The sequence below is a fragment of the Photobacterium sp. GB-210 genome (assembly GCF_003026075.1).
Classification (GTDB): Bacteria; Pseudomonadota; Gammaproteobacteria; order Enterobacterales; family Vibrionaceae; genus Photobacterium.
The window spans coordinates 1-57,671 of record NZ_PYNU01000006.1 but is presented as its reverse complement, the minus strand read 5'-3'; the positions used below and the strand labels follow the sequence as shown (position 1 = coordinate 57,671).

At 38.9% G+C, this 57,671-nt stretch carries 49 protein-coding genes; 28 read left to right on the top strand and 21 right to left on the bottom strand.

Features of this window, described 5'->3' with window-relative positions:
• Positions 1-474 precede the first annotated feature (474 nt).
• The 5 genes from C9J38_RS10350 (at position 475) to C9J38_RS22015 (ending at position 7,641) form a co-directional block, all read left to right on the top strand.
• Positions 475-1,863 (top strand): lytic polysaccharide monooxygenase, encoded by a 1,389-nt coding sequence (locus C9J38_RS10350; protein ID WP_107207016.1) that lies wholly within the window; start codon positions 475-477, stop codon positions 1,861-1,863.
• Between the two features lie 723 nt (positions 1,864-2,586).
• Positions 2,587-4,497, top strand: a complete 1,911-nt coding sequence (locus C9J38_RS10345) for a BCCT family transporter (protein ID WP_107207117.1) — start codon at positions 2,587-2,589, stop codon at positions 4,495-4,497.
• Between the two features lie 175 nt (positions 4,498-4,672).
• Positions 4,673-5,026: a putative quinol monooxygenase gene (locus C9J38_RS10340; RefSeq protein WP_107207015.1), complete on the top strand. Its 354-nt coding sequence runs from the start codon at positions 4,673-4,675 to the stop codon at positions 5,024-5,026.
• An 85-nt stretch (positions 5,027-5,111) separates the two neighbouring features.
• On the top strand, positions 5,112-5,387 hold the full coding sequence (locus C9J38_RS10335) for a hypothetical protein (RefSeq protein ID WP_107207014.1): 276 nt from the start codon (positions 5,112-5,114) through the stop codon (positions 5,385-5,387).
• Positions 5,388-5,676: 289 nt separating this feature from the next.
• Entirely contained in the window at positions 5,677-7,641 is a 1,965-nt protein-coding gene (locus C9J38_RS22015; RefSeq protein ID WP_233218496.1) for a chitinase, read from the top strand.
• A 95-nt stretch (positions 7,642-7,736) separates the two neighbouring features.
• On the opposite strand, the gene corA is transcribed toward C9J38_RS22015, so the two are convergent.
• Both corA and C9J38_RS10320 read right to left on the bottom strand, forming a co-directional pair.
• Positions 7,737-8,687, bottom strand: a complete 951-nt coding sequence (gene corA / locus C9J38_RS10325; RefSeq protein WP_107207013.1) for a magnesium/cobalt transporter CorA — start codon at positions 8,685-8,687, stop codon at positions 7,737-7,739.
• A 554-nt stretch (positions 8,688-9,241) separates the two neighbouring features.
• Entirely contained in the window at positions 9,242-10,285 is a 1,044-nt protein-coding gene (locus tag C9J38_RS10320; RefSeq protein ID WP_107207012.1) for a GMP reductase, read from the bottom strand.
• Between the two features lie 410 nt (positions 10,286-10,695).
• Here C9J38_RS10320 and C9J38_RS10310 point away from each other — a divergent pair, with 410 nt between their 5' ends.
• Entirely contained in the window at positions 10,696-11,049 is a 354-nt protein-coding gene (locus C9J38_RS10310; RefSeq protein ID WP_107207010.1) for a hypothetical protein, read from the top strand.
• Positions 11,050-11,116: 67 nt separating this feature from the next.
• Here the strand turns inward: C9J38_RS10310 and C9J38_RS10305 are convergent, their stop codons facing one another.
• Positions 11,117-12,130, bottom strand: a complete 1,014-nt coding sequence (locus C9J38_RS10305) for an AraC family transcriptional regulator (protein ID WP_107207009.1) — start codon at positions 12,128-12,130, stop codon at positions 11,117-11,119.
• 170 nt (positions 12,131-12,300) lie between these two features.
• Here C9J38_RS10305 and C9J38_RS10300 point away from each other — a divergent pair, with 170 nt between their 5' ends.
• Both C9J38_RS10300 and C9J38_RS10295 read left to right on the top strand, forming a co-directional pair.
• Positions 12,301-12,672, top strand: a complete 372-nt coding sequence (locus C9J38_RS10300) for an MFS transporter (RefSeq protein ID WP_107207008.1) — start codon at positions 12,301-12,303, stop codon at positions 12,670-12,672.
• A complete protein-coding gene (locus C9J38_RS10295) occupies positions 12,665-13,888 on the top strand; it encodes an HlyD family secretion protein (protein ID WP_107207007.1) in 1,224 nt (407 codons plus the stop codon). Before C9J38_RS10300 ends, C9J38_RS10295 begins: the two co-directional genes overlap by 8 nt.
• Before the next feature lie 57 nt (positions 13,889-13,945).
• Here the strand turns inward: C9J38_RS10295 and C9J38_RS10290 are convergent, their stop codons facing one another.
• Positions 13,946-15,118 (bottom strand): cation:proton antiporter, encoded by a 1,173-nt coding sequence (locus C9J38_RS10290; protein WP_107207006.1) that lies wholly within the window; start codon positions 15,116-15,118, stop codon positions 13,946-13,948.
• Positions 15,119-15,327: 209 nt separating this feature from the next.
• Positions 15,328-15,642, bottom strand: coding sequence for a hypothetical protein (locus tag C9J38_RS10285; protein ID WP_105061871.1), 315 nt, complete (start codon positions 15,640-15,642; stop codon positions 15,328-15,330).
• 314 nt (positions 15,643-15,956) lie between these two features.
• Between C9J38_RS10285 and C9J38_RS10280 the strand changes: the two genes are divergently transcribed.
• On the top strand, positions 15,957-16,223 hold the full coding sequence (locus C9J38_RS10280; protein WP_233218495.1) for a hypothetical protein: 267 nt from the start codon (positions 15,957-15,959) through the stop codon (positions 16,221-16,223).
• Positions 16,224-16,397: 174 nt separating this feature from the next.
• On the opposite strand, the gene sstT is transcribed toward C9J38_RS10280, so the two are convergent.
• The 7 genes from sstT to C9J38_RS10245 form a co-directional block, all read right to left on the bottom strand.
• The gene (gene sstT / locus C9J38_RS10275) at positions 16,398-17,639 is read right to left on the bottom strand and encodes a serine/threonine transporter SstT (RefSeq protein WP_107207005.1); all 1,242 of its coding nucleotides are present in this window, start codon (positions 17,637-17,639) and stop codon (positions 16,398-16,400) included.
• A gap of 367 nt (positions 17,640-18,006) precedes the next feature.
• Positions 18,007-19,701 (bottom strand): BatD family protein, encoded by a 1,695-nt coding sequence (locus tag C9J38_RS10270; protein WP_107207004.1) that lies wholly within the window; start codon positions 19,699-19,701, stop codon positions 18,007-18,009.
• 19 nt (positions 19,702-19,720) lie between these two features.
• Complete coding sequence (locus C9J38_RS10265) at positions 19,721-21,748, bottom strand: VWA domain-containing protein (RefSeq protein ID WP_107207003.1); 2,028 nt, start codon at positions 21,746-21,748, stop codon at positions 19,721-19,723.
• A complete protein-coding gene (locus C9J38_RS10260; RefSeq protein WP_107207002.1) occupies positions 21,741-22,706 on the bottom strand; it encodes a VWA domain-containing protein in 966 nt (321 codons plus the stop codon). The genes C9J38_RS10265 and C9J38_RS10260 overlap by 8 nt, the downstream gene beginning before the upstream one ends.
• Positions 22,699-23,208, bottom strand: a complete 510-nt coding sequence (locus C9J38_RS10255) for a DUF4381 domain-containing protein (protein ID WP_107207001.1) — start codon at positions 23,206-23,208, stop codon at positions 22,699-22,701. The genes C9J38_RS10260 and C9J38_RS10255 overlap by 8 nt, the downstream gene beginning before the upstream one ends.
• A gap of 3 nt (positions 23,209-23,211) precedes the next feature.
• Positions 23,212-24,156, bottom strand: a complete 945-nt coding sequence (locus tag C9J38_RS10250; protein ID WP_045130227.1) for a DUF58 domain-containing protein — start codon at positions 24,154-24,156, stop codon at positions 23,212-23,214.
• Complete coding sequence (locus C9J38_RS10245) at positions 24,153-25,109, bottom strand: MoxR family ATPase (RefSeq protein WP_107207000.1); 957 nt, start codon at positions 25,107-25,109, stop codon at positions 24,153-24,155. Before C9J38_RS10245 ends, C9J38_RS10250 begins: the two co-directional genes overlap by 4 nt.
• 701 nt (positions 25,110-25,810) lie before the next feature.
• Between C9J38_RS10245 and C9J38_RS10240 the strand changes: the two genes are divergently transcribed.
• The 7 genes from C9J38_RS10240 to C9J38_RS10210 all read left to right on the top strand — a co-directional run bounded on the left by C9J38_RS10240 (position 25,811) and on the right by C9J38_RS10210 (position 32,653).
• Positions 25,811-26,551: an SDR family oxidoreductase gene (locus C9J38_RS10240; protein WP_107206999.1), complete on the top strand. Its 741-nt coding sequence runs from the start codon at positions 25,811-25,813 to the stop codon at positions 26,549-26,551.
• A gap of 47 nt (positions 26,552-26,598) precedes the next feature.
• Positions 26,599-27,804 (top strand): acetyl-CoA C-acetyltransferase, encoded by a 1,206-nt coding sequence (locus C9J38_RS10235; protein WP_107206998.1) that lies wholly within the window; start codon positions 26,599-26,601, stop codon positions 27,802-27,804.
• A gap of 70 nt (positions 27,805-27,874) precedes the next feature.
• Complete coding sequence (locus C9J38_RS10230) at positions 27,875-28,225, top strand: phasin family protein (protein ID WP_005364186.1); 351 nt, start codon at positions 27,875-27,877, stop codon at positions 28,223-28,225.
• 121 nt (positions 28,226-28,346) lie between these two features.
• A complete protein-coding gene (phaC, locus tag C9J38_RS10225; RefSeq protein WP_107206997.1) occupies positions 28,347-30,122 on the top strand; it encodes a class I poly(R)-hydroxyalkanoic acid synthase in 1,776 nt (591 codons plus the stop codon).
• A gap of 211 nt (positions 30,123-30,333) precedes the next feature.
• On the top strand, positions 30,334-31,743 hold the full coding sequence (locus C9J38_RS10220) for an undecaprenyl-phosphate glucose phosphotransferase (RefSeq protein WP_107206996.1): 1,410 nt from the start codon (positions 30,334-30,336) through the stop codon (positions 31,741-31,743).
• Between the two features lie 111 nt (positions 31,744-31,854).
• Positions 31,855-32,259 (top strand): DUF4332 domain-containing protein, encoded by a 405-nt coding sequence (locus C9J38_RS10215; protein ID WP_107206995.1) that lies wholly within the window; start codon positions 31,855-31,857, stop codon positions 32,257-32,259.
• Positions 32,260-32,356: 97 nt separating this feature from the next.
• Positions 32,357-32,653 carry a DUF1496 domain-containing protein gene (locus C9J38_RS10210; protein WP_233217733.1) on the top strand — a complete coding sequence of 99 codons (297 nt, stop codon included), beginning with the start codon at positions 32,357-32,359 and terminating at the stop codon, positions 32,651-32,653.
• A 63-nt stretch (positions 32,654-32,716) separates the two neighbouring features.
• Here C9J38_RS10210 and C9J38_RS10205 read toward each other — a convergent pair whose 3' ends face one another.
• From C9J38_RS10205 to C9J38_RS10175, 7 genes are all read right to left on the bottom strand, one after another.
• Complete coding sequence (locus C9J38_RS10205) at positions 32,717-33,016, bottom strand: DUF406 family protein (RefSeq protein WP_005364200.1); 300 nt, start codon at positions 33,014-33,016, stop codon at positions 32,717-32,719.
• Between the two features lie 115 nt (positions 33,017-33,131).
• On the bottom strand, positions 33,132-35,048 hold the full coding sequence (locus C9J38_RS10200; protein WP_107206993.1) for an ATP-dependent DNA helicase RecQ: 1,917 nt from the start codon (positions 35,046-35,048) through the stop codon (positions 33,132-33,134).
• A gap of 111 nt (positions 35,049-35,159) precedes the next feature.
• Positions 35,160-35,504: a hypothetical protein gene (locus C9J38_RS10195; protein ID WP_107206992.1), complete on the bottom strand. Its 345-nt coding sequence runs from the start codon at positions 35,502-35,504 to the stop codon at positions 35,160-35,162.
• A gap of 139 nt (positions 35,505-35,643) precedes the next feature.
• Positions 35,644-36,132, bottom strand: a complete 489-nt coding sequence (locus C9J38_RS10190) for a TIGR00645 family protein (RefSeq protein WP_107206991.1) — start codon at positions 36,130-36,132, stop codon at positions 35,644-35,646.
• 172 nt (positions 36,133-36,304) lie between these two features.
• Positions 36,305-37,168, bottom strand: a complete 864-nt coding sequence (locus C9J38_RS10185; RefSeq protein ID WP_107207115.1) for a phospholipase A — start codon at positions 37,166-37,168, stop codon at positions 36,305-36,307.
• 178 nt (positions 37,169-37,346) lie between these two features.
• A complete protein-coding gene (locus C9J38_RS10180) occupies positions 37,347-40,391 on the bottom strand; it encodes an efflux RND transporter permease subunit (RefSeq protein WP_107206990.1) in 3,045 nt (1,014 codons plus the stop codon).
• A 4-nt stretch (positions 40,392-40,395) separates the two neighbouring features.
• Positions 40,396-41,508 (bottom strand): efflux RND transporter periplasmic adaptor subunit, encoded by a 1,113-nt coding sequence (locus C9J38_RS10175; RefSeq protein WP_370444644.1) that lies wholly within the window; start codon positions 41,506-41,508, stop codon positions 40,396-40,398.
• Positions 41,509-41,695: 187 nt separating this feature from the next.
• Here C9J38_RS10175 and C9J38_RS10170 point away from each other — a divergent pair, with 187 nt between their 5' ends.
• Entirely contained in the window at positions 41,696-42,295 is a 600-nt protein-coding gene (locus C9J38_RS10170) for a TetR/AcrR family transcriptional regulator (RefSeq protein WP_107207113.1), read from the top strand.
• 200 nt (positions 42,296-42,495) lie between these two features.
• Positions 42,496-42,870 carry a YgiW/YdeI family stress tolerance OB fold protein gene (locus C9J38_RS10165; protein ID WP_107206989.1) on the top strand — a complete coding sequence of 125 codons (375 nt, stop codon included), beginning with the start codon at positions 42,496-42,498 and terminating at the stop codon, positions 42,868-42,870.
• A 63-nt stretch (positions 42,871-42,933) separates the two neighbouring features.
• Here C9J38_RS10165 and yidA read toward each other — a convergent pair whose 3' ends face one another.
• Positions 42,934-43,743, bottom strand: a complete 810-nt coding sequence (gene yidA, locus C9J38_RS10160) for a sugar-phosphatase (RefSeq protein WP_107206988.1) — start codon at positions 43,741-43,743, stop codon at positions 42,934-42,936.
• A gap of 324 nt (positions 43,744-44,067) precedes the next feature.
• Between yidA and C9J38_RS10155 the strand changes: the two genes are divergently transcribed.
• The 7 genes from C9J38_RS10155 to C9J38_RS10125 all read left to right on the top strand — a co-directional run bounded on the left by C9J38_RS10155 (position 44,068) and on the right by C9J38_RS10125 (position 51,843).
• Positions 44,068-45,069 (top strand): ABC transporter substrate-binding protein, encoded by a 1,002-nt coding sequence (locus C9J38_RS10155; RefSeq protein WP_107206987.1) that lies wholly within the window; start codon positions 44,068-44,070, stop codon positions 45,067-45,069.
• Positions 45,070-45,166: 97 nt separating this feature from the next.
• Complete coding sequence (locus C9J38_RS10150) at positions 45,167-46,060, top strand: proline/glycine betaine ABC transporter permease (protein WP_005364222.1); 894 nt, start codon at positions 45,167-45,169, stop codon at positions 46,058-46,060.
• Positions 46,057-47,316 carry a glycine betaine/L-proline ABC transporter ATP-binding protein gene (locus C9J38_RS10145; RefSeq protein WP_107206986.1) on the top strand — a complete coding sequence of 420 codons (1,260 nt, stop codon included), beginning with the start codon at positions 46,057-46,059 and terminating at the stop codon, positions 47,314-47,316. Before C9J38_RS10150 ends, C9J38_RS10145 begins: the two co-directional genes overlap by 4 nt.
• Positions 47,317-47,586: 270 nt before the next feature.
• The gene (locus tag C9J38_RS10140; protein ID WP_107206985.1) at positions 47,587-48,318 is read left to right on the top strand and encodes a response regulator; all 732 of its coding nucleotides are present in this window, start codon (positions 47,587-47,589) and stop codon (positions 48,316-48,318) included.
• An 84-nt stretch (positions 48,319-48,402) separates the two neighbouring features.
• Positions 48,403-49,848, top strand: coding sequence for an ATP-binding protein (locus C9J38_RS10135; RefSeq protein ID WP_107206984.1), 1,446 nt, complete (start codon positions 48,403-48,405; stop codon positions 49,846-49,848).
• Between the two features lie 19 nt (positions 49,849-49,867).
• Entirely contained in the window at positions 49,868-51,145 is a 1,278-nt protein-coding gene (locus C9J38_RS10130) for an ABC transporter substrate-binding protein (RefSeq protein WP_370444643.1), read from the top strand.
• Positions 51,146-51,183: 38 nt separating this feature from the next.
• Positions 51,184-51,843: an alpha/beta hydrolase gene (locus tag C9J38_RS10125; protein WP_107206983.1), complete on the top strand. Its 660-nt coding sequence runs from the start codon at positions 51,184-51,186 to the stop codon at positions 51,841-51,843.
• 98 nt (positions 51,844-51,941) lie between these two features.
• On the opposite strand, the gene C9J38_RS10120 is transcribed toward C9J38_RS10125, so the two are convergent.
• Positions 51,942-53,318, bottom strand: coding sequence for an MATE family efflux transporter (locus C9J38_RS10120; protein WP_107206982.1), 1,377 nt, complete (start codon positions 53,316-53,318; stop codon positions 51,942-51,944).
• A gap of 119 nt (positions 53,319-53,437) precedes the next feature.
• On the opposite strand from C9J38_RS10120, the gene C9J38_RS10115 reads away from it, so the two are divergent.
• The 3 genes from C9J38_RS10115 to C9J38_RS10105 all read left to right on the top strand — a co-directional run bounded on the left by C9J38_RS10115 (position 53,438) and on the right by C9J38_RS10105 (position 56,873).
• Positions 53,438-54,316 (top strand): LysR family transcriptional regulator, encoded by an 879-nt coding sequence (locus C9J38_RS10115; RefSeq protein WP_107206981.1) that lies wholly within the window; start codon positions 53,438-53,440, stop codon positions 54,314-54,316.
• Positions 54,317-54,396: 80 nt separating this feature from the next.
• Positions 54,397-56,307: an alkaline phosphatase D family protein gene (locus C9J38_RS10110; RefSeq protein ID WP_107206980.1), complete on the top strand. Its 1,911-nt coding sequence runs from the start codon at positions 54,397-54,399 to the stop codon at positions 56,305-56,307.
• Between the two features lie 227 nt (positions 56,308-56,534).
• Positions 56,535-56,873 carry a hypothetical protein gene (locus C9J38_RS10105; RefSeq protein ID WP_107206979.1) on the top strand — a complete coding sequence of 113 codons (339 nt, stop codon included), beginning with the start codon at positions 56,535-56,537 and terminating at the stop codon, positions 56,871-56,873.
• Positions 56,874-57,671: the final 798 nt, after the last annotated feature.

The window sequence follows — 57,671 nt, the reverse complement described above, 5'->3', positions numbered from 1 at the left end:
ATAAAACTGACGATTAAATAGTAGGTAGATTGTAATCTTAAATATTTTTCAATTATCGACTGTCGATATATTGACATATTTGCAGCTGATTTTTTGACGTGGCAATAATATATTCTTATTTTTAATTTTTTTATTTTAATAATGGTGATGTGTGATGTTTATTTTTAAATATATATCAATTTAACATTTTTAAATGTAACAAAAAGTATTGTTTCAACGCATCTGTGATGTAATTATTTCTTTTAAAACAATTGGTTGGGTTGTTGTTGTTTGTGGTTTTATCGTATTGATTAATTTTGTTTATTATACGTTTTTTGTTCTATGCATTATAAAATGCAGCAGCGGATGGAATGAGTTCTTTGCGCTTTCACTGTATAAAAATAACCATAAAAATGGATTAAAACAGTGGTTATAGAATAGTGTTCTAAATTTTAAATAAAACTTAGGTCACGACACATTTATTGAGAGAAAATAATGTCATCTAAATTAAAAAAACTATCTTTATCTGTAGCATTTGCTCTAGCTAATATAGCTGCAATTGGTGCTGCAAATGCTCACGGTTGGGCTGAGTTCCCAAGTGCTCGTCAAAACACGTGTTATAACGATGGTGGTTTTTGGTCAAATGCGATCCCTAACGCAGCGTGTAAAGCATCGTACGAAAAATCAGGTGTAGAGGCATTCATTCAACGTAATGAAGTGGCATCTTTGAATCCTAATTACAATGATATCAATACGGTTAAAGCGAACATTAAAGATGGTCAACTTTGTGCCGCGGGTATGCCTGGTAAAACGGGTCTAGATATCCCACATAAAGATTGGCAAAAAACGGAAATCGTTCTTGATGCAAACGGTGAGTTCGATTTCGTGTGGACAGCAACAGCACCACATAACCCATCGTTCTGGGAATTTTACCTGACGAAACCCGGTCACGATTTTTCACAACCTTTAAACTGGGATGATCTAGAACTTGTTCATACGGCAGGTAATGTGATGCCAAGTGATGGCTCACCTTACAAAACGTATAACTTTAAAGTGAAGCTTCCAAAGGATCGTTCAGGTGATGCAGTACTTTACACTCGCTGGCAGCGTATTGATCCAGTGGGTGAAGGTTTCTACAACTGTAGTGATATTATCATTAAGCAGTCTGGTAATGGTGGTGAAGTGACGCCTCCACCAGTTGTTGGTGGTGATATGAACGCAATTCCAGGTTACTTTGTACCTGCGGGTTACCAAGTACCAGCTGAAGGTGACATTGTCCGTTTCCGTCTAATGGCACCAGTAACGGGTGCAGAAGTGTTTGATCACCGTTTAGTGATCACTGCTGCTAACCAAGCTACATGGGTAGAAACACTAGCATCTGAGATTAATGCTCTAGATTCAGAAAAGCTTATTGTAGGTGTATGGAACCAAACTTCAGGTCAATACGAATTTAATGACTCTAATATTCATGCAAACCAAGTATGGGTATCAGAGAAAGATTACGCTTTTGCTGTTAGTACGATTAAAGCACTAGAGCCACTACCACCAGTTCCACCTGTTGATCCTGAAGAGCCAGAAACAGAAGTGCCTGAAGGTAGCTGGAGCAAAACGGCTGTTTATAACGATGGTGATGTGGTAACTCACCTAGGTAAGACATGGAAAGCTGGTTGGTACACTAAAGGCGAAGAGCCAAGCAAAGCAGATGTGTGGAAACAAGTACTCGCTGAAGGTGAAAAACCAGAACTGGGAGCTTGGTCTTCTTCTAGAGTTTACAACGAGAATGACGTTGTAACTCACAACGGCTCAAGTTGGAAAGCTGGTTGGTACACTAAAGGCGAAGAGCCAGGAACAACGGGTGATTGGGGTGTTTGGCGTAAGCTGTAACCTTAACTAAAAGAGAAGCCTATATCTACTGGATATAGGCTTTTTTCTATTCGATAAGTTAGAACTTATGAGTTCGTCAGATATTTTGTCGGCAAGAATAGCAAGAAGTTTTGATCGCGCTCTATCTAAAAAGCTATCTAACATTATGCTCTATTATTGAAAGCCAATATGAGAGTAAGCAAAACTACCCAATGTTGTTGCACAAAAACACAGATAAAATTGTTCAGTATTCTGCTTTTAAAGATCCAAGAATAAAAGGATTTGATCTTGCTCGATATAAATTTAAGCAGCCCAAAAAGTAAGGTGAAAGTAAATACTTATCAATGACCTCATTATTTGATTTAGCTTAATCATCATTTATAAAGTGAAGCCCGAATAGGGCTTCGCTTTTTTTTTAGGGATATTTATGATCTGGTTCGATATAAAGTATGAATAGGTTGTTAATAGCTACTTATCAGAGTGAATATTTTTGAAAGAGAGGGGGAGATGTGAAAAGGAAAGTAAGAGCTCTCAATTGTATCAAAATGTTAATTCAGTAACGTGTTACCGTCTGTTTTTTAATATATATGCGGATTAGTGCTCAGAAAATGAATAAAAACAGAATCGATAAAAAAAACTTATAACCTCAATTAAGTTTTCTGTTTGTGTTGTTGTTGTTAAAAGATGAACATTAGTTTTACTTTTATGGACTATGTGTAGCAGTAAGGAAACATAGTGAACACAATACAAAAAAACTTTAAGTTGATCGATAAGCCAACATTCTTTGGCGCACTCGCAATGTTGATCTCGGTGGTTGTTCCACTGATCCTTTTCCCTAAAGAAGGGGCTATCTGGATTGCGACAGCAAAAACATTCATGACAGATAAACTCGGTTTCTTATACCTAGCGTTAGGTTTAGCTGCTGTATTCTTTATGGTTTACATTATCTTCTCTGATATAGGCCAAATTAAATTGGGTGATGCAGACGAAGAGCCTGAATTTAAAACTGCATCATGGGCTGCAATGCTATTTTGTGGTGGTATTGGTGCAAGTATCCTTTATTGGGGTGCTATTGAGTGGGCTTACTACTACCAAAGTCCGCCTTTCCAATTAACACCAGGAAGTGAAGAAGCGGTACGTTGGGCTGCGACCTACGGTGTATTCCACTGGGGACCTGTTGCGTGGGCTATCTACCTTGTACCGGCTGTGCCAATTGCTTATTTCTTCTATGTTCGTAAGCAGCCTGTCTTAAAAGTTTCTGCAGCGCTAATGCCTGTTATTGGTGAAGCACGTAGCTACGGTTGGACAGGTAAAGTTATCGATGTTCTTTTTATTTTTGGTTTACTAGGTGGTGGTGCAACAACATTAGGTTTAGCCGCACCTCTTATTACTGAAGGTTCAAACTACCTGTTCGGCACACCAAAAAATACAGAAACACAAATTTTCGTACTACTGATTTGTACTTTAATTTTTGGTTACTCAGCATATGCGGGTATGGAAAAAGGCATCAAGATCCTAAGTAATATCAACTTCTGGGGTGCGCTTGGCTTACTTGCGTTTATCTTGGCTGTTGGTCCTACTATTTTCATGCTGGAAACAGGCTTAGATTCACTAGGTCGTATGCTGTCTAATTTCTTTGTGATGGCAACATGGGCAGAGCCATTTGGCGGCTACGGTTCATTTGAAGACACGCACTTCCCACAAGATTGGACAATCTTCTACTGGGCATGGTGGTTAGTGTTTGCACCAAGTATGGGTCTGTTTATCGCACGTATCTCTCGTGGTCGTACGATCAAGCAAATGGTAGCGGGTTCTATCTTCTTCGGTTCAATGGGCTGTTTCCTATTCTTCATGGTACTGGGTAACTATGGTTTATCGCTACAGCTATCGGGTCAGTTAGATGTGGTGTCGATCCTGAATGCTGAAGGTGCAACAAAAGCGATCTTCTCTATCCTAGAACAACTGCCATTTAGCACATTAGTTATCGCTGTATTTACTGGATTATGTTTAATCTTTACAGCGACAACGTTTGACTCAATCTCGTACATTCTGGCCTCTGTTGTACAAAACGACGTAACAGAAGAGCCAATGCGATGGAACCGTCTGTTCTGGGCTTTCGCAATGTCATTTATGCCATCGGTATTGATGTTCATGGGCGGCTTAGCAACATTGCAAACTGCGGCGATTGTAGGTGGCTTACCATTACTGTTCATTACTGTAATGCTAATGATTTCAGCAGTTAAAGCTGCAACATTAGACTTGAGTCACCAAGAAGGCTACGAAGATCCTGTTATTAACATCGAAGATTTACCTGATGTTGATCCATGGTCAAAAGAAGGCATGGCGTTAGCGAAGTTTGAGCAATTGAAAGATGTTGCGATTGAAGCGGCAGATGCTGAGCGTGATGCACTGAATGCAATCTGGAAAATTAAGAAAACAATTCGAGCTGAAGCATTAGCCCGTGGTGATAGTGGCGCGGATATGGGTGAGGTTCCTGCTGAATTAGCAGAAGAGTTACACCGCCTAACCACAGAAGCGATGGCAGCGAAAGAAACCAAGCTTGAAGCATCAGCACAAGCACAGGAAGCACGTGTTGTTTTCAATGAGTTGATGAAAGAGAGAGAACAAGCAGCAATAACTGAAGCAACCGCTTAATAACTAACGTTATTGCATTCATAAAGCGATCCTTAGGGGTCGCTTTTTTTATTTTACTTGCATTGAGATAACAAAATAAAAATATCAAAGAAGTAACAAGTATCTTTGTAAACATTGATACGTTAAAGTTTTGACTTACCGATACGCAAAACATAGCACAAGAAGGGGAATGATAATGACAAGCCGAGTCTATGTACTTGCTCAATTTAAACCAAAAGCAGGGAAAGAAGCTGAATTATTTGATGTGCTAAAAGCATTAGAGCCGGATTCATACCGTGAAGAAGGTTGTATTCAATATATGTTGACGCGTCAGATTGATCACCCTAGTGCAACTCGAAATGATTACCCGATTGTTTTTAATGAAATCTGGCAAGATGCTGAATCGTGGGCCGCTCATGGTCGACGTAAACAAATCCAACATTTCTTTAATAGCCAAGTTAAAGATCCAGCAGGGTTAGTCGAAGATGCCATTGTTACCGCTTACAGTGATGAAGGTTACGATTATGATGCGCCGTGTTTTGATGTCTAGATAGAGGTCATGTTTTTTGAATGTTAAAGATGCCCTGATAATGTTGATATTACAGGGCATATTTTGATTAGAACGGTATTTTAAAATGCGAAAAATAGATAAAAAAATAGATAACACCATTATTTCGGCCTTAACGGATGTTTGCCATATTGCCCAACAAAGCCAGTCAGGTTTTCAATGGTTAACACACAATGTTAATTATCAATCTTTTCCAGATAGTTTAACGGTTACGTGCGTTTATGAGATTGAGCCGACCGATACGGTTAAAAATGAGATGCGTTTATTAGTAGCAGATAAACTCGCTGAAATTGGTATTGTTTTAAAAGATAACCATCGTAAAATTTTATTTGCGAATAAATAGCCGCAGTAATGGTGTTATTGGATGATGTATAGCGTCATAAATTTGGCACAGGTTGCAACTTTGATGTAATTATTGATAGCTCTCTTGTTATTTTGTCTTACCACTTGTGTTATTTCTCTAAAAATTGTGGGTTTGGTTGCGATGTAAAAATGCGCTCGCAATACTGAAAAAGTATATCCACGATAAAATAACAAGTTGAGAAATAGAGGTTGAGGGTTTAAACATAGCTCTCATTATTCATCATCATTTATTTTGTCATCTTGTAAACTTCCAAATCAAGGATGATAAAATGCTGAGAATTAAACCAGCAAATAAAGTCGCTTCAATTGCTTTATACCTATCAGCTGCAATAGGGCTATTTGCCACCCATGTTTCTGCTAAAGAAATCCCTTTTGAGCTTGGTGTTACGAAAGTCACTAATGGCGATATTGTCTCTTTTAAAGGGGAATGTTACACCGCAAAAAATAACCCGGGAACGTGGGAAGCACCAAAATCAGGTTCATGGTTTTGGGTGCCGGTAATCTGCTCAAGTGATACCGTTGAACCGCCTGTCGCGCCTCCTGTTGTCGAACTTCCTGTTACTGAGCCACCCGTCATAGACCCAGAGCTACCAACAACAGACATACCTTCTGATATTACCACTTTTGTGTTAGGTGAAACTCGTGTAGCTAATGGTGATATTGTTTCTTATCAACGACAGTGTTTTATTGCGCAAAATAACCCTGGGGTATGGGAAGCACCAAAAGCCAGTTCATGGTTCTGGGCTCAAACAAGTTGTGGCACTGTTGAGCCACCAATTACTTGTGAGTTACCTGAAGTATTAATTGAAAATCAATGTGTGATACCGCCTGTTGAATGTCCTGATGGCAGCAACGCAGCAACGGTAGATGAGTGTCCAGTTGCTCCGCCTGTGGTGTGTTCTGATGGAAATTCTGCTGATTCTGTTGAGTTTTGTCCGCCAGAAAAAGTGGTCTGTGAAGATGGTAGCCAAGTTGATGATATTGCACAGTGCCCTGTCATACCTGTGACGTGTCCTGATGGCACAACTGCAACTAAGGTTGAAGATTGCCCGGCTATTGATATACCAACAACCATGACAGTAACCTCTGATGGTAACGGAGGATACTTAATTCCACGTGCTGAGTTTATTGCAATTGAACAAAGCCTAACCAGTGGTGAGTTATTCGATCGAGTACGTTCAGATACTGTAACGTTAGATAACGTATCAGTAGAAGCGGTATTACCATTGCGTGCAGCGAATCCTGAAAACGTAAAACGAGCAGAGTCGATTGTAAATGAAGCATTATGGGAGTTCTTGTTCCCGATCCGCAATCAAGCTTATACCTATAATCGTTTCCTTCAAGCGATTGCAAAATTCCCTGCGTTTTGCCGTACCTATAATGATGGTCGAGACTCTTTAGCGATCTGTAAGCGTTCACTTGCCACTATGTTTGCTCATTTTGTACAAGAAACGGGGGCTCATGCGCCAAACTGGGAAGGAGCATTAGGTAATCCTGAGTGGCGTCAAGGTTTGTATTATGTGCGTGAAATTAACAAGTCAGAAAGTGATACCACAGGCCCTTACAATAAATGTACTGGGTGGGCTGGTGATCGCTGGCCTTGTGCAAATAAGAGTTACTTTGGACGTGGAGCAAAACAGTTAAGTTGGAACTATAACTACGGACCTTTCTCTGAGGCTATGTTTGACGACAAAATGGTGCTGTTAGAAAAACCAGAGCTGGTGGCTGATACATGGTTAAATCTTGCGTCTGCAGTTTTCTTTTATGTCTATCCACAACCACCAAAGCCGAGTATGTTACATGTTATTGATGGTACGTGGCAGCCAAATGCAGCAGACAAAGCCAACGGTATTGAGCATGGCTTTGGCGCCACGATTCAAATCATTAACGGTGCCTTTGAATGTACGAAAGGATCGACAACACCACAAGCTAAAGCGCGTATTGCTTATTATAAAGAAATCACTAATTACTTAAATCTTGATATCTCAGGCGAGAAGTTAGATTGCGCTGATATGAAACCGTTTAATACGAGCGGTGCAGGAGCACTAGAAGTGTACTGGGACAAAGATTGGAGCTGGGATGCGAATACTCCAAGTAATGCTAGCTTCAAATGTAAGTTAGTGGGTTATCAAACCGCTTACAGTGCATGGAATGCTGGCGATTACGAGCTGTGTGTTGAAGATAATTTCAATGTACAGGCAACGGGCGTGAATGGTGACATTATTCCTAATTAATTAGGATCCAAAAGTAAATAACAAAGCCCACAGTGATGATGAATTTCAGCTGTGGGCTTTTTCTTTATAGCAAGAAGACGCTATAAAAAGGGATATTATAACCAACCTTTACGTTTAAAGTAGAGGTAAGGTGCAAAACCTGCCAGTAGCATGAGCAATAGCGCATAAGGATAACCGAGCTCCCAATGAAGTTCAGGCATAAACTTAAAGTTCATACCATAGCTAGATGCAACTAATGTTGGCGGAAGAAAAATTACTGATACCACCGAAAATATTTTAATAATTCGGTTTTGCTCAATATTAATGAAACCCATAGCCGCATCCATCAGGAAGTTAACCTTTTGGAATAAAGATTCATTGTAGGGCAATAGAGATTCAATATCGCGTAATACTTCGCGTGCTTGCTCTAACTCACTTGCTGGTAAACGCGCTTTTCTTACTAAAAAGCTTAGTGCGCGCTGAGTATCCATAAGACATAAACGAATCTTCCATCCTGCATCTTCTTGCTCTGCAAGACTAGATAAGGCTTTGTCAAAATGCTCACCCGGTTTACCACCTAAAATGACCTTACCAATTGACTCTAACGCGCTGTAAATGTCTTCAATAACATCAGCCAGTTGCTCAATTTTTGTTTCAAATAGATCTAACAGCAACTCATAAGCACTACCTTGTTGTAAATGTTGAGTACGTGCTCGCATTCGGTAAAGACGAAATGCAGGTAATTCACGCTCACGTAAGGTAAATAAGCGACCATCACGGATGGTAAAAGCCACTGTTGAGTTAGTGGCATAATCTTCAGCATCCTCATAATAGAAGAAAGAGTGAATATGAAGACCGTCTTCATCTTCAAAAAAGCGCGCACTAGCCTCAATATCTTCTAGTTCAGGGCGAGTTGCTAACTCTTGACCTAGTTCTATTTGAACGCGATCTCGTTCTTCTTCATTGGGTTCGATAAGATCAACCCATAATGCTGATGAGATTGGATCTTTATCTTCTAAATTCAAACGTTGTAAACGGAAATCGTTCAATTTAAATGCGTTTAGCATGTTTATATCTCCGCGAATGGTGATGATATTAACAACACATTAAAACACAATTTGAAGCAAGATAAACAGAGCTTCTACCAATACAAACTGGTGGAATAAGATTTAAACAAAAGCAACGAACAATAGGGCTGCGTATGCTGACAGTTAAACGTTGTCAACTCACACGCAAAAGCAGGGGAGGACAGATTAACGAGGAAAAATATTATTCCAGTATCGACTGGGAGTGTTCAAAGTGGTGTCCTCTCAAATGATGGTGTGCGCATGTTACGCTTGAGCTCATAGAACATCAACTAGCGCTATTGCAACATTAGATTTGCCCTAAGATAAGTTAGGTAAATGGCTCATTCAGCGTTGATTCAGGAAAGTTATTGTGAGCAGATAGCTGCTAGGACGGTTGTGGTTGTGTTATTTAGAGAGGCGTCTTCTCTACTAACGCGAGGAGTATTAATGAGTAACTATGGGAAAGAATAAAGCCTTCTTCAAACACGGAAGTCGCGAAGAAAAAGGCTATATCAAATTATGACTTTCTATTTTTTAAATATAAAATCAATAACTTACTCTTTACCGTAAACGTTGTTTTCTTGCTCTTGTACTCGAATAAATGTCGTACGCTTAGTTAGCTCTTTAAGCTGCGCAGCACCGACATAAGTACATGTTGAGCGAACACCACCCATAATATCTTGGATTGTATTTTCAACAGGGCCACGGTAAGGAAGCAGTACAGTTTTACCTTCTGCTGCACGGTATTTCGCCACGCCACCTGAGTGCTTGTCCATTGCACTTTGGCTAGACATACCGTAGAACTTCATAAATGTTTTGCCATCTTGCTCGATAAGTTCGCCGCCGCTTTCATCGTGCGCCGCTAACATACCACCAAGCATAACGAAATCAGCACCGCCACCAAATGCTTTTGATACGTCGCCAGCACATGAACAACCACCGTCACCAATGATACGGCCACCTAGGCCGTGCGCAGCATCTGCACACTCAATAATAGCGGATAGTTGAGGGTAGCCGACACCCGTTTTCACACGTGTTGTACATACTGAACCTGGGCCAATACCCACTTTAACAATATCAGCACCTGCAAGAATCAGTTCCTCAACCATATCACCTGTTACAACGTTACCAGCACTGATCACTTTATCTGGGAATGCCGCACGTACTTTTTCAACATACTCAACAAGGTGTTCAGAGTAGCCATTAGCAATATCAATACAAATGAAGATTAAATCATCTGTCATAGCCATGATGTCTTTGGTTTTTTGGAAATCAGCGTCAGAAGTGCCAGTAGAAACCATGGCATTATTCAGAACAGAAGCGTCGTTGCTGTTAATAAAGTCAGCCCATTGCTCTACCGTATAGTGTTTATGAACTGCTGTCATCACATTGTGTTTTGATAAGGATTTAACCATTTCAAAGCTACCAACAGAGTCCATGTTTGCAGCAATAATGGGTACGCCAGACCATTGACGACCACTATGTTTGAATGTAAAATCGCGGGTTAATTCAACTTGAGAGCGACTTTTTAAGGTTGAACGTTTTGGACGAAACAGTACATCTTTAAAGCCCAATTTCAAGTCTTGTTCGATACGCATGGTTATTCCTTAAACTTATCTTATCGAATGCTGCTCAACGAAATCGTTACTGGCAGGTAAACATTTTCGCCTAGTGAGCAGGCACAAAAAAACCGGAGCGTTGTCAGACGCTCCGGTTTTCAACATTATAGGAAGCAAATTTTCAAAAACAAGCCTGTAAATGTAAATAAATGTGTATTTGTGACGATAAATGAAGATAAAACTAGCCTGATTTACTATCAAAGTAATACTTTTTATAAACTTTTCGCTTCCATTCTTGGTAAATCCTTGCATAATTTCCTGCGTAGTTTGTACTGATAAAAATAAAATTTGAAATAATTCGTATCTTTAAAATGAGAAGCTATTCTTAAAAGGTGGCCAGTTTGTAAAGCTATCTTTTTCTACGAAGGGTTGTGGGAAGGTTTAATTTGTTGAAGAAAAGAAAGGTAAGGAAAATTTTTCCTCTCGATTTTTACGGGGAAGATGGAAGTTGGCGTTTCATCATTCGGGCAGAGCAGCCTGAAGAGATCATTGATGCAATGTATTGGCGTGCTTATATTTCTTGTCATCGTAAAGATTTTGATTTGTTGCATATGGCGTGCGATAAATTTAACTACAAATATAACTACTCATCATCTGATTCTTCTGAAATACACTATGGTTTAGGCGGAACACCGTTGCGTGTCAATATGATGGGGCCTATCGTGTTGATGTCGACAATCCGAGATAAAGTGATTAACGTTACAGCCGATGGCACGGATATAACTGCACAAGCTGTCGCTTAAATTAATGATTAAAATTGAAAAAAGCGTTAAATAACTGAGTTATTTAACGCTTTTTTGTATCTGCTATTTATGATTTTTGTTTTTCTAGTAAACGCTGCTGATATTGTATTGGTGTTACCCCTCGATTTCTTTGAAAGGCTTTGTTAAAGCTTTGGACATTTTTATAACTTAAATTTGCCGCGATCTCTGTTATGGGCAGCCCGCGTTGCATGTACTTTATTGCAATGTTACATAATACATAGTTAGTGGTATCGGTGAATGTCCAGCCAAAGCGGTGCAATCGTCGTTGCAGCTGTTGCTTTGATAAGTCTAAACGTTGTGCAATAAAATCGAGATTAGGGTACTGGTAGTAGCGTGAATAATTGATCAACTCAAACATTAATTTTGCGGTATCAGTCGGTTGTGGCATGTTTAAAAAATCATCAAGTTGTAAATTTGACATTAACATGGGTTTTTTGAATTTAAGCACACGATTATCGACATGCTCTAATACTGACATAGGCAGCCAAACTTGGGTTGAATGTGCGTTCCAGCGAATAGGGCATTGAAAATAATCATTGATAGCTGAGTTGTGGGTTTCAGTGGCATTTAGTTGGATCTTTAATGGAGTGAAGTCGTCACCCAAATACTCACGAATTGTTTGAACAAATAAGATAGCTACCCGCAAATTATCATGCAGCCCTCCTCGTCCTTTAGAGTAAGGGTTGTGATAAGTCCATTTTAAGATATTGCCCGAGAGTTCGCTGTGGTATGACGCACCACTTTGCAAGCATGATAAGCCATAGTTGATTCGTCTCAGTGCTAATGGCAAATCGGGGCAACTTAAATACCATTCTCCTAATCCTCCCATTTGTTCAAATGTTATCTCTTTAGCCAGCTTTACCATATAAGCGGAGTCATCGGTGAGTTGTTCAATACGTTCTAACCAAGCCAAATAATCATTAAAAGGGAGCAGCGACATGCTTTCTTTAAGCAATAAATCTGGCACTTCAAGGTGGCTGAATGAAAGGTCGTAATGCTTTATGAGTGCACTATTGAGAGGCTTGATAAATAAGGTTCTTATAAAAGCAATATCTAACATGTTAGCAGACCGACAAAAAGTATGTAATGGATAGAATATATCAAATAGTAGTAATAAATGATGCTTTCAGCCCGTTTTTATTTCTCGATACACAAAATTACTCACAATGAACTCAATTAATAACGCTAATCCGTTAAATAAGAATAATGACTAAATGACCGGAGAATTTAATGAGTTTATTTAGTATGCCTTTCACTGGCACGAACATAGATATGGTATTACATATTGTTGCAGGTGTTGTCTTGATTGGCACAATTGCAGCTATTGGCATTGGTTTTTGGAAACTACATGAATTACCTATTCATAAAGCATCAAGTAGTCAACATCACCAAATAGGATTAATTACAGCATTAACTTGGATAGGCTTTATCTGGCATTGGGTATGGGTTCTTGCCGTGATTATTGCGTTCGTTGATGGAGAGCAAGCACTGAAGCGATTACGTGATATCTGGCATGGCGATAGTCCTAATACAAAAACGAATGGTGTAGATAATGATTCATCTTTAGCGCCACCAACAAAAGAGGAGCAGACGAATGCTTGAAGGTTTAGCAGTATGGGCGCTATTTATTTATCTGCTTCGTTTGGTGGGTATGCCATGGAATAAGTTTACTAAGGCTTTTGCGTATATTGGCGGTGGTAGTTGGCTAGTGTTTGTATGGTACGGGTTAATTACGTTCGCACCGATGGATTTATCTGGAGGCTCACTAGTACAGTCACCCCATATTCAGTTAAGGCCTGCAGCAACAACAATTAATGGCCATGTTAAGGCTATTCACGTTACACCAAATAGTCAGGTGAAAGAAGGGGATTTAGTGTATGAGCTTGATACGGAACCCTATCGTATTGCGCTTAATAAAGCCCAAGCAAGTTTAGCATCAGCAGAAGTGGCTTTAGATATTGCTAAAGAAGATGTTGATATGGCCCAAGCGAGTTATCACGCCGCAGATAAAGATATTGAGATCGCGCAAAACCAGCTTGTTGCCGCGAATGAAGATTATAAATTAAAACAAGCAATGCTGAATCGTTATATTAAGCAAAATAAAGTCGTACAACATACGATTACGCAAAGTAAATTAGATGAGCAACGGACAGCTGTAGAAGTTGCTAAGTCACAAAAGGTGATGCTTGCTTCACAAATTGAAAAAGCAAAAATATCAGTGAAGAAAGCGAAGTTGGCATTAGAAAAGTCACGTTTAGCCGTGAATAGCCGTGAAGTTGATGTTGATACACAGCATGAAAATGTAGCAAAAGCACAATGGGATTTAGATCATACTAAAGTATATGCGCCTGCAGATGGTTATGTAACAAACTTTATTATGCGTGAAGGGCAGTTTGTCGGCTCTGTACCTCGTATGCAAATGTATACCGACGAAAAATACGTATTAATGCGAGTTAACCATCAGGCTATCCGTAATGTAAAAGTGGGACAACTGGCTGAATTTGCAACGGCAGTTTACCCTGGAAAGGTGTTTACCGCTGAAGTGGAAGGTATTGTTGAAGCGACGGGTGAATCACAAGGTAACTTGATTGGTCGAGAAACCAATGTGCGTCAAACAACGGGGGCGAATATGGCAAATAAACATCACTTCGTCCGCCTGAAAGTACTTGAAACGGAAGGTTATGATATTCCTGTCGGATCGGTCGGTATCGGTTGGATCAGCGCAGAAAAGCCGATTAGCTTCTTAGGTTTCTTAGATGTGGTACGTGGGATCATCATTCGAATGAAGTCTCAGCTATTCTATGTGTGGTCAATGTAAGTAATTACTTACAATATACAATAAGCCAGCTCTCTTATTATAAAGAAGCTGGCTTTTTTAGTCTTGGCGTAACGTATTAATATTCGATATAGGGGTTGGGTAACGACTCACTATCCAATAGGTTGAAAGAATGAAAGTTGTTAATGTTACGATCTGAATAAATGTCTTTCCTTGTTCTGAAATTAATCCATTAGCGACGGCAGTGTAAGCGAGCAATAAAGAAAACTCGCTGGCTTGGCTTAATCTTGCACTCAACTCTTTGTTGATAGGAGCTTCTGTGTTTGAAATGATAAGAGCGCGATAAAATCCCCATGCCTTTAGACGAATCAGTACTACACCAAATAAAATCCCCCATAAAGTATAAATATCGCTGGCCAGTAAGTTAATGTTCGCACCAATAGCGAAAAAGAACAGGATTAAAAAAAACTCTCGCAATGGTTTCAAGTGAATAGAAATAACATTGGAAATGGGGCTAACGGCTAACAATGTACCCGCGATAAACGCTCCTGTTTCGTACGATAGACCAATACGATGGCTGATTTCAGCCCAACAGAAACACCACGCTAGGGTTGCGACAAAACTGTATTCTTGAATAACATCAAACTTTTTCATTAGCGGAAGCAGCATGAGCTTAACGGCGAAGTATGCACTTACAATCACAATGAGAAGCTTGGCGAATATCAAAACGATAGCAAGGTCGATACGCTGCTCGGTATCGATATTGAGCAGTAGTAAAACAGTAATGGCTAAAATATCTTGAATTAACAAGATACTGGTCATTATTTCTCCCATTTTCTGGTGGTGAAGCGTTGTGGTAGGAATTAACTTAAGGCCAATAACGGTACTAGAAAACATCATTGCGGCCGCTGTGATAATGGCATCTTTGAGAGGAAGTTGGATCATTAATGCGAAAAGCAATGTGCAAATGAAGAAGAATAGACTGCAACAAAGCGTGATAAGTGCACTTTCTTTAAACAGACGCAGCAAGCGTTGAGGTTGTAAGTTTAGGCCAAGTAAGAAAAGCAGTAAAATGACGCCAATATGCCCCATTTGGGTCATCGCTTCAGCATTATTGATCATGCCGAGCCCATAAGGACCAATAATAATACCCGCAACGATGTACGCGATGATGATCGGTTGCTTGGCAAAGAGGAACAAACTCCCTAAGCCCGCAGCGCTAATCACAATCGCGCAAAGCTCGAAAATCATGGTATTGATACTATCAACCATCGACACCTACCTAGCTATGAAACGCAGCATGCGTAGTTGATTGCAGAAGGCAATGATAAAAGCATAGTGGTTGCAAAAAAATTGGGTTGAATGTTTTTGCGACAAGAAATTAGGAATAGGTAAAAGCGGGTGTGTAACGTGATAAATAGCGAAGAGATAACGAGAAATAAACATAGATAACGCTTAGTTATCTATGTTTATTGATACTATTAAGCGCGATACCGTTTGTATTGCGATAAAATATCGGCAATCAATTCAGGCTCAGACAGCCCATCAACTAAATACGATTGTTGATTGTTTTTAATCATTACCTCAAGATGAATTTGTTCATTATCAGTGTTTTTATGGAGCTGTAATGCGTATTCATAAGGTTGATGTCGATTGTTATCAATCACCAAACGAATACGACCATCGATACAATAAAGATCGGTGTCAAAACCATCATCGGCCAGCTTTTTACTGGCTTTGGTTAAGGCTGATCTTGCAATTGTATAGATATCGGCATGGGAAGAATACTGCGCCATGACTTGTCTCCCTCTGTTCTAAAATATGCTAGGACGTTGGTAAACGTCTGTCGCTGTCAGAAGATTTTATCGGGCAAAGACAAGGTGTTACCAACTAAAAAAATCTATCATTATCATCAGTTCTACTTATTAAAATGTAACCAATTATTAACGCGTAACTCACTGATTTTAAAGCCATATGAAAGGAGGGGATATCCATTTCAGGAATAATCAATAGTCGATTTTTTTTATTATTTCATTTTAGTCTGAAATTTTAATCTCTGTTGCTACTATTGATAGGTGCAATAAATTCAATATGTTAAAGGAATATATGAATGTGTAAGCGTTACCTTACTTTAATCCCAGTGGTTGCTTTATTGACTCTCTCAACGGCCCATGCCGATTCTCTAATTCAAGGGTTAAATCGTGTCGATAACTCTATAGATAAAGTACAAAATACAATTCATGGAACGCAGAACTCGATACGCAATGGCCAGAATAAAGTTGATAATACACAACGTGCTATCAGTGAAATTCAAGATGGTACTTATGTAGAAAAGCGTGTTGAAAAAAAGTACGCAACCAAAAGCGTAAAGTCGTGAATGGGGTCATTAATAAGTCATCGAATGCGATACGTAAAGCAACGAACGTTTATTAAGTTAAGCATAACTAAGTTAAGTATAGTGATAAAAAAGCGGCGATATCATTATCTATATAAATAGAATGATATCGCCGCTTTTTTTACCCATAATTTGGGTTAAGTATATAAGTCGTAATTATGAGTTTTGTAATTTCGCCTTCGCTTCTTTTCGCTCTGCTGCTCGACATGCTGCAGCGGTAAATACCACATCCGTTGAACTGTTGAGTGCCGTTTCTGCTGAATCTTGAATCACACCAATAATAAAGCCAACAGCAACAACCTGCATAGCTACTTCACTAGGGATACCAAATAAGCTTGAAGCTAAAGGGATCAACAGTAGTGAACCACCGGCGACACCTGATGCACCACAAGCCGAAACCGCAGCAACAACACTCAGTAAAACGGCTGTTGCTAAATCGACTTCAATACCTAAGGTATGAACGGCTGCAAGGGTTAATACAGTAATAGTGATTGCCGCTCCCCCCATATTGATGGTAGCGCCCAGTGGGATAGACACAGAGTAAGTATCTTCATGCAGGTTAAGATCTTTACAAAGTTTCATATTTACTGGGATGTTAGCGGCAGAGCTACGAGTGAAGAAAGCGGTAATACCACTTTCACGTACACAACGGAAAACAAGTGGGTAAGGGTTTTCAGCTGTTTTTACGTAAACAATGATTGGATTAATAACAAAAGCAAGAATTGCCATTGAGCCTAATAGTACACCTAATAAGTGGGCGTATCCCGCCAATGCTGCAAAGCCTGTTTTAGCAAAGGTTTCAGAGACTAAGCCAAAAATACCGATAGGTGCTAAACGAATAATAAAGCGAACAATGAGTGTAACGCCATTCGACATGTCATGGAAAACTTGTTTCGTTGCATCGCTTGCTTGGTGAAGCGCAAAACCAAGCGCGATAGCCCATGCCAAAATCCCAATAAAGTTACCGTTCATAAGTGCATGAACTGGATTATCAACAATCTTAAATAGCAGGGAACTAATGACTTCAGCGATACCTTCCGGTGGTGCAATTGAGTTAGAACTAGCAACAAGCGTTAAAGTGGTCGGGAAAAGAAAGCTCATCGCGACAGCAGTAAATGCCGCCATTAAGGTGCCAAATAAATACAACACGATAATTGGCTTCATGTTGGTATGAGTGCCTTTCTTTTGGTTGGCAATAGATGAAGCAACCAAAATGAAAACAAGAATAGGGGCAACGGCTTTTAGCGCTGCAACAAATAACCCCCCAAGAAAACTCACACTCATCGCTGATGATGGTGATAGTATTGCAAGTAATACACCAGCAACAATACCGACCATAATTTGTATAACTAAACTACCATTGGCCACTCTGGCTAAAAAAGGTTGTGATTGACTCATATAACATCCTGCATTTTATATTCTGTGAATAGCTTTTTATTTTGCTTCTGAAACATTTTTTAACAGGATCTGTTTGAAATAGCCAGTTATCTTTTTATAAGGTTTTAACCAACATTAATATAACGTTATATTTAACATTTTTTTATCAAAACATGGTGAATCGGCATACAAACAGCTTGTTTGATAACGATAAATGACAGTGAATGTATAATGTGTGTTAATGGATGTTGTGTGGTTATGCCAATCGTGATGAAAATGCAAAAAAACAGAAAGAATTAAATGCTTTAATATGTAAGAAAATAAAACCTCTGCTACAGCATTTATATCTGCCACAGAGGTTTTTGAGGTCGCTATTAAATTTATATATTTATTTAGGATCTAAGTCTGAGAGAGATAATGCACGTGATGCAGTTGCTTTCAGTTGCTGTGCTTGATTAAGCAATTGCATAATACGTTTATCATTCCATTGCTGGCGATCTTGGCTGTAAGTTGATGCCATAATTTCAGCGACAGCATTATCTAATTGTTCTGCTAGATCTGGATTGGCAGAGAGTTTCTCACGCTGCTGCTGTTTCCATTGTTGGTAGTAAGTTTGAATTTGTACAGTTTCACGTTTGGTAATGGCTTCTTTCAACGCTTGCTCTACATTCGTCGTTCCTGATTGAAGCACGATTTCGGTATGTGATGCAGGCTGCGCTTTACGGGCTTTAATTAATAGTCCTAGTGTTATTAACCAAAGTAAGGCAAATACTGCTGTCGCCCATTGCCAGTAGTCATGTTGTGCTACATTATTACCCGCATTGTTAGTATTAGCGCTATGTTGAGGCGTAACAACGGATGGGGTTGTTAATGCTGGTGGCGTAATTGTATTGCCTGCATTGGGATCGACCGTTACATTTAATGTTAATCCATCAACTTTTGTGGTTTGCTGCTTTTCTTGCTGGGTATTCCACCAATTAATGCTAACCGCAGGTAATTCAATCGTGCCTGTTTCACGAGGAATGATGACTTGCTTTAACGTCATTGTTGTATAGCCATTCCCTTCTGAATATTCAGGTTTCTCATCATAACTTCTTACCGATGTTGGATACGTTAAGCTGATATTCGGCATATTACTTTGGGCAATATTTTTAATACGTAAGGTTAAAATACGTGTAATAGGCTCGCCTACTTTTGCATCTACGGTTGTTTTACCATTGACCGATGGTTGCCATACCTGATTGAGTTGCAAATCAGAGGTTGGTAGCCATAAACCTTTATAGTTACTTGGTTTTGCTTTAATTGTTAGTTCAATATTTTTTGCTGTTTTATCCACTGGCACTGTTAATGTTGAGCCGAAGCCACGACTCCCTTTAATCACGCTACCGCTGAATTTCGCACCATGTAAGGTAATATTCCCTGGCTTATCTGCTGTGATCTGGTAATTGCGGGTGATCACAATATAGCGACGTCCATTTTGAACAACTTCGTTTTGAGCATCTTGCCCAACTTGCGTTGCTGTTAGTCCATCACCATAAGGTGGTGCTAAAGTCGCTTGATCCATTTGCTCGCCAATTAAGATACGCACCCGATAATTAATTGATTCGCCCACATAGATGGTTGATTTATCGTTAATACCTTCAATGGAAATAGATGATTGCTTCGCATTGGCTGCCTGTGTTTGTTTACTGCTTTTTAAAACAGTAATCGTAATTGGTTCGGTTTTTGAGCTACCAATTTGAAACGCAGGGATAGTAAGAGTGCCAACCTTGGTTGCAGCTAGTGCTACTGTCCAACTAGTATTACGTGAGATAACCCCATTAATCATCGAAGTCCCGCTACTTACGCTAGGACGACCATAAGCAAAATCAGGACTTAATGGCGCAAGATCAAGTGAATTGGTATTCACACTATCATCGACAGCAACCGTTAATTGGAAAACCTCATTAACACCAACAATATTTTTAGACACTGTTGCTTCCGCTTGTGCCGCCATCACTTGGGTTGATAGTAGCGCACTGAAAAACAAAGCAATGTACAACAATGGTGTCGTTACTTTTTTGCCAAAAAATAATTTATTCATAAATCTATTCATTGTCCTATTACCATGAGTTCTCAGTTTTTTGCTGCGCTTCTTTCTGTTGCGCTTGCAAAATTAATTGAGCTCGGATCAAACCACTGGTGTCATCAGGTACTTGTTCCAATTTTTTCAAAATAGGGTTACTGGCTGAAAGCACATCCCCGTCTTTTGCTGCTTGGTCACTCATTCGTACTTGATTGTTGTTGGTTGTTTCTTTGTTTTTATCTTGTTCTGACTTAGTGGCTGATTTTGACTCTGCTTGCTGTTGCTGTTGCTGTTGCTGTTGCTGTTGCTGTTGCTGTTGCTGTTGCTGTTGCTTTGCTGCTTGTTTCGCATTTTCATCAGCACGTTGTTGTTCAGCCGCTTTTTGCTCGGCAGTTTTCTCTTTTTCTGGCTGTGATTGTTTATCACTACCTGCTTGCTGAGATTGCTGCTGATCTTTCCCTTGTTGTTTATCAGACTGACCTTGTTGCTGTTTACTCGTGTTGCTCTGATCCTGCTTTTGGTCATTTTGTTTCGATTGTGAAGACTGCTTATCATTAGATTGTTTGTTATCTGATGATTTCTGCTGATCTTGGTTTTGTTGTGACTGCTGGCTGTTATCTTGGCTCTGATTTTTGTTGTTAGAGCCTTGTGATTGCTGCTGTTGCTTGTCACTCTTCTGCTGATTCTGCTGATTCTGCTGATTCTGCTGATTCTGCTGATTCTGTTGCTGTTGTTTCTTTTGTTGCTCCAGTGCTTTCTTCACTATATCGAGGTTTTTCTTAACATCGGGGTAGTTAGGATCGGCTTTCTGTAGCTTTTCATAGGTATCTACTGCTTGCTGTAACTTCCCACTTTGTGCATAAGCATTACCTAGGTTGTACTGCGACATTGAATCATGTAATGGTTTTAAGGTTTCAATGGCTTGTGCATAATTTTTTGCTTTATATTCAGCGATACCTTTCCATTGCGGAGATTCAAAATCTTGTGCCGCTTGCTTATATTTACCATCGGTATAAGTTTGGTAAGCTTGCTGCTCAGCATTTACCCATGGGCTCGCTTGCGCATGATCAATAGGTAAAAAGAAGAACATAGTGGCAATGACAACGCCACGGCGGAAACCCAGTAATGCCAGTAATAACAAAGGTAAAACTAACCAAAATCCGCCATTTAAACGTTCTTGCAGTTCTTTTTGTTGATCTTTTTTACCGCTATCTTGTGGTTTTGCTGTGAAGTGGACAATCGCATTAACATCTTGATCTGTCGGTTGAACCATCTGCAAAATACCACCAGTTTGCTTAACAATAGGTTCTAGTGTTTTCAGGTTAATTTTTGAAATAACAGGAGAGCCATTATCCATTAATAATCGACCATCAGGCAGTGGAACAGGTGCTCCATCAACTGTGCCCATTGCTAAGATAGAGACACGATATTTAGTACCTTTTAATTCGGCTAAACTTTTAGCTGATTCCTGCTTAGACATACCGTCGGTCACTAAGATAATATCACCCGTACTATTACCAGCCTGTTTAAGTAACTTTATCGCTTCAGCAATACCTGCCGCGGCATTACTACCAGGAATTGGCATAATCTTTGGCGATAGGCTAGGGATCAAGTTTGCTAAAGTATGGCTATCTTCAGTTAACGGGCTGACTTCATAGCCATCTCCCGCATAGGTGACTAACCCCGTACTGCCTTCTTTCCAGCCCGGTAACATATCAAGCGCTTTAAAACGCGCCTGTGTTAAACGGTTCGGTTTTATATCGGTCGCATACATAGAGCGGGACATATCCATTACCAATACGCGTGCGCCACTTAAGTTATAAGCAGGTAGTTTTACTTTTTGCCAACTAGGACCAGCCATCGCAATAACAGCGATTAGCCAGCCCAAAGTGAGTATGGCAATGGGCCATGATGTCGATTTAGGCTGAGCCATACCTAATTTTTTTGCTAGGTGTGGCGCAATTAACCCCGTGGTTTGTTTCTTGGTTTTAAGCCAAGGTAAAAGAAAGACTAATGGCACAAGTGCCAAAAACCACATAGGGTGCATAAAAGTAAAATTAGCCATGACGTCTCCTCATAACAGCAATGACGACAGAAAGTAGTAATGCTATGGCTAAAGGATATCGGAACAACTCATCACGTGGACGCCATGTTTGCTGAGCGTTATTGACAGGTTGAAGTTTATTGATGATGTCGTAAATTTTCTCAAGCTGTTGTGGATTACGTGCTCGGAAATATTCACCGCCCGTCATCTTGGCGATTTCAGTTAAAGTCTTTTCATCAAGATCTTGTGATGGATTGACGATGCGATCACCGAAGAAACCTTGTTGCACCATTTGATCGGCACCAACACCTACGGTATAGATTTTCACACCGCTTTCTTTGGCTAATTTAGCGGCTTCAAGTGGATCAATTACACCAGAGGTATTTGCACCATCACTTAATAAAATAATTACCCGTTGTGGCGCTTTACTGTTAATAAAGGTTTTTGTCGCAATACCTAAGCCTTCACCAATTGCAGTGCTTTGCCCAATTAAGCCTAAAACAGTACGATCTAGCTGTTGTTCAACCGTCCTACGGTCAAATGTAAGAGGTGTTTGTAAGTAAGCATGATCAGCGAAAAGGACTAAACCTAAGCGATCACCTTTTCGTTTTTCAATAAAATCCGATAACACATGTTTTACCGCGGTTAAGCGATCAATACTTTTCCCATTTTTAGTCACCATATCTGGAATTGACATCGAGCCTGATAAATCGACAGCTAATAACATGTCACGGTGTTCTGGTTTTATTTCGATAGGATTCCCGTACCAAACCGGTCTTGCCGCAGCACAGACAAGACAAGTCCACAGTAAAGCCATTAATACTTTACGTATGATAGAGCGAGGCTGTTTTTGACCAACGCCGCTGGGTAATTTGGGTAATTGAATTGCCGCAGGTTGCACAACCGGTTTACTAAAACGGTAAACGAGCCATGCTAAAGGCAACAATGCCCAAGCCCAAAGCCATACAAATTCAAACATTTGAAGACTCCTTTTGCGTCATGCTGGGTAGTTTTCGTGGCGGCAAAGCATGTTTAAGCCATGTGTTTGCCATTGTTTTACATTGTTGAAAGTCATCATGACTCAGTGGCGTATTTGAAAATGAACCTGATAGCCATACCGATTTAAGTTCTGAAAAACCACTATATTTTACGGGCAGTTGATTATCTAAAAATGCCAACCATGCCTCACCTGTTAATGGTGCAACAATGGTGCGCGAGTAATAACTTAACGCGGCTTGTTTTAGTAACGTATTGAGAGCGGGTAACCCTTGTTCTGCTGTTATTAGCGACAGTTTCTGTAATGCTTCTTTTTGTGCAGCATCAGCATGCTTTTTACGCCTAATAAAAGTGACGACAACTGCAATAGCGAGAATCACCACGGCAAATAATACCCACCATCCCCATGCTAAAGGCCAAAAGTTTGGAGCTTGAGGAAGATGTATATCCGCTAAAGGGAGTTGCTGAACGCTTGGTGTTGCCATTACTTAACTCCTTTGACGCGTTGTTAATTGCTGCAACAAAGGTTCCGCTGCAGATAAATAATGTAGAGGGATCGCAAGTGATTTCGCAATATCAGCCACAAAGTTTTGATGCGTTAGATACTGCTGACTTAATGAATCACGTGTTTTCTTTGATGAAAAATTAAGCCATGCAGATTGCTCTTTATCAGCAACATGTTCATAGCCTCTAAATTGTGTTTGTCCTTGTTCTAGTGGGTCATGGATTTGGACAAACTGAATTCGATTATGTTGACGTAATTGTGTTAAACGTCGCTTATCATTAAGCGATAATTGGTTAAAATCGCTGATAATAATAATTTCACTGCCTTTAGAACAAAGGTGGTGTAACCGTTTTAATGCATCAGAAAAGTTAAATTGTTGAGGCTGTTCTAATGCATTTAATGCTAACTGCTGTGATTCAATTAGCTTATTGATGATATGAAGTGGACCTTGCTGGCGTGCCGTTGGCTTACATTCATTAACATTCAAACCGTTATAAATTACTGCCCCTATACGATCTTGTTCACTTATAGCAAGCCAGCTTAATAAGCTAGCAAAGTGAGCCGCTTGAACAGATTTCAGCATTAATTGTGAGCCGAATTGCATGCTTCGGCTTAAATCAATAAGCAACATAACGGGTTGCTCGCGCTCTTCGGTAAAGAGTTTGGTATGTGTTTTGCCAGTTCGTGCGGTTACACGCCAATCAATAGCTCTAATATCATCACCAGCTTGGTAGGGACGTACTTCTGAGAAGTTCATCCCACGTCCTTTGTGGCGACTTTGATGTAGGCCATTTAACTGTGACCAGATACTGTGCGCTGGTGGCAACCAACGCACGGCCTGATTCTTATATTGCAGTAGCTCAGCCAAACACACATTAACCCCATCGCTATGGGGTGGCAGCGCTACGGTTAAGTGTGATTTGCTCATATACTAGCGACCTGTGAAATCAATTCTTCAACTACGCGATCTGCGGCAATACCTTCTGCTTGTGCTTCATAGCTAAGTAATAAGCGATGACGTAAAACAGGATATGCCATTATTTGGATATCTTCTGGTGTAACAAAATCACGACCACTTAGCCAAGCGTGAGCTCGAGCACAACGATCAAGAGCTAGTGTTGCACGTGGGCTAACACCCATTTGAAGCCAATCTTTAAGCTGAGAGCTGAACTTGTCAGATTGACGTGTCGCCATGACGAGACGAATAATGTAATGCTCTACATCTTCTGCCATATGAATGTTAAGCACTTCTTTTCGCGCAGCAAAAATGTCATGTTGGCTAATATGAACAGGCTCTGCTTTTTCAATACCTAAAGCTTCACCACGATTTAGACGTAATATCTCTAATTCACTTTCAGCACTAGGATAATCGACATTAAGTTGCAATAAGAAACGGTCTAATTGTGCTTCAGGCAGTGGGTAAGTACCTTCTTGCTCAATGGGGTTTTGCGTTGCCATTACGAGGAATAACTCAGGTAATGGGTATGTTTTTCGACCAGCAGTGATCTGCTTTTCAGCCATCGCTTCAAGCATTGCAGCCTGTACTTTTGCTGGTGCTCGGTTGATTTCATCTGCAAGAATTAATGAGTTGAAAATAGGACCGGGTTGAAAAATAAACTCGGCAGTTTCAGGACGAAAAATATCAGTACCTGTTAAATCAGAAGGTAATAGATCGGGCGTAAACTGAATACGGTGAAAATCACCTTCAATACAATCAGAAAGCACTTTAACAGCGCGTGTTTTTGCCAGTCCTGGAGGACCCTCTACAAGGATGTGTCCATCAGCCAGTAAAGCAATTAATAACTGTTTCACTAAATCGGGTTGACCAATGACTTGGCTTTGTAAGTAGTGATTTAATCGTTGAAAAGTACTCGCTAACATAAATTCATTTTCCTATAGAGCTTACTTAATACATTAAGTAAAAAACCTGAGACTATCTAATATGGCTTTAGTTCACGTTTTTTAGATTACCAGAATAGCTGTTAACCATTCATTCGATACGTTTCATGGCGTTTTATATATATCAGGGCAGCAAGAAAGTTATCAAGTCACTTATGTCGTCTTATGTTTTGAATTACTGCAAACAAAGGTTGAGATAGAGCTGCTCAAAAAGTAAACGCTAAGTAGTATTTCAAAGATGGCGCATAACTTTTCTCACAACGTCTTAATAAGAAATGCATTATTAACAAATATATAACGTGTTTTATTGCACGGTTAACAAGATTTCTAACAGTATTTTTTTTATTGGAATAATAAATTTATCCAAGAATGCTCTGATATTAATCCATAAATATATTGTTAAATTCAAATTTGTCACTTTAGTTATATTGACACTTTTGTTAATACCAGTGACAAATAGCGTTGAAATTGTTAATTCCTTTCTTGCCATCAATATGCATCTGTGTTGTTATATTAAATATGCAACGTGTTTGTAATATATCTGTATTATATGCGGCTTAATATGTGAGCTATGTTGTATTAATGATTAGATAGAGCTCATAGGTTGAATTGTTTAAATTTATGGAACAAACCTTGAGCTTATTAAGTGTATTAATAATTTGATAGAAAGGAAGGAGCCTTAAATGAGTAAGGTAGCATTAGTTACAGGTGCTAAAGGTGGTATTGGTTCATCGATCACTCAAGCATTAGTCGATGCAGGTTTTCGAGTAGTTGCAACATATTATCCAACAGGTGAAAAAGCGGCTCAAGAGTGGTTCGCGGATAATAATTATTCATCTGAGTCTGTTCGACTATTTCCACTCGACGTAACTGATACGAATTACTGTCAAGAAGCGTTAGCAACATTGCTTCAGGAAGAAGGTCAAATCGATGTGCTAGTTAACAACGCAGGTATCACTAAAGATACGACATTCAAGCGTATGACTGCTGATCAATGGAATGCAGTAATCAACACAAATTTAAATAGTCTGTTCAATGTTACTCAGCCTTTATTCGACTCAATGTGTAATAAAGGTAATGCTCGCATTATTAATATTACATCAGTAAATGGACTTAAAGGTCAGTTTGGTCAAGCAAACTATTCAGCAGCTAAAGCTGGCATGATTGGCTTTACAAAAGCACTAGCAGCAGAAGGCGCACGTGCTGGCGTAACGGTAAATGCGGTCGCTCCTGGTTATACCGGCACGCCAATGGTTGAAGCGATTAAACCTGAAATACTTGATTCAATTAAAGCTGAAATTCCGATGCGCCGTTTAGCGCTACCACAAGAAGTAGCGGCAACAGTGACATTTTTAGCAAGTGATGCAGCAGCCTATATTACTGGTGAAACATTATCAGTAAATGGCGGCTTATACATGAACTGATCAAGATTGACTGATTATTGAATTTTTAAGTAAGGACGCGAATTAATATGGCTAGGGTATTTATTGTTGCTGCAAAACGTACACCAATCGGTAGTTTTAGCGGTGCACTAAAATCAGTAACAGCAGCAGAACTTGGCGCAGCCGCAATCAAAGGCGCGTTAGCAGAAACATCAGTACCAGTAGAAGCGATTGATGAAGTGATTTTCGGAAATGTCGTTGGTGCTGGTCAAGGTATGGGACCGGGTCGACAAGCAGCTTTAAAAGCGGGCATTCCTAATGAAGTACCTGCATACACATTAAACATGGTGTGTGGTAGTGGTATGAAAGCGGTAATGGATGCTGCCGCCCACATCAAAGCAGGTGATGCTGATATCGTGGTTGCTGCAGGCGCAGAAAACATGTCTCAAATTCCATTTTGTGCATCATCGAAAATTCGTGATGGGCAAAAAATGGGTAATCTGGAACTTAGCGATTTATTAATTGCTGACGGTTTAACGGATGCCTTTAATAATTACCACATGGGTGTAACCGCTGAGAATGTTGTTGAGAAAGTAGGCTTAACACGTGAACAGCAAGATAATTTCGCACTAGCGAGCCAACAAAAAGCCGTTGCTGCTATTGAGCAAGGCAAGTTTGTTGATGAAATTACACCTGTAGAAGTAGTAGGTCGTCGTGCAACGGTTATTGTTGATACCGATGAGTACCCGAAACAAGATGCTTCAATCGAAGGTCTGGCAAAACTACGTCCTGCATTTAAACGTGATGGTTCTGTTACTGCAGGTAACGCATCAGGTATTAATGATGGCGGTAGTGCAATTATTGTTGTTTCAGAAGCGGCAGTAAATAAATATAACCTGACGCCACTTGCTGAAATTGAAAGTTATGCGCAAGCAGGTATTGCTCCTGAAATCATGGGCTTAGGGCCTGTGCCAGCAGTACTTAAAGCATTAGATAAAGCACAACTATCAATTGATAAAATTGAGCGTTTAGAGTTTAACGAGGCTTTTGCTGGCCAAGCGCTGGGTGTGCTTTATGAAGTAGCAAAAGAAACGAATTCAAAAGTTGAAGATCTCGTTGAACGTGCAAACGTCAATGGCGGAGCCATCGCTCTAGGTCACCCATTAGGTGCATCAGGTAATCGTATTTTAGTGAGCTTATTACATGAAATGCGCCGCCGCGAAGATAAGTACGGTATTGCGACCTTATGTGTAGGTGGTGGTATGGGTACAGCGGTCATTCTAAAACGCGTTTAATTTTTATCTAAATATCGGCGCTGTATGAGGATACATGCAGTGCTTTATTACTATCAATGAGGAAAGATCTATGTATACGGAAATGTTTAAGTCGTTCTCTGAACAAACTGAGAAATCTCTAGCACCATACGTTAAGTTCAACAAACTATTCACTAAGAATGTTGAAGAACTAACTGAACTTCAACTTGCTGCTGTTCGCGCATACAGTGATTTAGGTCTGTCTCAGCTTAAAGCTGTTAGCGAAGTAAAAGATATCCAATCTCTAACTGCGTTCAATAGCCAACAACTTGAAACGTTGACTAAGCTTTCTAAGCAGCTTATTGATGATAGCAACAAGTTCAACGCTGTTGCTCAATCATTCAAAACAGAAGTAGAAGAGCTTGTTGCTGACAATGTTAAAAAAGCAACGCCAGTAGCTTAAGGTTTATTTCTAGTCGCTCTCATTTATATGAGGGCGACTTTTTTGTTACAGCTTATCTCAATTATGCTGAGTCAACTGTTCCTTAGTGTAATTGAATTAGTCCAAGTACAGGGTTTTTGTTATGAACAATCACTTCTTTTCGGACTACTTTGCCAAGCTCCAAGATATGAACCAGCTATGGTGGAAGGAGTTAGACTCCGGCAAGGCAGCCATGAACACCCCATTAAATAAAGCGCTGAATGATATTAATTTGGAAGATACTGCAGAGTTTTTTGAAAAAGCAGCATCACAGCCAGCAGCACTTGCTCAAGTCCAAATGGATTGGTGGGAAAAACAAGTAAAAATCTGGCAGAACATCGCGATGCCATCAACTGATGGTGGACAATCTCTAATTAAGCCAGCAAAAGATGATAAACGTTTTAGCGATCCTGCGTGGGAAAATGAAGCGTTTTACAATTATATTAAGCAATCTTATTTGCTTTTTAGCGACTCAATGCGTGAAGCGATTGATTCTATTGAAGGTGTTGATGAGAAGGCAAAAGAGCGTTTAGGCTTTTTTTCACGCCAAGCAATCAATGCGATGTCGCCAACAAACTTTGTTACTACAAACCCAGAACTGGCTAAGTTGACCGTTGAAACTAATGGTGAAAACTTAATTAAAGGGATGGAGTTACTGCAAGAAGACATGCAGAGCAGTGCGGATGTCTTGAAAATTCGCATGACTAATCGCGACGCATTCCAACTGGGTGTCAATATTGCAAATACTGATGGTGACGTCGTATTTAAGAATGAGTTATTTGAACTTATTCAATATAAGCCATTAACTGAAAATGTTAATAGTACACCATTGTTAATTGTTCCTCCGTTTATCAATAAATATTATATCCTTGATTTACGTGAAAATAACTCAATGGTTCGTTGGCTTGTAGAGCAAGGTCATACTGTCTTTATGATGTCTTGGAGAAATCCAGGTACACCACAAAGGGAGGTGGATTTTGAAAACTATGTACTAGATGGTGTTATCCCTGCCGTTGACGCTATTGAAGATATCACTGGCGAAAAACAAATCAATGCAGCGGGTTACTGTATTGGTGGTACATTATTAGCTACTACTCTGGCGTATTACGCAGCAAAACGCATGCGTAATCGTATTAAATCAGCAACATTCTTCACAACATTACTCGATTTTTCACAACCGGGTGAAATTGGTGCTTATGTTAATGATCCATTAGTATCAGCAATTGAAGCACAGAACGATGTTAATGGTTATATGGACGGCCGCTCTTTGAGTGTGACGTTTAGTTTATTGCGTGAAAATAGCCTTTATTGGAATTATTATGTCAATAATTACTTAAAAGGTAATAGCCCAATAGACTTCGATTTACTTTATTGGAACGGTGATAGTACGAATGTTACAGCTGCATGTCATAGTACTATTTTACGCGAGTTTTATTTAAATAATAAGTTAGTCGATAATAAAGGAATAAAAATTGGTGGTGTTTTTATTGATTTATCTAAAATCAAAGTACCAACATACTTTATTTCTACTCAAGAAGATCATATCGCTTTATGGCAAGGTACATACAGAGGCGCTCAGAAATTAAGTGGGAAGTCGACATTTGTACTAGGAGAGTCTGGTCATATTGCTGGGATTGTAAATCATCCTAAAAAGAATAAATATGGTTTTTGGCTAAGTGATAAGCAAGAAGAAAACCCAGAATCTTGGTTAGATAATGCTAAACGTCAAGATGGCTCTTGGTGGACGCATTGGGATACTTGGTTAGGGGATTTTAATAAGAAAGAAAAAGTGCCGGCACGCGAAATTGGAAGTGATAATTATAAAGCACTTTATACAGCGCCTGGAGATTATGTGAAAGAAACACTTCCACTTAAATAACTCCTCTGAATGAATAAGGCTCAGCATTATAAATGCTGAGCTTTTTTTTTGACATAAATATGATATTTTAAATCAGCCATTTTAGATAAAATGTATATACTAGTTGTGATTCATGTATTATTTAACGATTTACGATGTTGATATCTGAACAAAAATAAAAATAATTGTCAGAATGTAGAATTTTCCTATTGGAAATAAAACGGGCGTGTTAATGAATAGAAAAACTCTTGAAGTAGCCGATGATGGTTATTCATTTATAATTAATTTTTTTGATTTTTTAGTTATAAATTTCTCTCTTACTCTTGTCTATGCATTTTTTGCCCAAGAACCATCACCGTTTGATTTATTATACGGTATTTTTATCAGCGTTACTTTCGTCGGTTGTGGCCACTACGTTGGTTTTTATGACAAAGAAAATCGTGCTAACTATCGACGAATGACTTTGCGCTTATTAGGTAACTTTTTACTTGTTGAGCTCTGTGTTTTATCGATAACGTTTTTCTTCGCTTTCATTGATCATGTCAATGTACGGGGCTTTATTGGAAATATAGGACTTTCGTGGTTTTTATTATCGTTTCTGATTATTTGGAGTTCGCGTGTTGCTGTTTATTATGTAACTAAATACATTGGTCGCCATAAAAAAACACATCGTATTGCTATTCTAGGAATGACAACAGCGGGTTTAGCAATAGAGAAAGCATTATTAGAGAAATACAAAAATACGAATTTTGAAATTAGTTATTATGATGATCGTGGTGAAGAACGCTTTAGTTATTTAACGAAATCTCAGTGTAAAGGGAAAGTTAACAAGCTTATTTCCTTTGCAAAAAAAGGCGAAATTGATGATGTGTATGTCGCTTTGCCGATGGTTGCCAAAGAACGTATACATTTCTTCTTACATCAGTTATCAGATACAACGGTTGATACTTTTGTGGTACCTGATCTCTTTACTTATAATTTGAATGCTTCTCAAATTTGTCGTGTGGGTAATGTGGAGACATTGAGTGTTTTTGCGAGTCCTTTTGAAGGTATTGGTGATTACATTAAGCGTCTGGAAGATTTGATTATTGGTAGTGTGATTACGCTTCTTATCTCACCTGTACTTATCGCTGTTGCTATCGGTGTTAAATTGAGTTCGCCTGGTCCTATTTTATTTAAGCAAGATCGTTATGGTCTTCGTGGTAACAAAATTAAAGTGTGGAAATTCCGTTCCATGAAAGTAATGGAAAATAACCATGTGGTGAAACAAGCAACTAAAAACGATCCACGAGTGACTAAATTCGGTGCGTTTATTCGTCGAACATCACTAGATGAATTGCCACAGTTTATTAATGTATTGCAAGGCACCATGTCGATTGTAGGTCCGCGTCCTCACGCTGTCGCACACAATGAAGAATATCGAATTCTTGTCGATAACTATATGATTCGTCATAAAATCAAACCTGGCATCACGGGGCTTGCACAAATAAGTGGTTATCGTGGTGAAACGGACACGCTTGATAAGATGGAAAAACGAATTCAATATGATATTCGTTATATGCAGAATTGGAGCTTAGTCTTAGATTTAAAGATTATTTTCTTAACCATTTTTAAAGGCTTTGTCAGCGAAACGGCATATTAATTTACCTCCATTACTGGATTGAAATTATTTTTTGCATTTTTTTGAGTTTTTTAATTTTCTGTTGTCTATTATGTTGTAACGACGGGCTTTATTTAATATTTGGAGCGGGTAATGACTAAACTAGCAACTATTGAAGGTATCGGTGAAGTATATGCGGCTAAATTAGAAGCGGCAGATGTCCATACGATGGAGCAATTATTAGATAAAGGTCAGAAACCTGCAGGCCGAAAAGCTATTGCTGAAGCAACGGGCATTAGTAGTAAATTAGTATTAAAGTGGATTAACCGAGCTGATTTATCTCGTGTTAAAGGTATTAGCACTCAATACGCTGATTTATTAGAGTTTTCTGGTGTTGATACGGTTCCAGAACTTGCGCAGCGTAATGCAGAAAATTTACATGCAAAAATGCTAGAAGTGAATGAAGAAAAGGCACTAGTTCGTCAATTACCGGCATTGAAAAGTGTTCAAGATTGGATTGCACAAGCGAAGGAATTGCCTCGAGCAATTGAATATTAATATTTTATCTAATCAGAAAGCAGCCATTTTGGCTGCTTTTTTATTATTTGAAATATATAGTCGCCTATAGAAATAAAGGATTTGAATGGAGTTTGGGATGATGAACGGGCGTTCTATTAATTGTTTCGTAATAAGTTGCTTAGTAATGATGCTCTTAAGCCTACCGACACAGGCGAAAAACTACAGTGTTGCAGATACGTCAAAAATAGAGCCAAGTATTGAGTTTAATCTTGATGGGCAAGTAACCAATCAGCGTTTATGCTTCTATGAGGATAAAGCTTATTCATTGGGCGCGATTATTGATATCGATGGTTATAAACTTCAGTGTGCTGTTGAAAATGAAGTGGAATTAAACGGTCGCTTAATGTGGAAAAACTTAGTACCAGTAAAATAAAAGAAAGCCAGCAATGATTATCTATATTGATAATCATTGCTGGCTTAAGCTAAAGAACAATAATTACTTAGCTAGAGAGCGGCTACGAAGTTCGAAAATTAGCTTCTCAGCACTGCATTCGAATTGAATACGCGCTGTTAATTCAGTGCTATTTTCATCTACTGGGGTTGTTTCAACTTTGTAGTTAGCATTCACTTCTTTTGCTAGTGCAAGGTAGTTTGCTAATTCTACTTCTAGTGCATCTTTACCTTGAGCAAAGATTTGAACGTCTGCAGTATCATCGTTTTCTTTGATGATAAAACCGAGTTCACCTGATACACCACATGCTTCACAAACTTGGTATTCTTCTTTTTCAATAGTCATAACTTTAATCCCCATCGGTTAAGGGGCTATTCTAGAACGTTGTGATGTAGATCGCTATTCATTAATAATGAAAAGTGAGTTTCATATATCTAAATTGATAAAGAATTAACATAGATTAGCCATATAAGCGTGTAATGTGAGCAAAAGTTTGCTCAAAGGGATACGCTTCAAGTTGACCAAAACCATCAAATTGCTTGGCTTTTATCTTGGTGGTCAATGGTGTTGTCATACCATTTAAAAATCGTGTAATAGCAGCAACAGATGGTGCTATATCACATGCATTGATGAATTGATCGCACCATTGGGTTAAAACGTGATCGGAAACTTCTGGTAGTGTCGGTAATGGTGGCAATGTGATACTTTTTCCTCGACAAACAGAGCAATGGTTACAATGTTCCGGAGCATGATGATCAGCAAAATAACGCGCTAATTGATAACTTAAACAGGTTTTGCTTTCAAAAAAATCAATCATACTATTGATACGTTTTATTTCACTATGCTCTTTTTGTTGGAACAGTTGATACAGCGCCTCACTCTCAACACCGATATCAAAGTGATGATTTTTGATAGCATATACGTCAGTCATTTGTTTGCTTTCTAAAGTGATCCAACCTTTTTCATTAAAATAGTCAATCGCAGCAACAACACGTTTTCTATCTGCATTATAGCCTTGCCATAATGCGTCCATATCTAGTGTATTCCATACTTTTGCTTTTGTTGAACAAGCAAAAATTGCTTCGACGAACTGGCGACGCTCATTATTAAAATGCGATAAAATTTCATGCTGGCTAATGTTGAGCTTGTAACGGTAATCAGCAAAATAAGTATATTGAGGCTCAATGATCTGGCGAATCTCTAAATAGACCAATAGTGTTTTTAAAGGCAATAATCGAATATTGGCATCTTTTGATAGCCGATTATTCATTACTTCCCACTGTTGTGATTGTGCTTTGATTTCATGTAATACGGTTGCTATCGAACTGCGATCAGGCGTATCTCCATAAATGAAATTTTGTAGCACATTTAGACCTGATTTATTTGCAATGACTGTGCAGGTTGAGTTTTCACCATCACGACCAGCACGACCTATTTCCTGACTATAGTTTTCAATTGATTTTGGTAGATCGAAGTGGATCACTTGGCGAATATCAGATTTGTCGATCCCCATGCCAAAGGCGATGGTGGCAACAATGCAATTGATTTCTCCTGCCATAAACTGTTGTTGTATATGCTGGCGGCGATCGGCATCCATACCTGCATGGTAAGCTTGAGCGGGAATATGATTACTTGTGAGAGTTGCCGCAATCTCTTCTGCAGTATGCTGCAAAGTGACGTAAACAATAGATGGTGTATTGGGTTGTGCTATCAATTGTTGCTGTAGTACATCCAATTTTTCATCATCTTGGGCTGCCAAAATAGAGAGATCAAGATTCTTGCGATAGAAACCTGTTACGACGATATCATCTTTTGCAATATTGAATTTATCTTGCATATCATTAATAACAGCAGGCGTCGCCGTGGCTGTTAGTAGTAGTACTTGTGGAATATTTAAAGACTGTTGGTAATAAGGTAATTTCAGGTAATCGGGTCTGAAATTGTGCCCCCATTCTGAAATACAGTGAGCTTCATCAACAACGAGTAATGAGATAGGGACTTGGCTGATAAAATGTCTAAAACGCTCGTTTTTCAAACGTTCGACAGAGATCATTAATACTTTAGTTTCGCCTTGGCGAATATTTTGCATAACTTGCTGAGTCTGTTGCCAAGTTTGGCTTGAGTCGATAGATGCTGCGGGAATACCTTTTGATGCAAGGAAATCCAACTGATCTTTCATTAATGCTAAGAGTGGTGAGATCACCAGTGTTAGGTGCGGTAATTCAATTGCTGGGAGTTGGTAACAAAGAGATTTACCCGAGCCAGTAGGAAAAATAGCGGCTGCAGAATGGCCATCAAGAACACGAGTAATGACTTCTTCCTGACCTGTTCTAAGAGAATCAAAACCAAAATATTTTTTAAGTGTTTGATGATACATGCTGAATACTCAATTGTCTTAATTGATAGCATCATACCGTATGTTGATGTCATAAGGGGAATGAGATATTAAATCACGTTACAAAATTGCGAAATAATTATCGTTGTATTCCTACCGACTAAATATATTTAAAGGAATATGTAAATGGAAACCATAAGCATCATTCTCACTATACGACGTGATATACAAACGTGTATCAGAATCAAAACTTATGGCGATATTTGCTTCTTGATAGTGAGATGATGTTGGTTTTAACGAAAGTGGCTGAAAATTGTTTAACGCTTTGTTTGCACATAAGCCAGCATGGAAAAATGATAGTTGGAGGAGTGTATTACAGTTTGAAGAATCAAACGTTAATGCTGTTTTTGCTTCGAAGGTAGTAATAGGGGAATGATTATTAAAACTATACGCTGATGGTGATGAAAGAAGCACAAAAAACAATAAGTATAATTTCATTGGTCTTTCTCGTTATTGGGATATAACAAGAAAATGCATATAGTGTTCCAATATGATGTTTATTGCTAATTATTCGAGAAAAAGGAAAAATAAATCGTTTGTAGATAACGCGTGAACGCATCCTTGCGTTGCTGTTTACTTAGTGTTTTGTGATTTTATCAAGATATCCCATAGCAAAAGCAGATAATACAAAGGTAATATGAATGAGCAGGTACCATATTAATTTTGAGTTATCAATATTTTCTATATTCATAAATATTTTTAATAAATGAATTGAAGATATTGCAACAATAGAGGCTGATACTTTGTTTTTCAATGAGCTTGCATCAAGTTTACCTAACCAGCCTAATTTGTCGTCATGATCATCGAGATCTAGGCGTGAAACGAAGTTTTCATAGCCAGAAAACATCACCATAACAACGAGTCCGCCAACAAGAGCAATATCAACAAGTGAAAGAATAATCAGAACTAAGTCCATACTTTTCATTGTGATAATAACTGGGATTAGATCAAATATCTCTTGAAAGAATTTCACTGAAAGTGCCAATAACACAAAGCTGAGACCGAAGTAGATAGGTGCCATTAACCAACGTGACCCATACATTATTCGTTCAAATAGTTTTTCCATCACAAAGTGTCTCGTAAAAGGGGGGGAAGGGTAATCTAAAGTGGGATTTTAGATCGAAAATCTAGAAGTGAATAGTTAGAATGCACGATGAAAGCATTTTTTGCTGAAAATTTTATGCCTGAAGTAAATAAAAGGCTCTATCTTAAGATTACAGATAGAACCTCTTTACTGATTAAAAAGAAAAACCAATACCACCTGCATTATCGTAATGGTTGTAGTCAGAGATCGAAATACCGTAACCACTTTCTAACATCATATATCCACGTAGGCGCTTATAGATTGGAAAACTCCAGGTAATGCGCTCATAACCACGTGAAAATCCACTTTCTAAAGCGTTACGCACGGTTAATGAAATCAGATTATTATTATCAACAGCCCAGTTCATGCTGATGCGTCCGTATCCCATGTAGTTGGTAATATCTTTATTGTAATCTTTTGCACCAAAGTCGAGACGTAGCCATGGCTTGATACTTAATGTGTAGTTGTTATGTTCGAATGTGAAATCAGCAAATGCACGATTCCAGCTTCTTTCTTGTTCGCCGCCTCTACCATTAGATTCATGGACGAGACCAACCGTTGTTCCAGCATACCCCAACGCATTATTTTCGGCTTTTTCAGGAAGGGTCCAAAAAATAGATGGCTCATATTCAGTGTCCCTAAAATAGGCTGAAGAAGCGTACGCTTGCCAATTTGAACGCTGTGTATAAGTAACATAGAGCTTGTCGTTTCTATTTAAAACACCAGATGCTAAACGGTACTTTAGGCTGATCTGAAAGTTAACGTTGTACTTACTTAATTTACCGTCTTCAGGAATAATCGATTGGTATTCTTGATAGTTAGGTTTTTGAGTGTAGTAAAAAGGTAGAACGTAATTGTCTTTGTACTGCTGAAGCAATAGATTATTTGAGCTTGAGTAATCTAACGAGTTATTAACCACTTCTTCAGCTAAAACATTACTAGAAAAAAAAGAACAGCCAATTAGCAGGGTAGAAAAAAGTAGAGGGTATCTAATTGGTTGCCATACAAATTGCGTCATAATTTTTATCGTCACAGTCATTTAAGAGTAAATTCTTATTATCATAGACAGAATTTTTATATTATGTATACAGATATTAATGAAATCATAAATTGGTTGGGTTTATTTATTAAAATAAGTATGAAAAAGGGACGTATTACAATACGTCCCTTGGATAAGATATCTGGCTATGTGGTTACTATTGTGATTCGATTTCCACTTTAAACAGTACTGCATAAAGTAGTGGAATAATCACCAAAGTTAAAATGGTTGCAAACAATAAACCAAACATGATTGTTACTGCCATACTCTTGAAGAAAGGATCAATAAGTAAAGGAGCAACGCCTAAAATTGTGGTTAATGCACCAAGTAAAACAGGGCGTGCACGACTTAAGGCTGAGTCAATAATCGCTTGATAAGGTGTTTTGCCTTCTTTTATTTCTACATCTGTTTGGTCAACCAGAACAATCGCATTTTTAACCATCATACCAATTAAGCTAAGGAAGCCAAGAATAGCCATAAACTCGAAAGGTGTTTGGAAAATAACCAGACCAATGGTAACGCCAATAATAGCTAATGGCGCTGTTAGCCAAATAATCAATGGCTGTTTTAATGCATTAAACATAAATATCACGGATAAAATCATCGCAGCAAAACCATAAGGTGCAGAAATCGCGAGTCCTTCATTTGCGTCTTTGGATGCTTTATATTCACCGTACCATGTCAATTTATAACCTGGTGGTAACTCGATAGCTTCGATTTTTCCACGCAGTTCATTAAATGCATCGGCCGTCAGTACACCTGGTGCAGGATCTGCCTGAACCAAAATGGTTGGTATACGGTTAATTCGACGTAAGATGGCATCTTCCCACGTGACATTAACAGATTCGATTAATTGGCTAACAGAGATTGGTCCATTGACCATACGACTATGGACTTCTGTGTTTTCAATAGCACGTTCATGAGTACGTTCACTTTCTGGCGCACGAACAACAATTGGAATTAAGTCATTTCCTTCACGATATACACCAACCGTTCGACCTGATAGCGTTTGTGCAATTGCTTGGCTAATTTCCTGATTGGTTAGTCCATAACGTTGCGCTTTTTCTGTTGAATAAACAGGTTTAATAACAGGTACTTGTTGACGCCAATCATCTTGAACGGCAATCAAGTTTTGATCAGACAGCATGATTGACTTCGCTTGTTCAGCAAGATCACGTAGGACTCTACTGTCAGGGCCTTGGAAACCGGCTTCAATTTTTTTACCGCCCCCACGACCTAGCATGAATTTCCATACTTTGATCGAGGCTTCTGGGTATTTATTATCAAGCTCAGTTTGTAACTCAACAAGTAATGGAGCTATGTTACGGTAATCATCAATATCAATCAGTAATTGACCATAACTTGGATTGCGTGCTTCTGGTGCATAAGTAAGCATAAAGCGTAAGCCACCACCACCAATGAAACTTGAGATATTCCCGATACCTTCTTTATTGGTAATATCTTGTTCAATCCGAGCGATCGTTTTTTCTGTATTGGTGATGTCTGTTCCCTGAGGAAGGTAGACATCAACAACAAATTGCGCACGTTGTGATTCTGGCATAAAGCCAGGTGGTACAAATTTCATTCCCCAAATAGCGCCAACCAGTGTTGCCAGTAGCAATGCCCCAGTTATTTTTCGGTGTGACAAAACCCAAGTTAATAAAGCTTTGTAACTTTCTACAATTTTACTTGGCTTAGTATCTTGTTGTTTGATCTTAACTTTTAAGAACTGATGGCACAGTAACGGTGTTACGGTAACAGCAAAGACCCAGCTAAGTAACATTGAGTATAAGATCACCCAAAATAGCGAACCGGCATATTCACCCATATCTGACGGTGATAAGCCAATCGCACTGAAAGCACAAATACCCACAACAGTACCGCCTAAAAGCGGCCATTTAGTTGCATTGACAACCTCTGGAATAACGACATTACGATCTTCATTGTTTTGGAGGCGTACCAGAATACTGTCAGTTACCACAATGGCATTATCTACTAACATGCCTAATGCGATGATCAGCGCACCTAACGAAATTCGTTGCATTGCGATGTCATCAATTAACATGATGCATAGAGTACCAGCCACTGTTAAAAGCAATACAAAGCCAATAATCACGCCAGATCGAATACCCATAAATAGCAGTAAAACGATGAAAACAATCACCACAGCAGCAATCAAGTTATCTATAAAATTCGTTACCGAATCACGAACAGAGTCTGATTGCATTGAGATAATATGAAGATCCATACCCAGTGGACGTTGGTTTTCAAGTTCAGCAATACGCGCTTTAACCGCATCACCCATATCAACCACGTTACCACCAGTGACATTGGAAATACCAAAGCCAATCGCCCGTTCACCATTAAAGCGCATTAGCATGCTAGTGGGTTCTTGATAACCTCGGCTAACATCGGCAATGTCTTTTAAACGTAAAACAGTATGGTTATCACCAATACCAATTTGAAGGTTACGTAAATCTTCAAATGAATTAACGTTAGGTGTTGGAATAACAGGTAAACGCATACCATTAGATGTCAGACTACCTGCAACATTAACAATATTTTGTTTTTGTAATACTGATAAAACGTTATCAACTGATAAACCGTAATTAGCTAAGCGCTCACTGGTGATCTCAACAAAAATACCTTCTTGTTGTTCTGCCAACGTTGCCGTTTTAGCAACCCCAGGTACCAATACAAGTTCACGACGCAGTGAATCAACGTAGTCTTGTATTTGCTTATCGGTAAAGCCTTCTCCCGTTACAGCGAAAAATAGGGCATAAACATCAGAGAAGTCATCGTTTACGATTGATGGGCCAGCACCAGGAGGAAGAAGACGTTGGGCATCAACAACTTTACGACGTAGCTTATCCCAAACTTGTTGAAGCGCTGCCTGATCTTTTGAAAATTCAAGTTTTATCTCAACAGTAACTTCTGACATTCCTTGTTTGGAAACAGACTTAACTTCTTTTAGTTCCTGTAAAGATTGCACCGCACCTTCAATGACATCTGTTACTTCGTCGGAAACTTCTTGTGCTGTTGCACCTGAATAAGGGGTAACAATGACGGCTTGGCGGATCACAAATTCAGGATCTTCAAAACGACCTAGCTTTAAGTAACTGATGTAACCGCCAATTAAGATCAGTGCAATGATCACCCAAACACTTGTTCGTTTGGCGATGGTATAGCGAGCGATATCCATCTATTTACGCTCCATTTTTTGTGTTATCAGTGTATGGGCGTACTTCCATACCTGGCTTCAACTTAGATACACCAGCGATGACAATACGTTCACCAACTGTTAGGCCATTAAGAACGGTAATACAGTTTTTGTTGACACTACCCACTGTGATGTAGCGTTTTGATACTGAATTGTCTTTATTCACCACCCATACAAATTGTTTGCTCTTGTTATCTGGAACGACAGATGCCAGTGGAACAATAATTGGGTTTCGGTTTTCTTGTGGACACAATGCTAGGTTTGGAGAAACTTTAACGGGCATACCCGGTAAGAGATTTAACCCTTTGTCGTCGTTAATACTAAGGACAACAGAGAAGGTTTGTGTGATCGGATCGGCTTGGGTTGAGTAGGTACGCAAACTCAAAGGTAATAATTGATCTGTATTATTATTTAACTCTGCAACAGCTTTATTACATGTCATTCCTGCAAGCATGACACTGTCTGTAATATTAATAACCACTTCTAAGTCATCAATATTATGTAATGTTAATACCGGATTATTAGCTTGAATTTGAACGTGATTATCAATTAATTTACGTCCAATGATACCACTAAATGGTGCAACTAACTGGGTGTAATTTAGCTTGTTTTTCGCTTCTTTTACCCGGTTTTGTGCCAAGTTATATCGGACAATAAGTTTATCTAAATCACTTTTAGAAATCGCTTGGCTGCTTTCATAGATGGCTTTACCACGTTGGTAAGCTTTGCTTGCATCTGTTAATTCAAGTTGTGCAGCGGCAAAAATAGTTTGGGCATCTTTGGGATCAAGCTTTGCTAATAGTTGACCTTTAGTCACACGGTCACCTTCGTTAACAAAGATATGGTTTACTCGACCTGTAACTTGAAATGATAAATCGGCACGTTGCGCAGAACGAATGACACCGTTAAAGCTCAAATTAGTATTTGCTTTGGGCTTTACAATTTCAGTAAGCGCAGGGCTAATGATGGGTTCTTGAACTTGTTTTTGTTGTTCTTTATCGCCACAACCTGACAGTGCGACAAGCACGATTGAAAAACTCACTGCGAGTTTACTAAATGAGAATGATGCCATTTTAGACATTGCTGATTGAGTTTTCACCGGATTCTCCGCTATCAGTATGGGACGGTATAAAAATTAGAAAACATGTTTATTTGTATGGAAATATAACAAGTAAACTTTTGGGTGTATTTTATGGGGGAATGGTATTTTGTAAACTACTAAGTGTACTTTTTTGTGACAAAATGTTAGATTAGGATCACAGGCGGTGAAAATAGGCAGTGAATCAATGAAGCAAACAGAACGTAAACATTTAGCAATTATTGCGGCAGCAAAAGCAGAATTTATCGAACATGGATTTATTGCTGCCAATATGGATAGAATTTCACAGGTTGCTGAAGTATCAAAACGGACTTTATATCGTCATTTTGATAGTAAAGAAACGCTATTTATTTCAGTATTGAAGATCATTCAAGACTCAGTGAATGAAAATGTGCAATACCATTTTGATCCACAAATGCCATTAAAAACACAGTTAATTGAAATTACACGTCGTGAAGTTGATATCTTGTACCATACGTATGGTATTTCTCTTTCTCGTATTATTGTAATGGAATTTATTCGCCAGCCAGAATTAGCTAAAAACTTAGTGAAAGATTTGTATAGCACCAGTGCAATTGCAGATTGGTTTAAATTGGCTATTGAAGAAAAAGCAATTGTTGATAAAGATGTCGCTTTGTTAACAAATATCTACATGAGTTTATTCCAAGGCTTATTTTTCTGGCCTCAAGTCATGGAGCTAGCGCCACCTTGTGAAGGTATGCAAGTAGAAGAAAATATTAATACTGTTGTTGATGTATTTTTGAATTCGTTTGCTATTGCCAAGTAATATTCTTCATAAAAAAGATATCTCGATATTTACAATATTACTTCACGTTTATTTGATATATAGCATGATATAATCCCTTTAAGAAATAGGTTGGGAAAGTAAATACTTATTTGTAGTTATTGAATGGTGGTGTATATTTGCTTTAGCAATAACACTTATTGTCAACCGTAATATAATATTCATAACATCGGATTAACGTGATGAAAAAATTATTAGTTGTTTCTGCTTTTCTTCTTTCAACGTCAGCGTTTGCTGCAACTACCGCTGCACCGGCACAACCTGCTCACGGTGGGTTCACTGGTCCTTCAGTAACACCTGTTATTAAGACAATTAGCCAAGTTAAAAATGCACAAGATGACGCGGCTGTTGAATTAACAGGTTACATCACAACTTCACTGGGTAATGATGATTACATGTTTAAAGACAATACCGGTGAAATCAAAGTTGAAATCGATCATAATGATTGGAACGGCGTGAATGCAACACCATCAACGAAACTTAAGATCCGTGGCGAAGTAGACAAAGATTGGTCTGAGCGTACGATTGATGTAAAAGCCGTTGCTTTAGCTAACTAATTATTTCCTCAAAAATAATTTGAATAAATCGCTATTTCTGATTTAGAAATAGCGATTTTTTTGTTATTTATCTAAAATAAACTGCTGAATAACTTTGGCAACACCTGCATTATTGTTAGTGTCAGTAATAAAATTAGCGATAGCTTTCGTTTCTTCTGTTGCATTTCCCATTGCAACACCAAGACCAGCATACTCAATCATATGGTGATCATTGCCGGCATCCCCCATACAAATAACTTCACTTTGTTTGATGTCTAAGTATTCTGCTAGCGCTTCAACACCTACACCTTTATTACTATTTGGATTCATAAATTCAAGAAAAAAGGGAGCACTTTGTACAATCGTGTAGGATTGATAAAACGCTTTTGGTAATTGAGCAATGGCGGCTGATAGGCGATCAGGTTCATCGATTATCATTACTTTCATCACTTCTTCGTCATTTTCTAGTGTTGCAAAGTCTTCAACAGTAATTTCAAGACCATTAATTTTTGCTTCATGATCAGTGTAATAGTTATTTTCTGGTGTAATCAGGCCTTGACGACGAGTAAATGCATGAACATGAACACCAAGCTCATGAGCCAGTGAAGCAATGTTTTTAGCGTCCAAACCCGTTAATGTTTCGCTACGAATAATCTCTTTATTAGAGACGCGTTGAACGAGTGAAGCATTGTAACTTAAAACAAAGTCATTACTGCCTGTCATTTCTAGTTCGTTTAGTGCCCATGTCATCCCTTCTAAAGGGCGTCCTGACGCTAACACAATTGATACCCCTTGCTTGCGAGCCGCTGAAATTGCAGCTTTATTTTCTTGGGAAATCGTACCGTCAGAACTCAGAAGAGTACCGTCCATATCAAGCGCAACTAATTTATACATCATTCTACCCATTACAGAATTAAAACGGTTTTCATCATAAGCAAATTGAGCGCCGAAAACGATAAGAATAATGTTTAATAAGCGTTCTTTTGATCATTAATCGCTGACAAGTTTATGAATGTAATAAGCATTAATGTATTATTAAAAATTGTTACCAAATAATTATTTATTGTTAATAAACTTGGTGTTTTTAGTTTAATTTGTTTAGACTACTAAATAAATTGGCACAATAAATTGCCTTTTGAGTAGTTATTAGCGCACAGAAAAATTGTTTTTTACTCGTTTGCGCTGACCGATTCGATATAAATGATAAGGATAATATTTATGCGAAAGCTTCTGGCTGCGACGGTATTGCTATCAGCAATGTCAGCATCTCAAGTTCATGCAAGTGAATGTGGAAAAGTCACTATTGCTGATATGAATTGGAACTCAGCAACATTATTAGCCAACGTCGACAGTTTCATTTTACAGCATGGGTATGGTTGTGAAACGGATCTTGTTCCTGGCGATACGATGCCGACTGGTACATCAATGGTTGAGAAGGGCGAACCGGATATTGCACCTGAATTTTGGAGTAATTCGATGAAAGCCGCGTTAGATCGTGGTGTTGAAGAAGGGCGTATCCAATATGCAGGTACGAGCTTTTCTGATGGTGGTGAAGAAGGCTTTTGGGTTCCAGAATACATGGTGAAAAAAGATCCAAGCCTAGCGACTATTGCGGGCATTAAGAAGAATGCCAAACTTTTCACTCACCCAGAAGATCCTGAAAAAGCAGCATTTTATAATTGTCCAGCAGGTTGGAACTGCCAGATTTCTGCTGGTAACCTATTCGAAGCACTAAAACTTGAAGATGCAGGGTTTGATCTTATTGATCCAGGTTCAGGTGCAGGCCTTTCAGGTTCAATTGCTAAAGCTTATGAGCGTGGTGAAGCATGGTTTGGTTATTACTGGGCACCGACAGCGGTGTTAGGTAAATACAAAATGGTAAAAGTGGACTTTGGCTCAGGCGTTGATGCGAAGTACTTTAAAGAGTGTTTAACCAAGCCTGAATGTGTTGATCCGAAAGTTTCTATGTACCCACCGTCAGAAGTCGATACCGTTATTACCACTTCGTTTGCGAAACGTGCACCTGAAGCGGTGAAATACCTAGGTCAACGTTCTTTTACTAATGCACAAATGAATAGCCTTTTAGCGTGGATGGAAGATAACCAAGCTGATGGCGAAACCGTAATGGAAGAGATTCTAACGAATCACGAAGATATTTGGGTGAAGTGGGTTTCTCCTGAAGTTGCAGATAAAGTACGTGGTGCTTTAGCTGATTTGTAAGCTGTACGTCTACAGTGGTAGCTAACTACCACTGTAGCCACTTCGCTAAGGATATAGCGTAAGTGGGGAATAAAAGTAGTATGTATGGATAACAGTTATGTCAGATAAATCATGGTTAACTGAATTTCCGCAGCTTGAGCGTGCTCAGCTAGTTGAAATTCGAAAAACGTTGGACGGTGCTTATCGTTCTTTTTCTCGTGAATATGGCGACACAATCGAAGGCTTCTTCGATCCTCTTCTTTCTTTTCTTATCTGGTTTGAAAAACTTTTACTCGCCACTCCTTGGTGGATAGTGATTGCGGTATTGGCAGCGATTGCTTTCGTCGCAAGCCGATCGTGGAAATTATCACTTGGTGTCGTGTTGTCTTTTGGTTTCATCGGTGTGTTTGGTATGTGGGATAATACCATGCGAACCATGAGTATTATTTTAGTTTCTACGATGGTTGCCATAGGGATCGGAATACCAATAGGTATTGCTATGGCACGTTCTGAGAAGGTTCAGCGGGTTGTCACACCACTACTTGATGTGATGCAGACTATGCCAGCCTTTGTTTATTTGATCCCCGTTGTTATGTTACTCGGTCTTGGTAAAATTCCAGGCTTAATCGCTGTTGTTATTTATTCTGTCCCACCTGTTATTCGCTTAACCAACCTTGGTATTCGTTTGGTTGATGAAGAAGTGCTGGAGGCAGCCACAGCCTATGGCGCAAGCCCAATGCAGCGCTTATTTGGAGTGCAGATCCCACTGGCAATGCCTAATATTATGGCAGGAATAAACCAAACCATCATGATGGCACTTGCGATGGTTGTTATTGCTTCAATGATTGGTGTGAAAGGGTTAGGTCAACCGGTATTAAAATCGATTACCAACCAGTATTTCACCTTAGGTTTATTAAACGGCTTAGCGATTGTTGCGCTCGCAATTATTTTTGATCGTATATCACAAAGCTATGCTAAACGTACACAGCAACACTTAGGAGGTCGATCATGAGTTCATTATCAAAGCAGGATCCCCTCATTAGAGTGAAAAACCTCTATAAAGTGTTCGGTCCAAAAGCAAAAAAAGTTGTTCAACAAGTGAAAGATGGTGCATCTAAAGATGACATTTTAGCGAAAACCGGTCATACGGTTGGATTAAGCGATATCAACTTAGATATTTACCCGGGTGAAATTTTTGTGATTATGGGTCTATCAGGTTCTGGTAAATCAACCCTGATCCGTCACTTTAATCGCTTGATTGATCCAACTGAAGGGGTCATTGAAATTGAAGGGACAGATGTTATGTCACTCAATGAAAAGCAGCTTCAGGATTTTCGCCGTCATAAAATGTCGATGGTTTTTCAACGCTTTGGTTTAATGCCGCATCGCACGGTTTTACAAAATGTTGGCTATGGGTTGCAAGTACAGGGACTGAGTAAAAGCGCATGGCAAGCCAAAGCGAAAGAGTGGTTAGCGACTGTTGGTTTGACGGGATATGAAAATAGCTACCCAGCAAATCTTTCTGGTGGTCAGCAACAACGTGTTGGTTTAGCTCGCGCATTATGTACTGATGCTGAAATTCTATTAATGGATGAAGCATTCTCTGCACTTGATCCTTTGATCCGTAGTGAAATGCAAGATCAGCTTATTGAGTTACAAGAAAAGTTACATAAAACAATTGTCTTTATTACCCACGATTTAGATGAAGCATTACGGTTAGGCGATCGTATTGCCATTTTACGAGATGGGGTATTAGTGCAGCAGGGTAAACCTGTTGATATCTTATTAAACCCAGCTGACGACTATGTCGAAGCGTTTGTGAAAGACGTTAACCGTGCTCGTGCACTGACGGTTGAAACGGTTATGAAGCCACAAGTTGTTCGTATCTCTTCTGAAACGATTGGCGAAGCTGTTGCTGAAATGCGTAAAGTAAAAGATGATTTCGCGTATTACGTTGATAATCAAGGTTATCAAGGGGTCATCACGCAAGAGAAATTAGAGAGTGTAAAAGAATCTGATTATGCTAATGCAATAGACGCTTCAATGCTCGAAGATGTCCCAGCAGTTTCAACTGATGCGCTACTTGAAACCGTGATCCCTGAGACTTTAGATAGTGATCATCCACTGCCAGTAGTGGATGCTGATGGACAGGTAACAGGGCGATTGTCTCGTTCAACATTGGCTGAAGTATTGAGTGATCATGCAAATGACGCGGCATCAGATAAAAATGTTGAAGTCATTAAAAAAGTAGAATCTAAAGTCGCTTAAGTCAGCTTTTCTTACCATTGATTGGCGATAAAAATATAACCAGTGTGTTATTGCTTTTATTAGTAATTACCACTGGTTTTTTCGTTGTAAGGTATTAAATATGTTAACAAGGTACCGATAATGCGTCATGGATAGCGCAAATTGCTGACATTTTTTTTAAATAGTGGTCAAATACACGAAATAGTAAATAGCCTATATTCGCTCTATTTCTCAATGCATTCGCTGATTAAAAGCGAGAAATAGTCTAATGTCGTATGGTGAGCAAAAGACATGAGTATCTCTAAACAAATCCTCGTCGTTGATGATGATAAAGAAATCCGTGAACTACTGGAGGAGTACTTAACCAAGAACGGTTTTGAAGTCCAAACTGCCGCGGAAGGCGAGGAAATGAAACGTTGCCTTGCTGGTGGATATCCAGATTTGATTCTTCTCGATATCATGATGCCTGGTGATGATGGGTTTACCTTATGTCAGCATATTCGCAAAAAGTCAGATGTCCCTATTATTATGTTGACGGCTGTTTCTGAAGAGATGGATCAAATCATAGGACTTGAAATTGGAGCCGATGACTATATCGCCAAACCCTTTAGTCCTAGACAGCTGTTAGCTCGTATTAAAGCGATATTACGCCGTAGCAAAGTGTCAGATAACCAACATTCTAACCCTAGTGCAAAATTTATTAGTTTTTCTAATTGGCGTTTAGATACCACAGCACATCGTTTAGTGAATGTACTTAATAATGAAGCGTTTGAGTTAACAAGTGGTGATTATTCATTGTTGATGCTATTTCTATCGAGACCGAATCAAATTTTAGATCGCGATACTATTTCATGTGCGACTCGAGGAAGAGATGCACAACCGTCAGAGCGTGGTATTGATGTCGCATTAAGTCGTTTACGTAACCGTTTAGGCGACAAAGGTCGTACTCAGCGTTTAATTAAAACCAGTCGTGGTAACGGTTATATATTTACTGCCGATGTTCGTTATAACGACCATGTGTAAAGTTAGCCACATTATAGAGAAATAATATTAAGTGTGGTGATAGCCACACTTTTTTAATATCTTGAGATAGGTAGATATTGAATTATGAAATGGAAATCATTGTGGCCTAAATCATTGGTTTCACGTACTTTATGGTTAACTTTGTTGGCCGTCTTTCTTGCTCAAGTGATCGCAACAGGCATTTGGTACACCCAATCAAAAAAACGAGATTTAGAGGGGTTGCAATCAACATCTGCGAGCATGGCAACCATGTTTGCATCGACAGTGAATTTCTTTCAATCATTGCCGCTAGAATATCGCCATATTGTATTAGAGCAGTTGCGCAATATGGGCGGGACACGGTTTTTTGTATCGTTTAATGATCAAGAAATCAATATTAAGCCAATTAAAAATACTGAACAAAAAGAAATGGCAGTGTCAGTTTTTAAAACGGTGTTACATGAAAAATTACCTACCCTTAGTAATATTCAGGTTGAGTTTTCACGACCAGAAACGCTGCATGTATTAAAAAATGATATTTTGCTGTCAGATCTACCGCGTTCTTGGGTACATAATACGCTAAGTTTAGAGCCACTTAATCCCCCTATTTTAGTGGTGCAAATAGAGCTTGATAAAGGTCAGTGGTTATATATTGCAGCGTTATTGCCTGCCCCTTATATGATGCTAAAAGATGAGATTATTACGCGCCAGCAAATTATATTCCTAACCTTTAGTACCGTTTTATTACTGCTGTTTACTTACATCATGGTAAGACGACAAACACGACCATTAAAACAATTGGCGGATGCTGCTAACGCGTTAAGTCTTGATATTTACCAGCCGCCATTAAAAGAGCAAGGGGCGAGTGAATTAGTGATGGCAACGCAAGCATTTAATCGAATGCAGTTGCGTTTAAGAAAATATATTGAAGATCGTGAACAGCTATTTTCCTCTATATCACATGATTTAAAAACGCCGATTACTCGCTTACGGTTACGTGCAGAATTGATCGATGATGATGAAAAAATTGATAAATTTAATCACGATCTCGATGAACTCGAAATCATGGTGAAAGGGGCGCTACAGTGTGTAAAAGATACCGATTTACATGAGAATTTGGTGACCATTGATGTCGAACTTTTATTAAATAGTATTGCTGAACATCATAATCATAAAGACACCAAAGTTCGTTTACCTCAACACCCTATTTTGCCGATTATGGCAAAACCGTTAGCTTTAAAACGTTGTTTAAGTAACTTAATCGATAATGGTGTGAAATATGGACACAGCGTGACGATAAATGTCATTGATAGTCCAGATAAACTGATCATCACCATTAGTGATAAGGGACAAGGGATCCCTGATACAAAGCTAAAAACGGTATTTGAACCCTATGTTCGCTTAGCGACCGATAATACGGGGCATGGGCTTGGGATGGGAATTTCACGCAATATCGTACGAGCTCATGGTGGTCAGTTAACGATCAAAAACAGTATTAAAGGTGGGTTGTTAGTGACTGTTGTACTTCCTCGGTTATTAAAAAATGCTTAATGTTATTGTCGGATATAAGATGAAAATGAATATCAAGCAATGGCGTCTCTGCGCCTTATTACTGCTTGTTTGTCAGCCAGCTTTTGCAGAAGGGACTGTTGAAGTATTGCATTGGTGGACGTCAAAAGGCGAATCTAAAGCGATTCAAGTTTTAAAAGAGAAAATGGAAACGAAAGGGCATCACTGGAAAGATTTTGCCATTGCCGGTGGTGGTGGCCAAAGTGCGATGACCGTCCTAAAAATGCGGGCAATATCGGGGAATCCACCCACCGCGGCACAGTTAAAAGGGCAAGACATTCAAGAGTGGGGACGTTTAGGCTTTCTAACATCACTTGATAAAGTTGCAGAACAAGAGCATTGGGATAACGTGTTATTACCTGAAGTGCAGCAAATCGTTAATGATCTTCAGTTGATAAAATATGACGGCCATTATGTGGCAGCACCAGTAACTTTACATCGTGTCAATTGGCTATGGATCAATCCACATATATTTAAACTTGCAGGCGCAAAAGTACCCACAACCTTAGCTGAATTTTATGTGGCGGCTGACAAAATCAAAGCGGCAGGTTATATCCCATTAGCTCATGGTGGCGAGTCTTGGCAAGATGCGACTTTGTTCGAAGCGGTGGCGTTAAGCGTACTTGGCGCAAGAGATTATACGAAAGCGTTTGTTGATTTAGATTTAACTGAGCTTAGTAGTGATAAGATGGTTGAGGTGTTCCGTCAGTTCAAAAAGATGCGACAGTATATAGATCCAAATGCAAAAGGGCGTCGTTGGAACCAAGCCACCGAAATGCTTATGCATGACAAAGCCGCAATGCAAATAATGGGAGATTGGGCAAAAGGCGAGTTCACTAGCGAACACAAAATTGCAGGTAAGGATTATTTATGCGTACCTGTACCGGGAACACAAGGTATGTTTTCTTATAATCTTGATACTATTACTTTTTTCAAATTAAAAAGTAACGAAGAAGATGAAATAGCACAACAAGATTTAGCGCAAATATTATTAACCAAGCCATTTCAACGAGCTTTTAGTTTATATAAAGGTTCGATCCCGATCCGTCAGGATGTATCGTTAAAGGGATTTGACTCTTGTTCATTAGCCTCAATGAAAGCATTTAAGGTTGCAGCAAAAAACAATGCGCTTGTCCCCAGTTTTTCGCATAATTTAGCGACATCCAGTGATGTTCAAAGTGCAATCATTGATGTTGTAAGCCGTTTCTTTGATGATCCAAGCGCGGATCCTAAAATGGCAGCTGTTCGCTTATCTCGCGCAGTAAAATCAGCAATGTAACTGCGTGTCTGTATTTGGAAAAGAATAAGGATAGGAAAATGGATTATTTAGCGAGTGTTGAAATAGAACCCAATGTGCCCGCGACAGCCAGTGTTATTTGGTTACATGGTTTAGGCTCTAATGGCCATGATTTTGAGGCTTTGTTACCGCATTTACAGTTAGAAGAAACATCGCCAATACGTTTTATATTTCCTCACTCACCGACGCTGAATGTCACCATTAATGGTAATGCCTTAATGCCAGCATGGTATGACATTATTTCATTAGATACATATCGTAAAATTAATGAAGCACAACTGATGGAATCTGCTCAAAAGGTAATAGATCTTGTCGAACGTGAAATTAGTCGTGGCATTCCTTCTGAACGTATTATTCTTGCGGGATTTTCACAAGGCGGTGCGGTAGTTTATCAAGCAGGATTAAGCTACTCCAAGCCATTAGCGGGAATATTGGCACTATCAACTTATTTCCCAACTGCAGAGGTAATTCAATATAGCGATGTGAATCGTAATATGCCGATTGAAATTATGCATGGCTCTTATGATCCCGTTGTTATTCCTAAATTAGGTGAAATGGCACGAGATGATGTCATTAAGGCGGGATTTAAACCGCACTGGCGTACATACCCCATGGAGCATCAGGTTTGCATGCCTCAAATTGAGGATATTTCAGCATGGATAAAACAAACACTGTCTTAAATCTGACCTTAAATGGATTTAAAGATTTGTAGTGAAAAATAAAACGCATCAGAGCGGTTATCGATCTGATGCGTTTTTATTGCCGGTTGCTTTACTTATTAATCGATCAGGGGAGCTTGATTTTCTAGTGAATCAAGCGGCTTACAACGTTTATTGATATCACGCCAAACAATAACCGCAACAATACAGCTCAATACTATAGTGGATATTGGCATGGTTAACCATACACCAACAACGCCAAGTAATTTTGGTAAGAAATACAAAAACGGTAGTTGTATTAGCATGTTACTAATTGAGATCACTAATGCTTTTGACGCTTGATTCACCGACATAAAGTACATTGTTGCCAAGACAATAAAGCCATCTAAAAATATTGCAAACAGATGTAAACGAATACCTTGGGTCGCCTCTAATGTCAGCGCGCTGTTGCTGCTGTTAAACAAACTGATCAAAGTTGATGGGAAGCTTGTCAGTAACAAGAACCAAGCGATACCTGCAATCACCGTTGTTTTCATGGCTAATATTAACGTTTTTCGGATATTTTGCGGTTGTTTCGCACCGAAGTAGTAACTTACTGGCGGTTGCAAACCTTCACCAATACCTTCTGCTACCAAGTAGTACATTGTCATCATGTAGCCGACAATAGCAAAAGCGCCAACGGTTAATTCTGTGCCATATATCATGAATTGATAATTGTGTAGTGCGACAACAAAACTACCATAGAGGTACATGATCAGTGCTGATAAGCCTAACACCATGATCTTTTTACTTTCTGACAATGAAAAATCAGGCAGTGAAATTTTTAGTTTTAAAGTCGAGTATTGAGAGCGAAAATAAATCAAGCCACCAACACAGGTAATACCTTGTGCGATCAAAGTCGCAATGGCAGCACCTTTCAATTCCCAACCCATTAATCCTAAAAACACATAATCAAGAAGAATGTTAGTCAGTGCGCCTATTACTAATAACATGGTTGCGATTTTTGGGCTTTCATCATTTCGGATCAACATTGGCATTGCGCCTGCCAATACAGTAATAAAGGCTGCATTACCAAAAGTAGAAACATAGTCTAAAGCAAGGTGCTTAATGTTTTGTTGCGCCCCTTGAAGTTGTAAAAAATAGTCGCCAAACAATGTAAACGCAGCAAATGAAAGACAGCTAATAATAAAAGTTAGGATCAAACCGGTATTAAAAGCGCGCTGAGCATTAAGCTCATTTTGTTCACCGCGGGCGATTGAAATTAGCGTCCCGCTGCCAATACCAACCATCAAGCCTAAGCCTGATAATACAAATGTTATCGGCCATGCCATATTAATTGCGGCTAAGCCTTGGTAGCCAACGTAGTGGCCGACAAAGATCCCATCAACAATTTGATAGAGTCCATTAACCATCATTGCTGCAATAGAAGGGATGGTATAACGCCAAAAGTTTTTAGATATATTGCTCGACGACGGCATCGGTTCATTACTGTGCATAAATATTCTCATAAAATGGTCTACCCACAGGCTATTCAGTTGGTGGGAATCGCTGTATTATATCCGTATGTTAGATTGCTCAAAGATATTATATATCTGATTATCGGATGGATTGATTTATGGATTGGACATTAGATCAACTCAATGCTTTTGTTATTTCAGTACAACAAGGCTCTTTTTCGGCAGCCGCTCGGCGGTTAGGAAAAGCACAGTCACGGATCAGTACTGCAATTAGTAACTTAGAAGCAGATTTAGGGTTTGAATTATTCGATCGAAGTGCCAGATTACCAATCCTGACCCCTGAAGGTCAGCAAATGTATGAAGAAGCAAAGGTCGTATTAGCCCAATGTGAACGGTTACAATCTCGGGCATTGACGTTAACGCAAGGTGAAGAAGTTACCCTGACCATCGCAATGGATGAAGCATCACCATTAACCGCTTTTGAAGATTTCTTTCAACGTATTTCTGAGACATTTCCATTGGTGAAATTAACCATTATTAATGGCTCGAAAGATGATATAGCAAGCCGTGTAGATGAAAAAATGGCGGATATTGGCATATTATTTTTCAGTAAAACTTTGCCGAGTAGTTTAGAATTTACACCAATTTGTGAATTTAATTCATCATTAATTGTGGGGAAAAATCATTCATTAGCACAAATTTCAGCACCCACAGTGCAGCAATTAAGCCAGCACCGTCAACTATTAATTTGCGATCGAAGTGGACGCCACCACAGTGAAGCGTTATCCGCAAATTATTGGCAAATTGACAGCTACTATTCAATCACCTCGTTTGTATTGAGAAATATGGGCTGGGCATTTGTGCCTGATCATGTTTTTACATATGACTTTTTCTCCGAAGGGGTTGTAAAACTGTCGATGGAAAATATTCCCGCTTCGCAATGGATTGAAATGGGCGTTGTTAAACGCCGTGATCGAGCGACAGGGCCCGTTATAAAATGGATTCAGCAAGAACTAAAGAAAATGTTTACTCAATAGATTAAGTTTGATTATCTATTGTTGTTTTGATGGTATCGCAGTGAATGACACTGAATTATTACGCGCGAGTTGAGAAGTAAATGTCTAAAGAAGCACCAGCATCATCCTTACCACTTATTATTGCCGGTCCTATTTTACGGAAAGCGACAGCAACGCAATTAGTACTATGGTTTGTGACCACGGAACGATTGGATGCTACTTTTTACTTATATCAACAAGGTGATGATAATCCTTGCTACCAAGCCATTATTGCAGATGAACATCAAATTCAAATTGGTAAACATGCATGGGTTGTACTCGCACAGTTTGAAGGTGAATTTGCAGTTAATACTCCACTTGCTTACCAGCTTGATACCCAGCAAGGGCTTTTAACCGATTTAATTCCGTCATTAACCTACGATAATGAATCCATGATCAACATAGTGATCAACACTAGAGCCGATTATGTGTTACATGGTTCTTGTCGTAACCCTCATTATCCAAGCAAAGACAGCTTAGTGGTAGCAGATAGTAAAGTGGCTGAGCAACCCATTCTTGAACGCCCAAGTTTATTAATGATGAGTGGTGATCAAATTTACGCTGATCATGTTGCAGGTCCAACACTTGATGCGATTGAACAAGTGATCCAATTGCTAGGTTTACCCTCTGAAACGTTTGAACAGACTAGCATTGCAGATACAGAAGCCTTGTATCAGAGTCCTTATCATTTATATGGACGAGATAAATTATTACCGACGTATATTGATACTCAAACATGGTTAGGTAAATTATTGCCTGAGCGTGTGGTGCCTATTTTTAGCTCGCGAGAATGTGAAAATCATCTGATCAGTTTTAGTGAATATTTTGCAATGTATCTACTGGTATGGTCACCAACTTTGTGGGGGTGGGTTGATCGTAAACGGTTCGAGAAACAGAATTTCACCTGTGGTGGGGTACAAATTGCGCCTAAATGGCAGCAACAATGGCACCAAGAAAGCCATATTATGGATGATTTTGTTCAAGGTCTACCGCAAGTTCAGCGTTTGTTTGCACATATTCCGACGTATATGATTTTCGATGATCATGATGTGACGGATGATTATATGCTTAATCGTCGCTGGGAAACTGCAGCGTTTAATAACTTATTTTCACGCCGAATTATTGGTAATGCACTCATGAGTTACTGGCTATGTCAGGCGTGGGGCAATGCTCCCGAGAAATTTGAACAGCCGTTCCTTGATGACGCCAAGCGCTACTTTGCTGAGCCCTGCAATCAAACACAAGATGCATTTATTGCGCGGCTAAATCAGTTTGAGCAGTGGCACTATACCATTTCAACTACACCCAAAATGGTGGTATTAGATACGCGTACTCGACGTTGGCGTTCAGAATCGAATGATAACCGTCCATCAGGGTTAATGGATTGGGAAGCCATGATTGAGTTTCAACAGGAATTATTACATGAACCAGCGGTGATTATTGTCTCTGCCGCACCAATGTTCGGTGTAAAGTTTATTGAAACATTGCAACGAATGATGACATGGATAGGGCAACCGTTGCTTGTTGATGCAGAAAACTGGATGGCGCATCCGGGCTCTGCCAATACGCTATTGAGTATTTTTACCCATACCAAAACACCGACTCAATTTATTATTTTATCTGGTGATGTTCATTATTCTTTTGCTTATGACATAACGCTTCGTAACCACAAAGGTAAATTTCATATTTATCAGATCACGTGTAGTGGTTTAAAAAATGAATTCCCTAATCGGTTATTACGCTTTTGTGATGCAATGGATAGAGCATTATATAGTCCTCATTCCCCGTTAAACTGGTTTACCAAGCGTAAGAAATTGCTGATTGAAAAGCGTGATCCTGATATTACAGGCGCGCACAGATTGGTGAATCGAAGTGCAATAGGAGAGTTATATCTTGCATCAGATGGTACGCCTAAAGTGATAGAAATTTTAACTGCTGAAGGTGAAACTATCCATTTCCCAGTAAAAAAGTAAGGGTTATGTCAAACTGTGTTAACTGGGTGTCATTATTTTTTATCCTTGTTATAACAATGGGTTAAAGTACTGATGCTGATTATTTTTGAGTGTTTATTCATTTGTTTTCATTTTTTATAAGATTCTAGACATAAAATAGCTTAATTTGAGGGGCCTAAAATGCTAAATTGTAAGGCATTGCTCAAAGAGAGTTTGTTATAGGGTTACGTATTTTGAGAAAACGATTGATGAGCCAGTTATACAATGAGAAGGTATTTGTTGCCTTTTTGTTTTTATCTTTTGCAGGTTTGGCTGGGGCTCTTTTTTTCGTTGCTGAAAAGACTTATGACATTGATTCTGTTGCTGGTGAAGTAACAGAAACGTTCTCAAAGTTTGAAACTGAAGAGCGAGAATTAGTTTTAAAAGTTATACCAGAAGACAGTGAAAAAGCAGTGAATGTTCCTATCAAGTCGAGTGTTTTTTGTCCGGTTGGTTCTGATGTTATACTGTTTAAAAAAGAATGTAAGTTATTCGGACCTACAGAATATGAGCTTATTTCATGTGGTTGTGATATTAATACTTATTAATATTAAATAAAGTAATAACTATTTATTTACATTGGAAAATTAATCTCTATTCATTCTATTCTCAAAGGTAAAGTCTTTTACTCATTATCATAGCTTATAAAATTAAAACATAGTTATTACTTACATATTATGCACCTGAATGATGGATATCAAAACATATAAAAAGGAATATGTTAATTAGTTAATAAAAGATGGTGTAGAAATGTTCGCAGTACAGGTTAATTACTTTTAAGGTACTACAACTTTTTCATTATTACTATTAGTATCACAACCAATATGGATTATACGTTTTGATGTATTAGTACTTAAGAATAAGATTCCTGGGTAATCAGAAACTGAATATATAGAACAATTATTATTGTTGGTTAACGCATTTTGCTACGCTTATATCGGGTGTGTTAGCTGATATCACCGCTGTGTTTCTGTGCTCGTCTCCGCCTTTTTTACATGTATGTTTATCCGTGAATTAGGTTCATTTTTTGATTAATATATTCATCATAGTTTTTGGATCGCATCTGCCTTAATCGTCGTTATTTCCGCAAAAGGGTATTCACTAACGGATAGAAAAAACACACTATTAAATTTAGAATTTTTTTGATAAATAATAGCTTCTCATTACATTGTTTAGGTCTTGAAATATTATTTGTCTTTTCTGTTTATTTTTAATGGGCAGTTTTTTTCTTAGGCAATGGGTGATTATTATATAAGGATTGTGAAAAGTATAGAATAATAAATGTATTCAAAATTGACATGGTTGTTATTAATATATTGAATATTTCAATTAATGAGAAATTCTAC

Coding starts and splice junctions, on each gene's coding strand:
- C9J38_RS10125 (WP_107206983.1), top strand. CDS start 51,184: ATGGATTATTTAGCGAGTGTTGAAATAGAACCCAATGTGCCCGCGACA.
- C9J38_RS10170 (WP_107207113.1), top strand. CDS start 41,696: ATGAAGCAAACAGAACGTAAACATTTAGCAATTATTGCGGCAGCAAAA.
- C9J38_RS10350 (WP_107207016.1), top strand. CDS start 475: ATGTCATCTAAATTAAAAAAACTATCTTTATCTGTAGCATTTGCTCTA.
- C9J38_RS10195 (WP_107206992.1), bottom strand. CDS start 35,504: ATGAAATTATACTTATTGTTTTTTGTGCTTCTTTCATCACCATCAGCG.
- C9J38_RS10140 (WP_107206985.1), top strand. CDS start 47,587: ATGAGTATCTCTAAACAAATCCTCGTCGTTGATGATGATAAAGAAATC.
- C9J38_RS10190 (WP_107206991.1), bottom strand. CDS start 36,132: ATGGAAAAACTATTTGAACGAATAATGTATGGGTCACGTTGGTTAATG.
- C9J38_RS10120 (WP_107206982.1), bottom strand. CDS start 53,318: ATGCACAGTAATGAACCGATGCCGTCGTCGAGCAATATATCTAAAAAC.
- C9J38_RS10335 (WP_107207014.1), top strand. CDS start 5,112: ATGCGAAAAATAGATAAAAAAATAGATAACACCATTATTTCGGCCTTA.
- C9J38_RS10320 (WP_107207012.1), bottom strand. CDS start 10,285: ATGCGTATCGAACAAGACTTGAAATTGGGCTTTAAAGATGTACTGTTT.
- C9J38_RS10260 (WP_107207002.1), bottom strand. CDS start 22,706: ATGTTTGAATTTGTATGGCTTTGGGCTTGGGCATTGTTGCCTTTAGCA.
- C9J38_RS10305 (WP_107207009.1), bottom strand. CDS start 12,130: ATGTTAGATATTGCTTTTATAAGAACCTTATTTATCAAGCCTCTCAAT.
- C9J38_RS10290 (WP_107207006.1), bottom strand. CDS start 15,118: ATGGTTGATAGTATCAATACCATGATTTTCGAGCTTTGCGCGATTGTG.
- C9J38_RS10295 (WP_107207007.1), top strand. CDS start 12,665: ATGCTTGAAGGTTTAGCAGTATGGGCGCTATTTATTTATCTGCTTCGT.
- C9J38_RS10155 (WP_107206987.1), top strand. CDS start 44,068: ATGCGAAAGCTTCTGGCTGCGACGGTATTGCTATCAGCAATGTCAGCA.
- C9J38_RS10145 (WP_107206986.1), top strand. CDS start 46,057: ATGAGTTCATTATCAAAGCAGGATCCCCTCATTAGAGTGAAAAACCTC.
- C9J38_RS10210 (WP_233217733.1), top strand. CDS start 32,357: ATGATGAACGGGCGTTCTATTAATTGTTTCGTAATAAGTTGCTTAGTA.
- C9J38_RS10255 (WP_107207001.1), bottom strand. CDS start 23,208: ATGGCAACACCAAGCGTTCAGCAACTCCCTTTAGCGGATATACATCTT.
- C9J38_RS10235 (WP_107206998.1), top strand. CDS start 26,599: ATGGCTAGGGTATTTATTGTTGCTGCAAAACGTACACCAATCGGTAGT.
- sstT (WP_107207005.1), bottom strand. CDS start 17,639: ATGAGTCAATCACAACCTTTTTTAGCCAGAGTGGCCAATGGTAGTTTA.
- C9J38_RS10180 (WP_107206990.1), bottom strand. CDS start 40,391: ATGGATATCGCTCGCTATACCATCGCCAAACGAACAAGTGTTTGGGTG.
- C9J38_RS10280 (WP_233218495.1), top strand. CDS start 15,957: ATGTGTAAGCGTTACCTTACTTTAATCCCAGTGGTTGCTTTATTGACT.
- C9J38_RS10215 (WP_107206995.1), top strand. CDS start 31,855: ATGACTAAACTAGCAACTATTGAAGGTATCGGTGAAGTATATGCGGCT.
- C9J38_RS10105 (WP_107206979.1), top strand. CDS start 56,535: ATGAGCCAGTTATACAATGAGAAGGTATTTGTTGCCTTTTTGTTTTTA.
- C9J38_RS22015 (WP_233218496.1), top strand. CDS start 5,677: ATGCTGAGAATTAAACCAGCAAATAAAGTCGCTTCAATTGCTTTATAC.
- C9J38_RS10265 (WP_107207003.1), bottom strand. CDS start 21,748: ATGGCTAATTTTACTTTTATGCACCCTATGTGGTTTTTGGCACTTGTG.
- C9J38_RS10230 (WP_005364186.1), top strand. CDS start 27,875: ATGTATACGGAAATGTTTAAGTCGTTCTCTGAACAAACTGAGAAATCT.
- C9J38_RS10165 (WP_107206989.1), top strand. CDS start 42,496: ATGAAAAAATTATTAGTTGTTTCTGCTTTTCTTCTTTCAACGTCAGCG.
- C9J38_RS10250 (WP_045130227.1), bottom strand. CDS start 24,156: ATGAGCAAATCACACTTAACCGTAGCGCTGCCACCCCATAGCGATGGG.
- C9J38_RS10115 (WP_107206981.1), top strand. CDS start 53,438: ATGGATTGGACATTAGATCAACTCAATGCTTTTGTTATTTCAGTACAA.
- C9J38_RS10135 (WP_107206984.1), top strand. CDS start 48,403: ATGAAATGGAAATCATTGTGGCCTAAATCATTGGTTTCACGTACTTTA.
- corA (WP_107207013.1), bottom strand. CDS start 8,687: ATGCTAAACGCATTTAAATTGAACGATTTCCGTTTACAACGTTTGAAT.
- C9J38_RS10245 (WP_107207000.1), bottom strand. CDS start 25,109: ATGTTAGCGAGTACTTTTCAACGATTAAATCACTACTTACAAAGCCAA.
- C9J38_RS10185 (WP_107207115.1), bottom strand. CDS start 37,168: ATGACGCAATTTGTATGGCAACCAATTAGATACCCTCTACTTTTTTCT.
- C9J38_RS10110 (WP_107206980.1), top strand. CDS start 54,397: ATGTCTAAAGAAGCACCAGCATCATCCTTACCACTTATTATTGCCGGT.
- C9J38_RS10205 (WP_005364200.1), bottom strand. CDS start 33,016: ATGACTATTGAAAAAGAAGAATACCAAGTTTGTGAAGCATGTGGTGTA.
- C9J38_RS10300 (WP_107207008.1), top strand. CDS start 12,301: ATGAGTTTATTTAGTATGCCTTTCACTGGCACGAACATAGATATGGTA.
- C9J38_RS10150 (WP_005364222.1), top strand. CDS start 45,167: ATGTCAGATAAATCATGGTTAACTGAATTTCCGCAGCTTGAGCGTGCT.
- C9J38_RS10130 (WP_370444643.1), top strand. CDS start 49,868: ATGAAAATGAATATCAAGCAATGGCGTCTCTGCGCCTTATTACTGCTT.
- yidA (WP_107206988.1), bottom strand. CDS start 43,743: ATGTATAAATTAGTTGCGCTTGATATGGACGGTACTCTTCTGAGTTCT.
- C9J38_RS10340 (WP_107207015.1), top strand. CDS start 4,673: ATGACAAGCCGAGTCTATGTACTTGCTCAATTTAAACCAAAAGCAGGG.
- C9J38_RS10220 (WP_107206996.1), top strand. CDS start 30,334: ATGAATAGAAAAACTCTTGAAGTAGCCGATGATGGTTATTCATTTATA.
- C9J38_RS10285 (WP_105061871.1), bottom strand. CDS start 15,642: ATGGCGCAGTATTCTTCCCATGCCGATATCTATACAATTGCAAGATCA.
- phaC (WP_107206997.1), top strand. CDS start 28,347: ATGAACAATCACTTCTTTTCGGACTACTTTGCCAAGCTCCAAGATATG.
- C9J38_RS10270 (WP_107207004.1), bottom strand. CDS start 19,701: ATGAATAAATTATTTTTTGGCAAAAAAGTAACGACACCATTGTTGTAC.
- C9J38_RS10240 (WP_107206999.1), top strand. CDS start 25,811: ATGAGTAAGGTAGCATTAGTTACAGGTGCTAAAGGTGGTATTGGTTCA.
- C9J38_RS10200 (WP_107206993.1), bottom strand. CDS start 35,048: ATGTATCATCAAACACTTAAAAAATATTTTGGTTTTGATTCTCTTAGA.